Source organism: Pseudomonas paraeruginosa PA7, from assembly GCF_000017205.1.
Taxonomy (GTDB): Bacteria; Pseudomonadota; Gammaproteobacteria; order Pseudomonadales; family Pseudomonadaceae; genus Pseudomonas; species Pseudomonas paraeruginosa.
Window position 1 is genome coordinate 5,628,830 of the sequence record NC_009656.1, and the last position, 55,036, is coordinate 5,683,865.

The following is a 55,036-nucleotide window of genomic DNA, read 5'->3' on the forward strand; positions in this document are numbered from 1 at the left end:
GCGGCAGGACGCCGGTGGCCAGCGGATCGAGGCTGCCGGTATGGCCGGCCTTCTCGGCGTTGAGCAGCCAGCGGACTTTCTGCAGGGCCTGGTTGGAACTCATGCCGCGCGGCTTGTCGAGCACCAGGATGCCACTGATGGAACGGCGGATACGCTTCACCTGGGCCACGCTCAGTCCTCGGACTCGTCGCCGTGGCGACGGTCTTCCGCCACTGCGCGCTCGATCAGCGCGGACAGCTCGGCGCCACGACGGATGCTTTCGTCGTAGTGGAAATGCAACTGCGGCACGCTGCGCAGCTTCATCGACTTGCCGAGCAGCATGCGCAGGTAGCCCGCCGCGTCGTTGAGGATTTCCATGTTCAGGGCGACCCGCTCGGCGTCGTCCTGGCCCATGACCGTGATGAACACCTTGGCATGCGCCACGTCGCGGCTGACCTCGACACCGGTGATGGTGACCAGGCCCAGGCGCGGGTCCTTGATCTCGCGCTGGATCAGTTGGGCCAGCTCGCGTTGCATCTGATCGCCGATACGCTGGGTACGGCTGTAGTCTTTTGCCATTTTTCAACCTGCCTCCAGCGACACCCGGTCACTGGAAAAAAAAGCGACAAACGCCCGGGACAGCTGGAAGCCGGCCCGGGCGCTGTGGTTACGCACTCGCCATCAAAGGCTGCGTGCGACTTCGACCTTCTCGAACACTTCGATCTTGTCGCCGACCTTCACGTCGTTGTAGCTCTTCACGCCGATGCCGCACTCCATGCCGGCACGCACTTCGGCGACGTCGTCCTTGAAGCGACGCAGGGATTCCAGCTCGCCCTCGAAGATGACCACGTCGTCGCGCAGCACGCGGATCGGACGGTTGCGGTGCACCATGCCCTCGGTGACCATGCAGCCGGCGATCGCGCCGAACTTCGGCGAGCGGAACACGTCGCGCACTTCGGCGATGCCGAGGATGTTCTCGCGCAGGTCGCTGCCGAGCATACCGGTCAGGGCCTTCTTGACGTCTTCGATGATGTCGTAGATCACGTTGTAGTAACGCATATCCAGACCTTCGGCTTCGACGATCTTGCGCGCGCCGGCGTCGGCGCGCACGTTGAAGCCGAACAGCACCGCGTTGGAAGCCAGCGCCAGGTTGGCATCGGACTCGGTGATGCCACCGACGCCGCCGCCGACCACGCGGACCTGCACTTCGTCGTTGCCCAGGCCGCTGAGCGAGCCTTGCAGGGCCTCGAGCGAACCGCGCACATCGGCCTTGAGGACGATGTTGAGGGTCTTCTTCTCTTCCTGGCCCATGTTCTCGAAGATGTTTTCCAGCTTGCCGGCATGGGCACGCGCCAGTTTCACCTCGCGGAACTTGCCTTGACGGAACAGGGCGACTTCGCGGGCCTTCTTCTCGTCGGCGACCACGGTCATCTCGTCACCGGCGTCCGGCGTGCCGTCCAGGCCGAGGATCTCGACCGGGATCGACGGGCCGGCTTCCTTGATCGGCTTGCCGTTCTCGTCGAGCATGGCGCGGACGCGACCGTAGTTGATGCCGACCAGCACCATGTCGCCCTGACGCAGGGTACCGTCCTGGACCAGCACGGTGGCCACCGGGCCACGGCCCTTGTCCAGGCGCGACTCGACCACCACGCCACGGCCCGGGGCCGACGGAGTGGCTTTCAGTTCGAGCACTTCCGCCTGCAGCAGGACCGCTTCGAGCAGTTCATCGACGCCAGTACCGAGCTTCGCCGAAACCGGGACGAAGGGAGCGTCGCCGCCCCACTCTTCCGGGATCACGTCGAGAGCGGCCAGGCCGTTCTTGATGTTGTCCGGGTTGGCTTCGGGCTTGTCGATCTTGTTCACCGCGACCACGATCGGCACACCCGCCGCTTTCGCGTGCTGCACGGCTTCCTGGGTCTGCGGCATCACGCCGTCGTCCGCCGCGACCACCAGGATCACGATATCGGTCGCCTGGGCGCCACGGGCACGCATCGCGGTGAACGCGGCGTGGCCAGGGGTGTCCAGGAAGGTCACCATGCCACGCTCGGTTTCGACGTGGTAGGCACCGATATGCTGGGTGATGCCACCGGCCTCGCCCGCGGCGACCTTGGCGCGGCGGATGTAGTCCAGCAGCGAGGTCTTGCCGTGGTCGACGTGGCCCATCACGGTCACGACCGGCGCGCGGGTGACCGCTTCGCCTTCGAACTTGAGGGACTCGGCCAGTTGTTCTTCCAGCGCGTTCTCGCTGACCAGCTTGACCTTGTGGCCCAGCTCTTCGGCGACCAGTTGCGCGGTTTCCTGGTCCAGGACCTGGTTGATGGTCACCGGGGAGCCCATCTTGAACATGAACTTGACGACTTCGGCGCCCTTGACCGACATCTGGGCGGCCAACTCGGCTACGGTGATGGTCTCACCGATGTTCACTTCACGCACGATAGGTCCTGTCGGGTTCTGGAACCCGTGCTGGTTGCGCTTCTTCAGCTTCGACTTGCCACCACGGCCGCCACGACGGTAGCCATCGCTTTCCTCGTCGGTGCTGCGCGGGGCTACGCGCGGAGCCGGAGCCTTTTCCTTTTCCTTGACCGAAGGACGGTGCTGCGTGTGCTTGCGGTCGCGGCGCTCGTCGTCCTCGTCACGCTTGGGCACGCGACGCGGTTCTTCCTTCTTGCGCTCTTCGGCGGCGGCGGGCTTGGCCACCGGCTCGGCCGCGGCGACCTCGACGGCAGCCGCCGGCTGGGCGCTGACCGCCTCTTCCGCAGCCTTGGCACGCGCGGCTTCTTCCGCCTTGCGGGCTTCTTCCTCGGCACGCTGGCGTGCCGCAGCCTCTTCCGCCTTCAGGCGTTCGGCTTCTTCCGCGGCGCGCTGCTCCTCGAGCTCACGCTGGCGCTCGGCCTCGATCTCGTCGGGGCTGCGCTTGACGTAGGTCTTCTTCTTGCGAACTTCGACGCTCACCGTCTTGCTGCCACCGACCTTCAGGGTGGTGGTGGTCTTGCGTTGCAGGGTGATCTTGCGCGGTTCGCTGGCGCGATCGCCATGGCTGCCTTTCAGGTGGGTCAGCAGCGCTTGCTTCTCGCTATCCGTTACAACTTGTTCGGCACTGGTGTGCGGCAGACCTGCGTCACGCATCTGCAGCAGCAGGCGCTCCACCGGTGTGTCGACCACCTGGGCCAGTTCTTTCACCGTGACTTGCGTCATGCACTTCTCTCCTCAGGCCGCGACTGCTTACTCGAACCAATGGGCCCGGGCGGCCATGATCAACTTGCCGGCACGCTCTTCGTCCATGCCGTCGATGTCGAGCAGATCGTCGATCGATTGCTCGGCCAGATCTTCACGGGTGGTTACGCCACGCAGCGCCAGGTCCAGGGCCAGCTCCTTGCTCATGCCGTCGAGGCTGAGCAGGTCTTCTGCCGGTTGTGCGTCGGCGAGCTTCTCTTCGGTCGCAATGGCCTTGGTCAGCAGGCGGTCCTTGGCACGGGAGCGCAGCTCGTTGACGATGTCTTCGTCGAAGCCATCGATGCTGAGCATCTCCTCCATCGGTACGTAGGCGATTTCCTCAAGAGTCGTGAAGCCCTCTTCCACCAGTACCTGGGCCAGTTCCTCGTCGACATCCAGCTCGTCGACGAAGCGCTGCAGGATATCCCCGGTCTCGGCCTGTTGCTTGGCCTGGATATCCGCCTCGGTCATCACATTCAGGGTCCAGCCGGTCAACTGGCTGGCCAGACGGACGTTCTGGCCGCTGCGGCCGATAGCCTGGGCCAGGTTGTCCTCGGCGACGGCGATATCCATGGTATGGGTATCCTCGTCGACGATGATCGCCGCCACTTCGGCCGGAGCCATGGCGTTGATCACGAATTGCGCGGGGTTGTCGTCCCACAGGACGATGTCCACCCGCTCACCGCCGATCTCGCCGGACACCGCCTGGACGCGCGAGCCGCGCATGCCGATGCAGGCGCCCTGCGGGTCGATGCGCTTGTCCTTGGAGCGGACGGCGATCTTGGCACGCGACCCCGGATCACGGGCGGCGGCCATCACGTCGATCAGTTGTTCGGCGATTTCCGGCACTTCGATGCGGAACAGCTCGATCAGCATTTCCGGCGCGGTGCGCGACAGGACCAGCTGCGGACCGCGATTCTCGGTGCGGATTTCCTTCAGCAGGGCACGCACGCGGGTGCCGACGCGGAAAGTCTCGCGCGGAATGATCTGGTCACGGGCCAGCAGCGCCTCGGCGTTGTTGCCCAGGTCGACGATGACGTTGTCGCGGGTGACCTTCTTCACGGTACCGGAAATGATCTCGCCGACCTTCTCGCGGTAGGCGTCGACCACCTGGGCACGCTCGGCCTCGCGGACCTTCTGCACGATGACCTGCTTGGCGGTCTGCGCGGCGATGCGGCCGAACTCGATGGACTCGATCTTTTCCTCGATGACCTCGCCGACCTTGGCGCCAGGCTTCTGCTCCTGGACGTCCTCGACGGTGATCTCGGTGGCGGGGTCCTGGTAGTCCTCGTCGGCGACGACGTGCCAGCGCCGGAAGGTCTCGTAGCTGCCGTTATGACGATTGATCTCGACGCGCAGGTCGACCTCGTCCTCGAAACGTTTCTTGGTGGCGGTCGCCAGAGCCAGCTCCAGCGCCTCGAAAATCACGCCGGCCGGTACGCCCTTTTCGTTGGATACCGACTCAACAACCAGCAGTACTTCTTTGCTCATTGTACGCCTCGCCTTTCAATCCATTGGATCCGCGGATTCGCGTCTCAATCAAAACGGGGAATGATGTTGGCCTTGTCGATCGAATCGATCGGCAGCAGGTACTCGTGATCGTCCACCAGGACCACCACATCCTGCTCCTCCACACCACGGAGAATGCCTTGGTAATTGCGTCGACCCTCGTAGGGTGAACGCAGCCTGATCTTCACTTGCTCGCCGGCATGCTTGGCGAACTGTTCGAGGGTGAACAGCGGCCGATCCATGCCCGGCGAGGACACCTCGAGGGTGTACTCGCCGCTGATCGGGTCTTCGACGTCGAGAATACCGCTGACCTGCCGACTGACGGCTTCACAGTCATCGATGAGGATGCCTTCGGGGCGGTCGATATAGACGCGCAATACCGAATGACGACCCTGGGAAATGAACTCGACGCCCCAGCACTCATAGCCGAGCGCCTCGACCACAGGGGCCAGCAAGGCCTGCAACTGTTCTAGCTTGCTCGACACCTGATCGCCTCGCGTATGTCGTAGAAACAAAAAATGGGCGAAACGCCCATCCCTAAATAGCCACACGGAACCGTGGCATGGACTGTCCAGCTAACAAAAAGCCCCTATAAAGGGGCCCTGAAAAACTGGTTGCGGGGGCTGGATTTGAACCAACGACCTTCGGGTTATGAGCCCGACGAGCTACCAGACTGCTCCACCCCGCGTCAAAGCTGGTGCAAGATTATACGACCGAGACCCAGGAGGGTCAACCGAACCTTGCGGATACAAACCCCGCAGAGCGGGGGTTTGCTTATATGGTACCGAGGAGGGGACTCGAACCCCTACAGCCTATGGCCACTACCACCTCAAGGTAGCGTGTCTACCAATTCCACCACCTCGGCAGAAACTTTTCTCTTACTTCTGTTCAGGAGCCGCCGGTACATCACCTGCGCTTTCCGCAGGCTTGGACTGCTCCTGAAGTACCGGCACATCGTCAGCGGCCGGTGCTTTCTCTTGCTTCTGCTCCAGGACTGCCGGATCGGGCAGACCGATGTGTTGCAGAGCATCAGACTTCTCTTTAGCGAAGTACGCTAAGCCAAGGCTGGTCAAGAAAAAAACCGCTGCCAGTATACCAGTAATCCGACTCAAAAAGGTAGCGGAACCTTGGCTTCCGAAAACAGTTGCCGAAGCACCGGCACCGAAAGAAGCCCCTGCATCCGCGCCCTTGCCATGCTGGACGAGGATCAGGCCAACCAGACCCAACGCCATCAGCAGGTGCACGACAATTACGACCTTTTCCAGCATTTTCAGCTTCCCGCGGCACGACAGATCGCACCGAACTCATCCGCATTCAGGGAGGCCCCACCTACCAGCCCCCCATCGATATCCGGCATGCCGAACAATTCGGCTGCACTTGCCGCCTTTACGCTTCCGCCATAAAGGAGTCGCACACCTTTTGCGACCTCGGCATTTTCCGCTGCCAGTTGCGCGCGGATCGCCGCGTGCACTTCCTGGGCTTGCGCGGGGGACGCGGTCAACCCGGTCCCGATCGCCCAGACCGGCTCGTAAGCCACGACTGCGCGAGCAAAAGCTCCAACACCCAACTCGTCGATCACGCTTCCCAGCTGCCTCGCGACAACCTCCAGCGTCTTGCCCGCCTCGCGCTCCGCCCGGGTCTCCCCGACACACAGCACCGGCACCAGGCCACACGACTGAGCCGCGGCAAACTTGCGACTCACAACCTCGTCACTCTCGCCGAGAATCAGGCGACGTTCCGAGTGTCCCACCAGGACCATGCCGCAACCGGCATCCGCCAACTGACTGGGAGCTATCTCGCCGGTCAGCGCGCCTTGCATCGGCTCGACGGCGCTATTCTGCGCACCTACGCCGATCGCCTTGCCAGCCAGGCCCTGAACGACCTGACTGATGAACAAGCAAGGCGGCATCACCGCCACATCGACTCCGCTCGGCAACGCCAGCTGACGCAAGCCTTTGATCAAGTCGGCCACACTGGAATGCGTACCGTGCATTTTCCAGTTACCGGCCACCAAGGGTCGACGCATGCTGTACCTCGCGGGGCAAAGTGGGCGCAGATGTTACTCAACAGTTCCCAGACTGGCAAGCAAAATCAAGCACATACCTCAGAAACAATTTTCGCCAGCTGTTCGGCGTGCGCGCGGACCGTGGCCTCCTCGTCGCCTTCGACCATCACTCGCACCAACGGCTCGGTCCCGGACTTGCGCAGCAGGACGCGGCCGCGCCCACCCATCTGTTCGGTGACCCGCGCGCTGGCTTCCTTGACCGACGGATGCTCGAGCGGATCGCTCTCGCCCTTGAAACGCACGTTGATCAGCACCTGGGGGCACTTGCGGATGCCCTGGCGGGCCTCGGCGAGGGTCTGGCCGCGACGCTTGAGCGCCATCAGCACCTGCAGCGCGGCAATGATCGCGTCGCCCGTGGTGGTGTTCTGGCAGCAGACGATATGTCCGGAATTCTCTCCACCCAGCATCCAGTTGCGCGCCAGCAGCTCGGCCATCACATAGCGATCGCCGACCTTGGCCCGCACGAACGGGATATGCAGGTCCTGGAGCGCGAGCTCCAGACCGAGATTGCTCATCAACGTACCCACCACGCCGCCCTGGAGGCGCCCGCTTTCCTGCATGTCGCGAGCGATGAGGAAGAGCAGTTCGTCGCCATCGACGATCGCGCCGGTATGGTCGACCATCATCACCCGGTCGCCGTCGCCGTCGAAGGCGATGCCCAGGTCGGCATGATGCTCGATCACCGCCGCCTGCAGGCCGTCCAGGTGGGTGGAGCCGCACTTGTCGTTGATGTTCAGGCCGTTCGGGCTGGCCGCCAGCACGGTGACCTCCGCGCCCAGCTCGCGGAATACGTTGGGAGCGATCTTGTAGGTGGCGCCGTTGGCGCAATCGAGCACGACCTTGAGGCCGTTGAAATCAGTGCTGGTCGGCACGCTGCTCTTGCAGAACTCGATATAGCGTCCCGCCGCGTCGTTGATCCGCGAGACCTTGCCGAGACGGGCCGACTCCACCACGGTCATCGGCGCATCGAGCAACTCCTCGATCATCAGTTCCACGTCATCCGGCAGCTTGGTGCCCTGACCGGAGAAGAACTTGATGCCGTTGTCGTCGTGGGGATTGTGCGAGGCACTGATCACCACTCCGGCCTCGGCGTGGAAGGTCCGCGTCAGGTAGGCGATGCCGGGGGTCGGCATCGGGCCGAGCAGCAGGGTGTCGGCGCCGGAGGCGGAGAGCCCGGCCTCGAAGGCGGATTCGAACATGTAGCCGGAACTACGGGTATCCTTGCCGATCAGCACCCTGCAATTGCCTTGCCGGCGGAACGCCATGCCCACGGCCCAACCCAGCTTGAGGACGAAATCCGGGGTGATCGGGAACTCGCCCACACGACCGCGGATACCGTCGGTCCCAAAATATTTTCTGCTCATTTTCTTGTCTTCCGTGCTCAATCCGCCATTTCCACGGCGGAGATCATTCGCATCACGTCGACGGTCGCCGCCACGTCATGCACTCGTATTATCCGTGCGCCCCTGGCCAGCGCCAGGGCGGCGAGGGCCAGGCTGCCGTAGAGGCGTTCATCGACCTCCCGACCCAGCACCTTGCCGATCATGCTCTTGCGCGAAACCCCGACCAGCAGCGGCAAGCCCATGCCATGGAGAACCTCCATGTGCTTGAACAGCACCAGGTTGTGCTCCAGCGTCTTGGCGAAACCGAATCCCGGGTCCAGCAGCAACCGCTGCCGGTCGATCCCGGCCGCCACGCAGGCATCCACCCGCTCGCGCAGGAACAGCCCGACCTCGGCCACCACGTCCTGGTAGACAGGCGCGTCCTGCATGGTCTGCGGCTCGCCACGCATATGCATGAGGCAGACCGCCAGACCGGTATCCAGCGCAGCATCCAGCGCGCCGTCGCGCTGCAGCGATCGGACGTCGTTGATCAGACCGGCGCCGAGACGGGCGGTTTCACGCATGACCGCGGGCGTAGAGGTATCCACCGAGATCACCACATCGAGTTCGCGGGCGATGCGTTCGACCACCGGAGCGACCCGCTCCAGTTCCTCCGTTGGCGACACATGGCGGGCGCCTGGCCGGGTCGACTCGCCGCCGACGTCGATCAGCGTCGCGCCTTCACGAACCATCCGCTCGGCGTGTCGCAGGGCATCGTCCAGGCGACCGAAACGGCCGCCATCGGAAAAGGAATCGGGAGTGACATTGAGGATGCCCATGACATGCGGGCGGGACAAATCAAGAACCCGACTGCCGCAAGGCAGTCGGGTCGGGTATTGCGGGTTGCTCATTCAGGGCTCTCAGTGCTCGCCGGCTGGCCCACCGATGGGAGGGGTGTTCTCGCGGCGGCCCGACTCTTCCAGGTTGGCCGGCGGGGTGCCGGTGCCCGAACCACCCTGCCAGTCGCGCGGCTCGCGCGGCACCCGCCCGGCCATGATGTCGTCGATCTGGTCGGAGTCGATGGTCTCGTACTTCATCAGCGCGTCGGCCATCATCTCCAGTTTGTCGCGGTTCTCGTCGAGCAGACGCTTGGCGGTACCGTAGCAGTCGTCGATGATGCGCCGGACCTCCTGGTCGATCATCTTGGCGGTCTCGCCCGACACGTTGGCGTGCTGGCTGCCGGCGCTGCGGCCGAGGAACACCTCGCCCTCCTCTTCCGCATACATCAGCGGACCGAGCTTCTCCGACAGGCCCCACTTGGTCACCATGTTCCGTGCCAACTGGGTGGCGCGCATGATGTCGTTGGAGGCGCCGGTGGTGACGCCTTCGAAGCCAAGGGTCATCTCTTCCGCGATACGCCCGCCGAACAGCGAGCAGATCTGGCTTTCCAGCGCGCGCTTGGACAGGCTGTAGCGATCCTCTTCCGGCAGGAACATGGTCACGCCCAGGGCGCGACCGCGCGGAATGATGGACACCTTGTAAACCGGGTCGTGCTCCGGCACCAGACGACCGACGATGGCGTGGCCGGCCTCGTGGTAGGCAGTGTTGCGCTTCTCCTTCTCGGACATGACCATGGTCTTGCGCTCGGCGCCCATCATGATCTTGTCCTTGGCCAGCTCGAATTCACGCATGTCGACGATGCGCTTGTTGGAGCGCGCGGCGAACAGCGAGGCCTCGTTGACCAGGTTGGCCAGGTCGGCGCCGGAGAAACCGGGCGTACCGCGGGCGATGACGGCGGGGTCGACATGGTCGCCCAGCGGCACCTTGCGCATGTGCACCTTGAGGATCTGCTCGCGGCCGCGGATATCCGGCAGGCCGACCACCACCTGGCGGTCGAAGCGGCCCGGGCGCAGCAGCGCCGGGTCGAGCACGTCCGGACGGTTGGTCGCGGCGATGACGATGATGCCATCGTTCATCTCGAAGCCGTCCATCTCAACCAGCAACTGGTTCAGGGTCTGCTCGCGCTCGTCGTGACCGCCGCCCAGGCCGGCGCCACGATGGCGGCCGACGGCGTCGATCTCGTCGATGAAGATGATGCACGGCGCGTGCTTCTTGGCCTGGTCGAACATGTCGCGGACACGGGAGGCGCCCACGCCGACGAACATCTCGACGAAGTCGGAACCGGAAATGGTGAAGAACGGCACCTTGGCTTCGCCGGCGATGGCCTTGGCCAGCAGGGTCTTGCCGGTACCGGGCGGACCGACCATCAGCACGCCGCGCGGGATACGGCCACCCAGGCGCTGGAACTTGCCCGGATCGCGCAGGAACTCGACCAGCTCGCTGACCTCTTCCTTGGCCTCGTCGCAACCGGCGACGTCGGCGAAGGTGGTCTTGACCTGGTCCTCGGACAACAGGCGCGCCTTGCTCTTGCCGAAACTCATCGGGCCGCCGCGGCCACCGCCGCCGCCCTGCATCTGGCGCATGAAGAACATGAAGACGGCGATGATCACCAGGATCGGGAAGCTGGCGACCAGCAACTGGGTCCAGATGCTCTGCTGCTCGGGCTGTTTGCCCTCGACCACGACGTTGTTGTTGACCAGGTCGCCGATCAGGCCGTTGTCCTGGATCGCCGGGCGGATGGTCTTGAAGGTGTCGCCGTCGCTACGCTTGCCGGTGATGACATAGCCATCCACGGTCACTCGCTCGACCTTGCCATCCTTGACCTGCTGGATGAAGTCCGAGTAGTTCAGCGTCTGTGGCTCGCTCGGGCTCGAGAAATTGTTCATCACGGTCACCAGTACCGCCGCGATGATCAGCCACAGAATCAGATTCTTTGCCATGTCGTTCAATTGACTACCCTCTGAAGCCGGCTCCGTCCTGGAAACCGCTTCACACGACGGCCAGACTCCTTCCGGCCAAAAGTACTACACAAGCACCTACGCACGCAGGCGTTGTCTGTAACCCTTTATGAACCCTCGCCCGTCCCGGCACAACAGGTCATCGACCAATAGACAGGCTATAGGGTCAATCATTCCAGTCTATTCCCCACGAAAGCCGCGTGCGAGCAGATACTGCTCCCGCGAACGGTCACGCGACGACAGGGGCTTGCGCATCTGTACCTTGTCGAACATTTCCCGGGCCTGCTTGTGGTACTGGTCGAAACCTTCGCCCTGGAAAATCTTGATCAGGAAATCGCCGCCCGGCCGCAACACCCGGCCAGCCAGGTCCAGCGCCAGCTCGCAGAGATACATGGCGCGCGGTTGGTCGGCAGCCCGCACCCCACTCATATTGGGGGCCATATCGGAAATCACAAGGTCCACCGGATGCTCGCCGATCGCCTCGAGGATCCGCGCGAACACCGCGTCCTCGGTGAAGTCGCCCTGGATGAAGGTGACGTCGGGGATGCTGTCCATCTCCAGGATGTCCGAGGCGATCAGCCGGCCGCGGTCGCCGATCACCCGGCTGGTGACCTGCGACCAGCCGCCCGGGGCCGCGCCGAGGTCGACCACGGTCATGCCCGGACGCAGGATGCGGTCCTTTTCCTGGATTTCCAGCAGCTTGTAGCTGGCGCGCGAGCGATAGCCGTCGCGCTGGGCCATCTTCACGTAGGGATCGTCGAAATGTTCTTTCAGCCAGCGCTGGCTGGTTTTGGAGCGGGCCACGGAATACCTCTTCGGGCACCCCCGGTCGGCGGGGGCAGCATCACTTGGACTAAATCTGGGGTAAAATAGACGACTTTTTCCCAGGGGTCTGATTATGGCGCTCACTCAAGAGCAGAAGAAACAGTTCAAATCTATCGGTCACCACCTGAAACCGGTATTGATCGTAGCCGAGAACGGCTTGACCGAAGGCGTCCTCGCCGAACTCGAGCGCGCACTCAACGATCACGAACTGATCAAGGTGAAGCTGGCGCTGGCCGAGCGCGACGACCGCCGCGCCCTGCTCGACGAACTCTGCGCGCAGTCGCGCAGCGACCTGGTGCAGAGCATCGGCAAGATGGCGCTGGTCTACCGGAAGAACCCGAAGCCGAACAAGAACCTCTCCAACATCAGCCGCTTCGCCGGCATCTGATGTCTCTTCGAGCCAAGGTCGGGATGCTTCCCGACCTGGTTCAGACGCTCTCCTCGTCCCGCCCCGGCACCGGTTGCAATACCAGCAACAGGCCGCACATCGCCACCGCCAGATAGTTGAACAGCAGCCAGCGCGCCGCATCGGGTGCCATGCCGCGCACCAGGAAATACGCCAGGCTGAGCGCCACCACGGCGAGCAGCAACTGCCCCCGAAGGTCGCGCCACAGGCTCATCGGCCCATGACTGGAGACCAGCACCAGCGCCTGCAGTACCGCGCAGAAGCCGGCGAAGCCGATCAGCAGCGGGGTCAGTGCCGCGGCCACGGTTTCCACAAGCAGGGGCGCCAGCCCGGTCTTGCCGAGCGCCGGCAAGACCACGAATTGCAGCAACCAGAGGCCGCCGACCCAGAACGTCTGGGCCAGCAGCCAACTGATCGCGCCCGCGCGCAACGGAGCGCGCTTAGATATGGCGAACCTCGACGATCTCGTACTCGACATCGCCGCCCGGGGTCCTCACCAGCACGGCATCCCCCTCGGTCTTGCCGATCAGTGCACGGGCGATCGGCGAGTTCACCGAGATCTTGCCGCCCTTGATGTCGGCCTCGTCGTCGCCGACGATCTGGTAGGTCACGGTCTCGTCGGTCTCGACGTTGGCGATGTCGACGGTGGTGCCGAAGATCACCTTGCCGCTGTGCGGGATCGCGGTGACATCGATGACCTGGGCGTTGGACAGCTTGGCCTCGATGTCGCGGATGCGCGCCTCGACCATGCCCTGCTGCTCGCGTGCCGCGTGGTACTCGGCGTTTTCCTTGAGGTCACCCAGTTCGCGCGCTTCGGCGATGGCCTGGCTGATCTGCGGGCGCAGCACGCCCTTCAGGTGTTTCACTTCTTCTTCCAGGGCGCGGGCGCCCTGGACGGTCATGGGGAACTTGCTCATGCCTTGATTCCTGCGTGGAGATCCTGCAGGCGCCGAACGGTCTTCTCGGGACCGAACTTGAGCGCCTCACAGATCGCCTGCCCACCCGCGATGGTGGTGGTGCAGCAGATCTTGTGCTGCAGGGCGTTTCGACGAATGGAGTAGGAGTCAGCGATGGATTGCCGACCCTCGGTGGTGTTGATGATCAGGGTGACTTCGTCATTCTTGATCATGTCCACCACGTGCGGACGGCCCTCGGTCACCTTGTTCACGCGACGCACCGGCAGGCCCGCGGCCTCGATGACGCGCGCGGTGCCGGCGGTGGCCACCACCTCGAAGCCCAGCGCGACCAGGTCGCCGGCCACCTGGGCGGCGAACGGCTTGTCGTCTTCGCGGACGCTGATGAAGGCGCAACCGGCGGTCGGGAGGATTTCGCTGGCCCCCAACTGAGCCTTGGCAAAGGCTTCGGCAAAGCTATCACCGACGCCCATCACTTCACCAGTGGACTTCATTTCCGGGCCGAGGATCGGATCGACGCCGGGGAACTTGGCGAACGGGAACACCGCTTCCTTGACGCTGAAGAACGGCGGGATGATTTCCTGGGTGAAGCCGACCTCGGCCAGGGTCTTGCCGGCCATGACGCGGGCGGCGACCTTGGCCAGCGACTCGCCGACGCACTTGGAGACGAACGGCACGGTGCGCGAGGCGCGCGGGTTGACCTCGATGACGAAGATATCCTCGCCCTGCACCGCCATCTGCACGTTCATCAGGCCGACCACGCCCAGCTCCAGGGCCATTTTCTTGACCTGCTCGCGGATCTCGTCCTGGATGTGCTGCGGCAGCGAGTACGGCGGCAGCGAACAGGCGGAGTCGCCGGAGTGCACGCCAGCCTGCTCGATGTGCTGCATGATCGCGCCGATCACCACGATCTCGCCGTCGCATACCGCGTCGATGTCGACCTCGATGGCGCAGTTGAGGAAGTGGTCGAGCAGCACCGGGCTGTCATTGGAAACCTGCACCGCCTCGCGCATGTAGCGCTTGAGCTCTTCTTCCTGGTAGACGATTTCCATCGCCCGCCCTCCCAATACGTAGGAGGGGCGCACCACCAGCGGATAGCCGATGGCCTTGGACGCGGCCAGCGCCTCGTCTTCGCTGCGCGCGGTGGCGTTGGCCGGCTGGCGCAGGTTCAGGCGCTGGACCATCTGCTGGAAGCGCTCGCGGTCTTCGGCACGGTCGATGGCGTCCGGGCTGGTGCCGATGATCGGCACGCCGGCCTCTTCCAGGGCGCGGCAGAGCTTCAGCGGGGTCTGCCCGCCGTACTGGACGATCACGCCCTTGGGCTGCTCGACGCGGACGATCTCGAGGACGTCCTCGAGGGTCACCGGCTCGAAGTACAGGCGGTCGGAAGTGTCGTAGTCGGTGGAGACGGTCTCCGGGTTGCAGTTGACCATGATGGTCTCGTAGCCGTCTTCGCGCATCGCCAGCGCCGCGTGCACGCAGCAGTAGTCGAACTCGATGCCCTGGCCGATACGGTTCGGACCGCCGCCGAGGATCATGATCTTCTCGCGGTTCGACGGGTTGGCCTCGCACTCTTCCTCGTAGGTCGAGTACATGTAGGCGGTGTCGGTGGCGAACTCGGCGGCGCAGGTATCGACGCGCTTGTAGACCGGCAGCACCTTCAGCTTGTGGCGATGGCTGCGCAGGTTCTTCTCGGTGACGCCGAGCAGCTTGGCCAGGCGCGCATCGGAGAAGCCCTTGCGCTTGAGCTTGTACATCAGCTCGCGATCGATGGAGGACAGGCCGAGGGTCTTGACCTTCTCCTCATCCTTGACCAGGTCCTCGATCTGCACCAGGAACCATTCGTCGATGCGGGTCAGCTCGAACACTTCCTCGACACTCTTGCCGGCGCGGAAGGCGTCGGCGACGTACCAGACGCGCTCGGCGCTGGGCACGGTCAGCTCGCGCTTGAGGATGCTCTGGGCTTCCGGGTCGTTCAGGTCGAGCTTCGGGTCGAAGCCGGTGGCACCGACTTCCAGGCCGCGCAGGGCTTTCTGCACCGACTCCTGGAAGGTCCGGCCGATGGCCATGACTTCGCCGACCGACTTCATCTGGGTGGTCAGGCGGGCGTCGGCCTTCGGGAACTTCTCGAAGGCGAAACGCGGGATCTTGGTCACCACGTAGTCGATGGCCGGCTCGAACGACGCCGGGGTGCGACCGCCGGTGATGTCGTTCTGCAGTTCGTCGAGGGTGTAGCCGACCGCCAGCTTGGCGGCGATCTTGGCGATCGGGAAACCGGTGGCCTTGGAGGCCAGGGCCGAGGAGCGGGAAACCCGCGGGTTCATCTCGATCACCACCATGCGCCCGGTGTTCGGACAGATGCCGAACTGCACGTTGGAACCGCCGGTTTCCACGCCGATCTCGCGCAGCACCGCCAGAGAGGCGTTGCGCATGATCTGGTATTCCTTGTCGGTCAGGGTCTGCGCCGGCGCCACGGTGATCGAGTCACCGGTGTGCACGCCCATCGGGTCGAAGTTCTCGATGGAGCAGACGATGATGCAGTTGTCCTTCTTGTCGCGGACCACCTCCATCTCGTATTCCTTCCAGCCGATCAGCGACTCGTCGATCAGCAGCTCGTTGGTCGGCGACAGGTCGAGGCCACGGGCGCAGATCTCTTCGAACTCTTCACGGTTGTAGGCGATACCGCCGCCGGTGCCGCCCATGGTGAAGGACGGCCGGATGATGCAGGGGAAGCCGACCTGCTCGAGCACGCCATAGGCCTCTTCCATGCTGTGGGCGATGCCCGAGCGCGGACAGGCCAGGCCGATGTCCTTCATCGCCCTGTCGAAGCGCGAGCGGTCCTCGGCCTTGTCGATGGTGTCGGCGTTGGCGCCGATCATCTCGACGCCGAACTTCTCCAGCACGCCATGGCGCTCCAGGTCCAGGGCGCAGTTCAGCGCGGTCTGCCCGCCCATGGTCGGCAGCAGCGCGTCGGGGCGTTCCTTCTCGATGATCTTGGCCACGGTGGCCCACTTGATCGGCTCGATGTAGGTGGCGTCGGCCATCGCCGGGTCGGTCATGATGGTCGCGGGGTTGGAGTTCACCAGGATGACGCGGTAGCCCTCCTCGCGCAGGGCCTTGCAGGCCTGGGCGCCGGAGTAGTCGAATTCGCAGGCCTGGCCAATCACGATGGGGCCGGCACCGAGGATCAGGATGCTCTTTATGTCTGTACGTTTTGGCATGGGACTCTCGTTGCAATAATCAGGACAGGGTTGCGGTGGCCAGCTTCACACCAAAGCCGACGAACAGGGCGCCGACGCCCGAAGTGGCGCCGGCAGCCAGCCGTTGCCGCCGGCGGAACCAGGCCGCCAGCCGCACACCGGTGAAAATCAGGAAGCTCAGGTAAAGGGCGCTGACCAGTTCCAGGATCACCGCCAGCACCAGGAACGACAGGCCCGGGTAGGCATAGCCGGGATCGACGAACTGGATGAAGAAGGAGATGAAGAACAGGATCGCCTTGGGGTTCGACAGACTGAGCAGCAGCGCCTTGCGGAACGGCTGGTGGACATCCACCTGTTCCGCCTGCGCCGCCGTCGCCTCGGGGTTGCGCAGCTTGCGCCAGGCGCCCCGCAGCATGCCGACGCCGAGATAGAACAGGTAGGCCGCACCGAGGTACTTCAGGCCGACGAACAGCATCGGCTCGGCCTTCAGCAGGGACGCCACGCCGAGGGCCGACAGCAGCATCAGCAGCGCGTCGCCGAGGAACACTCCGCAGGCGGCCCGGTAACCGGTCGCCACGCCACGCTGGGCCGAGGTCGCGAGGACGAACAACGAGTTCGGTCCGGGCAACAGGATCACGAAAACCACACCCAGCACGTAGGTCCAGAAATCGGTTATCCCCAGGGTCGGCATGGCTCTGCTCCTCAGCGGCGCTCGGCCATCGCCGAGATGAAGCGGTCGAACAACGGGGCGACGTCGTGCGGGCCAGGACTGGCCTCGGGGTGGCCCTGGAAGCTGAAGGCGACCTTGTCGGTGCGCTCGATGCCTTGCAGGGTGCCGTCGAACAGCGACTTGTGGGTGGCGCGCAGGTTGCCCGGCAGGGTCGTCTCGTCGACCGCGAAGCCATGGTTCTGGCTGGTGATCATCACCACGCCGCTGTCCAGGTCCTGCACCGGATGGTTGGCGCCGTGGTGGCCGTGGCCCATCTTCAGGGTCTTGGCGCCGGAAGCCAGGGCCAGCAACTGGTGGCCGAGGCAGATGCCGAACACCGGGATCTCGGTATCGAGGAACTCGCGGATCGCCTGGATCGCGTAGTCGCACGGCTCGGGATCGCCGGGGCCGTTGGAAAGGAAGATGCCGTCCGGGTTCAGCGCCAGCACTTCGCTGGCCGGCGTCTGCGCCGGCACCACGGTCAGGCGGCAGCCGCGCGCCACCAGCATGCGCAGGATGTTCAGCTTGACGCCGTAGTCATAGGCCACCACATGGTACGGCAGCTCTCCGGCCGGGATCTCCGGGTGGCTGTCGTTTTCCAGGTTCCAGACGCTGGAGCGCCATTCGTAGCGCTCGGTGGTGCTGACTTCCTTGGCCAGGTCCATGCCCTTCAGGCCGGGGAAGGCGCGAGCCAGTTCCAGCGCGCGCTCCTCGGTAGCGTCGGCACCGGCCAGGATGCAGCCGTTCTGCGAACCCTTCTCGCGGAGGATGCGGGTCAGGCGACGAGTGTCGATGCCGGCGATGGCGACGGTGCCGTTGGCTTTCAGGTAGTCAGGCAGCGACTGCTGGCTGCGCCAGTTGCTGGCGATCAGCGGCAGGTCGCGGATGATCAGGCCGGCGGCCCAGACGCGGTTGGCCTCGGCGTCTTCCGGGGTGGTGCCGGTATTGCCGATGTGCGGGTAGGTCAGGGTGACGATCTGCTGGGCGTAGGAAGGATCGGTGAGGATTTCCTGGTAGCCGGTCATGGCGGTGTTGAACACCACCTCGCCAACGGTCTGGCCGTCGGCACCGATGGCTTCACCGCGAAAAATGCTGCCGTCGGCAAGTGCAAGTATGGCTGGCTTAGTCAAGAAGACCTCCCGTAAATCAAGCCTGACTGGTCGCGCAGGTGTAAAAAAGCGGGATGACACCGTGAAGAGTCATCCCGCTTTTTTTCGATTCATGCTGCGCTGCTTTTAGTGGACACACTAAAGCTGTAGTTTACAGAATCGCGACATTCCGGTCCACCAATAAGACGACGTGCGGCAGTCTCTCAGCGCAGGCCGAGCACGTCCTGCATGTCGTACAGGCCGCTCTCCTTGCCCTCCAGCCACAGCGCCGCGCGTACCGCGCCGCGAGCGAAGGTCATGCGGCTGGAAGCCTTGTGGGTGATCTCCACCCGCTCGCCCTCGGCGGCGAACAGCACGGTGTGGTCACCCACCACGTCACCGGCGCGCACGGTGGCGAAGCCGATGGTTTCCCGCGCGCGCGCGCCGGTCTGCCCCTCGCGACCGTAGACCGCCACTTCCCGCAGGTCGCGGCCGAGCGCCTGGGCCACCACCTCGCCCATGCGCAGCGCGGTGCCGGACGGCGCATCGACCTTGTGTCGGTGGTGGGCTTCGATGATCTCGATGTCCACCTCGTCGCCCAGCACTCGCGCGGCGGTATCCAGCAGCTTCAGGCAAAGATTGACGCCGACGCTGAAGTTGGCGGCGAAGACGATCGGGATGTCCTTCGCCGCCTCGGCCAGCAGCAGCTTCTCGTCGGCACTGAAGCCGGTGGTACCGATGACCATCGCGCGGCGCGCCTTGCGGCACTGCTCGATGTTCTTCAGGGTCACGGAAGGGTGGGTGAAATCGATGAGGACGTCGAACTCCTCGCAGACCTTGCCCAGGTCACCGGACAGCGGCACGCCGATCCGCCCCAGCCCGGCCAGCTCGCCGGCGTCCGCCCCCACCAGGGTGCTGTCCGGACGATCCACCGCCGCCGTCAGCCCGGCGGCACCGCCGGTCTGCTGAACGGCCTCGATCAGGTTCTTGCCCATGCGCCCGGCGGCGCCCACTACGGCTATACGTCGCATAAACCACTCCACGCGGAACCCGGACGCGGCTGTCAGGCCGCGCCCATGGCTTTGTTTATAGGTCGTCGAAGAAACGCTTCATGCCTTCGAACCAGCCACTGGCCTTGGGCGAATGCGAGGTGTCGCTCTGCAACGACTTGCGGAACTCCTCGAGCAGCTCGCGCTGGCGCTTGTCCAGGTTCACCGGGGTTTCCACCACCACCTTGCACATCAGGTCGCCGGCGCCGCCGCCGCGCACCGGAGCCACGCCCTTGCCGCGCAGGCGGAACAGCTTGCCGGTCTGGGTGCTTTCCGGGATCTTCAGCTTGACCCGGCCATCCAGGGTCGGCACTTCCAGCTCGCCGCCCAGCGCCGCGTCGGCGAAGCTGATCGGCACCTCGCAGTAGAGGTGCTTGCCGTCGCGCTGGAAGATCGGATGCTCGCGCACATTGACCACCACGTACAGGTCGCCCGCCGGACCACCCATGCTGCCGGCCTCGCCTTCGCCGGTGAGGCGGATGCGGTCGCCGGTGTCGACGCCGGCCGGCACTTTCACCGACAGGGTCTTCTGTTCTTCCACGCGCCCCTGGCCATGGCAGGAGCCACAGGGATCGGAAATCATCTTGCCGGTGCCGTGGCAACGCGGGCAGGTCTGCTGGACCGAGAAGAAGCCCTGCTGCATGCGCACCTGGCCGATACCGCCGCAAGTGGTACAGGTGACCGGTGTGGTGCCGGGCTTGGCGCCGCTGCCGTTGCAGGTCTTGCAACCGACCAGGGTCGGCACGCGGATGGTGACGGTAGTGCCGCGTACCGCCTCTTCCAGGTCGAGGTCCAGGGTGTAGCGCAGGTCCGCGCCGCGCTGCGCGCCACCGCGCGCACCGCCACGACCGCCGCCGCCGCCGAAGAAGTCACTGAACACATCGCCGAAGATGTCGGAGAAGCTCGCCCCGCCGAAGCCGGCGCCGGCGCCGCCGCCCATGTTCGGATCGACGCCGGCATGGCCGTACTGGTCGTAGGCCGCCCGCTTGCTGGCATCCGACAGGACCTCGTAGGCCTCGTTGGCCTCCTTGAACTTGTCCTCGGCTTCCTTGTCGCCAGGATTGCGGTCCGGGTGGTATTTCATCGCCAGGCGGCGGTAGGCCTTCTTCAGGTCCGCCTCGCTGGCGCCGCGCTCAACCCCCAGAACCTCGTAAAAGTCTCGTTTCGCCATAACCTTTCCGTCTCAAATAAGGACCCTCCAGACACGCCAACGCGGGAGCAGGCTCCCGCGTGGCGGATCATGCGTACCGGCCGAGGACCGGCACGCGGGGCAGAAGCAAGCCGGGGCTTACTTGTTGTCCTTGACCTCTTCGAACTCGGCGTCCACCACGTCGTCAGCGGATTTCGCCTGCTCGCCCTGGGCAGCGCCTTCGCCCTGCTGGGCCTGCTCGGCGTACATCTTCTGCGCCAGCGGGGCGGAAGCCTGGGACAGGGCGTTCATCTTGGCCTCGATCTCGGCCTTGTCGTCGCCCTTCACCGCCACTTCCAGCTCGCCCAGCGCCTTCTCGATGGTCGCCTTGTCCTCGGCGGTGGCCTTGTCGCCCGCCTCGGTGATCATCTTGCGGGTCGCATGGACCAGCGCGTCGCCCTGGTTGCGCGCGGCCGCCAGTTCCTCGAACTTGCGGTCTTCCTCGGCGTTCGCCTCGGCGTCGCGGACCATCTGCTGGATCTCGTCCTCGGACAGGCCGGAAGACGCCTTGATCACGATCGACTGCTGCTTGCCGGTGGCCTTGTCCTTCGCCGAGACGTGCAGGATGCCGTTGGCGTCGATGTCGAAGGTCACTTCGATCTGCGGCACGCCGCGCGGAGCCGGCGGAATGTCGGCCAGGTCGAACTTGCCCAGCGACTTGTTCTGCGCGGCCTGCTTGCGCTCGCCCTGCAGCACGTGGATGGTCACCGCGCCCTGGTTGTCGTCGGCGGTGGAGAACACCTGCGACTTCTTGGTCGGGATGGTGGTGTTCTTCTCGATCAGGCCGGTCATCACCCCGCCCAGGGTCTCGATGCCCAGGGTCAGCGGGGTCACGTCGAGCAGCAGCACGTCCTTCACGTCGCCGGCCAGGACCGCGCCCTGGATGGCGGCACCGACAGCCACGGCTTCGTCCGGGTTGACGTCCTTGCGCGCTTCCTTGCCGAAGAACTCGGCAACGGTCTTCTGCACCAGCGGCATGCGGGTCTGGCCACCGACCAGAATCACTTCATGGATATCGGAAACATCCAGGCCGGCATCCTTCAGCGCGGTGCGGCACGGCTCGATGGTGCGCTGCACCAGGTCTTCGACCAGGGACTCCAGCTTGGCGCGGGAAACCTTGACGTTCAGGTGCTTCGGACCGCTGGCGTCGGCCGTCACGTACGGCAGGTTGACGTCGGTCTGCTGGGTCGAGGACAGCTCGATCTTGGCTTTCTCGGCGGCTTCCTTCAGGCGCTGCATGGCCAGCGGGTCGCCCTTCAGGTTGATGCCGCTTTCCTTCTTGAACTCGTCGACGAGGTAGTCGATCAGGCGGATGTCGAAGTCTTCGCCGCCGAGGAAGGTGTCGCCGTTGGTGGCCAGCACTTCGAACTGGTGCTCGCCGTCGACTTCGGCGATCTCGATCACCGACACGTCGAAGGTACCGCCGCCCAGGTCATAGACGATCACGGTGTGGTCGCCCTTGGCCTTGTCCAGGCCATAGGCCAGCGCCGCGGCGGTCGGCTCGTTGATGATCCGCTTGACGTCCAGACCGGCGATCCGACCGGCGTCCTTGGTGGCCTGGCGCTGGCTGTCGTTGAAGTAGGCCGGAACGGTGATCACCGCTTCGGTGACCGGCTCGCCGAGATAGTCTTCGGCGGTCTTCTTCATTTTCTTCAGCACTTCGGCGGAGATCTGCGGAGGCGCCATCTTCTGGCCCTTCACTTCCACCCAGGCGTCACCGTTGTCGGCCTTGACGATGCTGTACGGCACCATCTGGATGTCTTTCTGCACCACGTTCTCTTCGAAGCGGCGGCCGATCAGGCGCTTCACCGCGTACAGGGTGTTCTGCGGGTTGGTGACCGCCTGGCGCTTGGCCGGCTGGCCCACCAGGGTCTCGCCATCGTTGGTGTAGGCGATGATCGAGGGGGTGGTACGCGCGCCCTCGGCGTTCTCGATGACCTTGACGTTACCGTTCTCCAGGATAGCCACGCAGGAGTTGGTGGTACCCAGGTCGATGCCAATGATTTTGCCCATATTCACTCTCCAGAAACTTTGATTCCGTGCGATCCGTCTGCCGGATCTCCCGCTCGGTTGACTACCCAGATGGGGTCAGCGGAGCAAATTTCAAGCCTGTTCGTCGATCGACGGCGGGGTTTCGCTCGGCGCCTTGCTCACCACGACCATCGCCGGGCGCAGCAGGCGACCGCTGATCAGGTAGCCTTTCTGGAACACCTTCAGCACGCTGCCGGGCTCGGCGGTCGCGCTCTCCTCCATCACCATCGCCTGGTGCTGCTCGGGATTGAAGGGCTCGCCCTCGGGGTTGATCGCCTCCACCTGGTAGCGGCGCAGGGTGTCGTCGAACATCTTCAGGGTCAGCTCCATCCCTTCGCGCATCGGCCTGATCGCTTCGTCGTCGGGATTGGACATCTGCAGGCCGCGCTCGAGGGTGTCGACCACCGCCAGCAGGTCGCCGGCGAACTTCTCCAGGGCGAACTTGTGCGCCTTCTCCACGTCCTGCTCGGCGCGGCGGCGCACGTTCTGCAGGTCGGCGACCAGGCGCAGGGACTGGTCCTGGGCCGCGGCCAGTTGCTCTTCCAGTTCCTGCACGCGGGCGGTCAGATCCTTGGCTGCTTCCGGCGCATCGGTCTGCTCGGGGGCTTGCGGGTCCAGGGTCTGCTGCTGTTCGTCAGCCATGCCACTCTCCTTCACAAAATAAGCTGGCAAATACAAGGCGAACGCGTGGGTTCGCTAAACGTTGCCCCCTATATGGGGTCGGGTTCGCCACCTTCAAGGGGGCGAGCGGCAATTGCCAGGCGGAAAAAATACTGTATAAATAACCAGACAAAACCCACGGAGCCGCCCGCCATGCTGGTTCACCTGTCCGTTCACAACTACGCCATCGTCGAGCACCTGGACCTCGAGCTCGCCACCGGCATGACCGTGATCACCGGCGAGACCGGCGCGGGCAAGTCGATCATGCTCGACGCCCTCGGCCTCACCCTCGGCGACCGCGCCGACAGCGGCGCGGTCCGCCCCGGCGCGGACAAGGCCGACATCCTCGCCAGCTTCGACGTCAGCGCCATCGCCGAGGCCCGCGACTGGCTCGCCGAACGCGACCTCGAGCAGGACGGTCCGTGCATCCTGCGCCGGGTGATCACCGCCGAGGGCCGTTCGCGCGCCTACATCAATGGCACGCCCTGCCCGCTCGGCGACCTGAAGAGCCTCGGCGAGCTGCTGATCGATATCCACAGCCAGCACGAGCACCAGTCGCTGCTGAAGAGCGAGACCCACCGCCGCCTGCTCGACGAGTACGCCGGCTGCCAGGAACTCGCCCGCCAGGTGCAACTGGCCGCGCAGCGCTGGAAGCAGACCAGCCAGGAACTCGAGCGCCTGTCGCGCAGCGGCGACGAGCAGCGCGCCCGTCATCAGCTGCTCAGCTACCAGTTGGAAGAACTGGAGAACCTGTCCCTTGGCGAGAACGAACTGGAAAGCCTGGAGCAGGAACAGAAGACCCTGAGCAATGCCGAGAGCCTGCTCGCCGCCTGCCGCCAGGTGGTGGAGATGTGCAGCGAGAGCGACGCCGGCAACGTGCTTTCCGCGCTCAATGCCAGCCTCAACCGCCTGACCTCGTTCAGCAGCCAGCCGGGCGCGCTCGGTGAAGCGGTCAACCTGCTGTCCAGCGCGCAGATCCAGGTCGAGGAGGCGATCGGCGAACTGAACCGCTTCGTCGATCACTTCGACGCCGATCCCAACCGCCAGCAGCAGGTCGAGGAACGCCTCGACGCCATCTATTCACTGGCGCGCAAGCATCGGGTCCAGCCGACCGAACTGGCCGACCTGCAGCAGCGCCTGTTCGACGAACTGGAGGCGCTGAACGCCGACGACGAGGCGGTCGAGCGACTGGGCGACGAGCTGGCCGCCTACGCCCGCCACTACCAGGAAAAGGCCGATGAGCTGAGCCGCCTGCGCCAGGCCGCGGCCGAGCCACTGGCCGCCTGCGTCGAGCAGGAGATGCAACGCCTGGGCATGCCCGGGGGGCGCTTCGCCATCGTCCTGCGTCCCGCCGACACCCACGAACCGCAGGCCAACGGCCTGGAAAGCGTGGAGTTCCTGGTCAGCGCCAACCCCGGGCAGCCGCTGAAAGGGCTGGCCAAGGTCGCCTCGGGCGGCGAGCTGTCGCGGATCAGCCTGGCGATCCAGGTGATCACCGCGCAGACCTCGCGCATCCCGACCCTGGTCTTCGACGAAGTCGACGTCGGCATCGGCGGCCCCACCGCCGAAGTGGTCGGCCAGTTGCTCCGACGCCTCGGCGAGCGCGGCCAGGTCCTGACCGTTACCCACCTGCCGCAGGTCGCCGCCCAGGGCCACCAGCACCTGTTCGTGCACAAGGAGCGCGGCAGCAGCGAGACCCGTACAGCCGTGGCCAATCTGAACAAGGCGCAGCGGATCGAGGAGATCGCGCGCATGCTCGGCGGCGTCGACCTGACCAAGGAATCCCTGGCCCACGCGAAGAAGCTGGTAAACCTGGCGGCGCAGAGCTGAGATACCTCCCCGGGCAGAAATGAAAACGGCGACCTTCGGGTCGCCGTTTTCGTATCCGTGCACGCTTACTTTTTCTTGCGTACGTAGAGCACCAGATTGTGATCGACCAGTTCGAAGCCGCGCTCGCGCACGATCTCCTTCTGCCGCTTCTCGATCTCGGCATCCATGAACTCGATCACTTCGCCGGTATCGACGCAGACCATGTGGTCGTGGTGGCCGCTGTCGGCAAGCTCGAACACGGCATGGCCGCCATCGAAGTTGTGACGCACCACCAGGCCGGCGGCCTCGAACTGGGTCAGCACCCGATAGACGGTCGCCAGGCCCACGTCCTCGCCCGCATCCATCAGCGCCTTGTACACGTCTTCGGCGCTCATGTGGCGTTGCTCGGCGGAGTCGAGCATCTGCAGGATCTTGACCCGCGGCAGGGTCACTTTAAGGCCGGCTTTTCGAAGTTCGCTATTTTCAACCATGTCTGCTTTCTCAGCGCGGGATGTTTCGCAGCATCCCGGAATACGGGTATGATCGGGCTTTTATTTGCCCAGCCAAGATAGTGGAAGTCGCTCACCGATGCAAAACGCCAAGCTCATGCTGACCTGTCTCGCTTTCGCGGGGCTTGCCGCACTCGCCGGTTGCTCGTTCCCTGGCGTCTATAAAATCGACATCCAGCAAGGCAACGTCGTAACTCAGGACATGATAGACCAGTTGCGTCCCGGAATGACCCGACGCCAAGTGCGGTTTATCATGGGCAACCCGCTGATCGTCGACACCTTCCACGCCAATCGCTGGGACTATCTCTACAGCATCCAGCCCGGTGGCGGTCGCCGCCAGCAGGAGCGCGTCAGCCTGTTCTTCAACGACGCCGACCAACTGGCCGGCCTGAACGGCGACTTCATGCCCGGCGTCAGCCGCGACGAAGCGATCCTCGGCAAGGAAGGCAGCACCACGGTCACCCAGCCGGCCGACCAGCAGAAGCCGGAAGAACAGAAGGAAGAGCCGCCGAAACCGGGCTCCACGCTGGAACAGCTGCAGCGCGAAGTGGACGAGGCCCAACCGGTCCCGGTTCCCACACCCGAACCGCTGGATCCCAGCCCGCAATAAAGAGCTGGTGGTTCCACGAAAAAGCCCGGCGAACACCGGGCTTTTTCGTGGGTGCGCGAGACGGACTCAGTCGCCGCGCTCGGCCCGGGCCCGCGCGGCGCGCTGCTTGCGGACCTCCTTGGGGTCGGCGATCAACGGCCGGTAGATCTCCACCCGCTCACCGGCCTCCAACGGCCGCTCCTCCGGATTCGCCAGGGCCTTGCCGAAGATACCCAGCGGACAGCAGTGTATGTCCAGTTCCGGAAAAACCTCGGCGATACCAGAGAGCCGCACCGCTTCGCGCGCGCTGGTCCCCGCCGGCACGCTCAGGCGCAGCAGCGCCTGGCGCTCGGGCAGGGCATAGACCACCTCGACGGCGATCTCAGCCATACAGTTGCTTGGCGCGCTGGCAGAAAGCATCGACCATGGTGTTGGCTGCCTGGGTGAACAGCGGACCGAGGGTCGCCTTGACCAGCGGACCGGCGTAGTCGAAGGTCAGGTCCAGGGTGATCTTGCAGGCCTTCTCGCCCAGCGCCTTGAACTGCCAGACGCCATGCAGTTCGGTGAAGGGACCGTTCTCCAGGTTCATCTCGATGGATACCCCGGGCACCAGCACGTTGCGCGTGGTGAAGCGCTGGCTGAGGCTGCCCTTGGCCACGGTCAGTTCGGCGCGCATCAGGCTTTCGCTCTCCTCCAGCACCTCGCTGGCAGAACACCAGGGCAGAAACTCCGGATAGCGCCTCACGTCGTTCACCAGATCGAACAGCGCGCGGGCGGGATAAGGCAACAGCGCCGAACGCTGGATATGGGTGCTCATAGAACTCTCACTTCTGCTGTCGAGCGGGCGACTCCCCAAGCATAGCCGGCGAGGCGGCGGCAGCCGCTCCGACGGCGCGCTGCGCCCGCCGACCGGGACCAGGGTCCGAGGAAAAGACGTTCCGCGCGGCCTGATGCCACTTGAAGACTTTTCTTACAAAACCTTGGCCAGCGGCCAGGAAAAGAGTGGGCATTGTCCGAAATTCACCTCTATCCCTCAAGCGCGACGCCGCCCCATAGCGGGGAAGCCGGCGACTCCCTATAATGCGCCGCCTATGGCTAAGCAGAAGAAACACCCTTCGGGGACCATCGCGCAGAACAAGAAGGCTCTGCACGACTACTTCATCGAACAACGCTTCGAGGCGGGCGTCGCCCTGGCGGGCTGGGAAGTGAAAAGCCTGCGCGCCGGCAAGGCCCAGCTGGTCGACAGCTACGTGCTGCTCAAGGACGGCGAGGCCTGGCTGCTCGGCAGCCACATCACGCCGCTGACGACCGCCAGCACGCACGTGATCGCCGACCCGGTGCGCACGCGCAAGTTGCTGCTGCACAAGCGCGAACTGGGCAAGCTGTTCGGTGCCGTGCAACAGAAGGGCTACGCCTGCGTTGCCCTGTCGATGTACTGGAAGAAGCACCTGGTCAAGTGCGAGATCGCCCTGGCCAAGGGCAAGAAGGACTTCGACAAGCGCCACACCGAGAAGGAGCGCGACTCCGACCGGGAGATCCAGCGCGCCATGCGCCACGGCAAGGACGACTGACAGCGTCCCTGCCGTGCCCCGCTAGTCTTCCTGCACGCTGCGCCGGCGCTGCGAGCGCTTCATCCTGCGCGCCTCTTCCTGGACCTCCGCCAGGACCTCCTGCACATAGTGGATGTGCTGGTTGGACACTTCCCGGGCCAGCTCCGCCTGACCGCTGACGATCGCGTCGTACAGGCGCTGATGCTGCTCCATCAGCTGCGCGCGGGTTTCCGTGCGCTGCGCGTACATCCCGCCGATATTGGTCACCACGTTGCGCCGCAGCAGGTCGAACAGGCCCTTGATGGTGTGCAGCAGCACTGTGTTGTGGCTGGCCTCGGCGATCGCCAGGTGGAAGCGCGCGTCGGCGGCGCCCTCTTCCGCGCTGACCTGGTCGTTGCGCGCATAGCATTCCTGCAATGCCTCGAAGGCCTCGGTGAGACGCTGGTGATCCAGGGAGGTGGCGCGCAACGCCGCGTAGTAGGCGCAGGATCCCTCCAGGGTGTGGCGGAACTCCAGCAGGTCGCGCTGGGCATCCGGATTGCCCTCCAGCAGGTGCAGCAACGGGTCGCTGAAAGTCGCGCCCAGCGACTCGGTCACATAGTTGCCACCACCCTGGCGGCTGACCAGCAGCCCCTTTGCCACCAGCTTCTGGATCGCCTCGCGCAGCGACGGACGGGAAACCCCGAACTGCTCGGCGAGCACGCGCTCGGCCGGCAGCCGCTCGCCGGACTTCAGCGTGCCCTCCAGGATCATCGCCTCGAGCTGCGCCACGATGTCATCCGACAGACGGCGCTGCCTGACCTGACCAAATTCCATATCCCGACACCTTCAACCGAAGCTTTGTCGCAAAGCCTCTGCCATGCGCCCAGCGCGAAAAAGAGAGGAAGCGTACCGAGCCGCATTCCGCACTACAAGCCAGGCGCCAAAGGCCTGGCCTACCACCTCTTAGACAAAAGTCGTAGACGGGCAAATTGACACGCCGAACGCCTGACTTTTAACCTGAGCGCTCGCTCTTGTAAATTGGTCTTACCAATTAAGCGAACTTCGCCAGATTCGACTGCCCAGCGCCCTTGCACACACAGGTCTCGGCGCCCGTCCGATCTGGTCACAGGCAAACCCAACAACAATTAGGGAGCCAACCCCCATGCAAGCCTGGCAGCAACTCTATACCCCCCTGGGCAGTCTCGGCCTGTCGGCCGCCGCCGCCGTCATCCCGATCGTGTTCTTCTTCCTCGCCCTTGCGGTGTTCCGCCTGAAAGGCCACATCGCCGGCAGTGTCACCCTGGCCCTGGCCATCGCGGTGGCCATCTTCGCCTTCCGCATGCCCGCCGACATGGCCTTCGCCGCCGCCGGCTACGGCTTCCTCTACGGCCTCTGGCCGATCGCCTGGATCATCGTCGCCGCGGTGTTCCTCTACAAGCTGACGGTGAAGAGCGGCCAGTTCGAGGTGATCCGCAGCTCGGTGCTGTCGATCACCGGCGACCAGCGCCTGCAGGTGCTGCTGATCGGCTTCTCCTTCGGCGCCTTCCTCGAGGGCGCCGCCGGATTCGGCGCGCCGGTGGCGATCACCGCCGCCCTGCTCGTCGGCCTCGGCTTCAATCCGCTGTACGCCGCCGGCCTCTGCCTGATCGCCAATACAGCGCCGGTGGCCTTCGGCGCACTGGGCATCCCGATCGTCGTCGCCGGCCAGGTGACCGGTATCGACGCCTTCAAGATCGGCGCCATGACCGGCCGCCAGCTGCCCTTCCTGTCGATCCTGGTGCCGTTCTGGCTGGTGTTCATGATGGACGGCTGGCGCGGCATCCGCGAAACCTGGCCGGCCGCGATCGTCGCCGGCGGCAGTTTCGCCATCACCCAGTACCTGACCTCGAACTTCATCGGCCCGGAACTGCCGGATATCACCTCGGCGCTGGTCAGCCTGGTTTCCCTGACCCTGTTCCTCAAGGTCTGGCAACCGCAGGGCGCAGCCGCGGTGGAGGCCGGCAACGGCGGCGCGGCGCTGGCCGGCGGCGGGCAGCGCGGCGTGGAACCATCCCCTTACAGCTTCGGCGAGATCCTCAAGGCCTGGTCGCCCTTCCTGGTGCTCACCGTGCTGGTGACCATCTGGACGCTGAAGCCGTTCAAGGCGATGTTCGCCCCCGGCGGCGATCTCTACTGGCTGGTATTCAACTTCGCCATCCCGCACCTCGACCAACTGGTGCTCAAGGGCGCGCCTATCGCCACCAGCACCGCGCCTATCGCCGCGGTGTTCAAGTTCGACCCGATCTCCGCCACCGGCACCGCGATCTTCCTCTCCGCGGTGGTCTCGATGTTCATCCTGCGCATCGCTCCGAAAATTGGTATTACCACTTTCAAGGAAGTGCTGATAGAACTGAAGTGGCCGATCCTGTCCATCGGCATGGTCCTGGCCTTCGCCTTCGTCACCAACTACTCGGGCATGTCCACCACCCTGGCCCTGGTCCTGGCCGGCACCGGCGCGGCCTTCCCGTTCTTCTCGCCGTTCCTCGGCTGGCTGGGGGTGTTCCTGACCGGTTCGGATACCTCGTCCAACGCCCTGTTCAGCTCGCTGCAATCGACCACCGCGCACCAGATCGGGGTCAGCGACACCCTGCTGGTGGCGGCCAACACCAGCGGCGGCGTGACCGGCAAGATGATTTCCCCGCAATCCATCGCCGTGGCCTGCGCCGCGACCGGAATGGTCGGCAAGGAATCCGACCTGTTCCGCTTCACCCTGAAGCACAGCCTGATCTTCGCCGCGCTGGTCGGCCTGATCACCCTGGCCCAGGCTTACGTCTTTACCGGCATGCTGGTGCACTGACTCGCGCCGACGGGGCCGCGCCGGCCGGCGCGCCCCGCTCCGCGACGAGCCAGGCCCGCAGCCACCACCCATCGGTACGAAAAACATGATCATTTCCGCCTCTACCGACTACCGCGCCGCCGCCCAACGCAAGCTGCCGCCGTTCCTCTTCCACTACATCGACGGCGGCGCCTACGCCGAATACACCCTGCGGCGCAACGTCGAGGACCTGTCGGCCATCGCCCTGCGCCAGCGGGTGTTGAAGAACATGTCCGAGCTGAGCCTGGAGACCCGCCTGTTCGACGAGACCCTGGCGATGCCGGTGGCGCTCGCCCCGGTCGGCCTCACCGGCATGTACGCCCGCCGCGGCGAGGTCCAGGCGGCGCGCGCGGCAGCGGCGAAGGGCGTGCCCTTCACCCTGTCGACGGTGTCGGTCTGCCCGATCGAGGAAGTCGCCCCGGCCATCGACCGGCCGATGTGGTTCCAGCTCTACGTGCTCAAGGACCGCGGCTTCATGCGCAACGCCCTGGAGCGGGCCAAGGCCGCCGGCGTCACCACCCTGGTGTTCACCGTCGACATGCCGGTCCCCGGCGCCCGCTACCGCGACGCCCATTCGGGCATGAGCGGCCCCTACGCCGCCCCGCGCCGCATCCTCCAGGCCATGACCCACCCCGCCTGGGCCTGGGATGTCGGCCTGCTGGGCAAGCCCCACGACCTCGGCAACATCTCCACCTACCGCGGCAACCCGACCGGCCTGGAGGACTACATCGGCTGGCTGGGCGCCAACTTCGACCCGTCGATTTCCTGGAAAGACCTGGAGTGGATCCGTGAATTCTGGAACGGGCCGATGGTGATCAAGGGCATCCTCGATCCCGAGGACGCGAAGGACGCGGTGAAGTTCGGCGCCGACGGCATCGTCGTCTCCAACCACGGTGGCCGCCAGCTCGACGGCGTGCTCTCCAGCGCCCGCGCGCTGCCGGCGATCGCCGACGCGGTGAAGGGCGAGCTGGCGATCCTCGCCGACTCCGGCATCCGCACCGGTCTCGACGTGGTGCGGATGATCGCCCTCGGCGCCGACAGCGTGCTGCTCGGCCGCGCCTTCGTCTATGCCCTGGCCGCCGCCGGCGAGGCCGGGGTGCGCAACCTGCTCGAGCTGATCGAAAAGGAAATGCGCGTGGCCATGGTCCTCACCGGGGCCAAGTCGATCGGCGAGATCAGCGCCGACTCTCTGGTCCGCGAACTGGGCGCCTGAGACGCCCGTCAGAAAAAGCCTGAAAGCGCCCGGGGCGTGACCGTCGCCCCAGGGCCGAGGAAAGCCGATGAGCCTGCCGATTCCCTTTCTCGAGACCGTCGAGCGGTTGATACCGCGCGAACGCCGCTTCGACGACCCGCTGTCGACCCTGGCCTTCGGTACCGATGCCAGCTTCTACCGGTTGATTCCCAAGCTGGTGCTGCGCGTCGAAAGCGAGGACGAGGTCGCCGCGATCCTCTCCGCCGCCTGCCGCGAGCAGGTCCCGGTGACCTTCCGCGCCGCCGGCACCAGCCTCTCTGGCCAGGCCATCAGCGACTCGGTGCTGCTCGTCCTCGGCGACAACTGGAATGGCCGGGAAATCCGCGCCGACGGCGCGCAGATACGCCTGCAGCCGGGTGTCATCGGCGCCCAGGCGAATGCCTGGCTGGCGCCGTTCGGCCGCAAGATCGGTCCCGACCCGGCCTCGATCAACGCCTGCAAGATCGGCGGCATCGTCGCCAACAACGCCAGCGGCATGTGCTGCGGCACCGCGCAGAACAGCTATCACACCCTCGCCGGCCTGCGCCTGCTGCTGGCTGATGGCACCCGCCTGGACAGCGAGGACCCGGCCAGCGTCGCGGCCTTCCGCGCCAGCCACGGCGAGCTGCTGGAACGGCTCGCCGAACTCGGCCGCGAGACCCGCGCCAACACCGAGCTGGCCGCCAGGATCCGCCACAAGTACCGGCTGAAGAACACCACCGGCCTGTCGCTGAATGCGCTGGTCGACTACGACGAGCCGCTGGACATCCTCACCCACCTGATGGTCGGCTCCGAAGGCACCCTCGGCTTCATCAGCGCGGTGACCTACGACACCGTCCCGGAGCATCCGCACAAGGCCTCGGCGCTGCTGGTGTTCCCCACGGTGGAAAGCTGTTGCACCGCGGTCGGCGTGCTCAGGCAGCAGCCGGTCTCGGCGGTGGAACTGCTCGATCGGCGCAGCCTGCGCTCGGTGGAGAACATGCAGGGCATGCCGGAATGGGTGAAGGACCTGTCCGCCAGCGCCTGCGCCCTGCTCGTCGAGTCCCGCGCGGCGAGCGGCACGCTGCTGCGCGAACAGCTCGGACGGATCATGGCCTCCATCGCCGAATATCCGCTGGAGAAGCAGGTCGATTTCAGCGAGGACCCGGCGGTCTACAACCAGCTCTGGCGCATCCGCAAGGACACCTTCCCGGCTGTCGGCGCGGTACGCGAGACCGGCACCACGGTGATCATCGAGGACGTCACCTTCCCGGTCGAGCAACTGGCCGAAGGGGTCAACCGCCTGATCGCGCTGTTCGACAAGCATCGCTACGACGAGGCGATCCTCTTCGGCCACGCGCTGGAGGGCAACCTGCACTTCGTCTTCACCCAGGGCTTCGACTCGCCCGAGCAGATCGCCCGCTACTCGGCGTTCATGGACGATGTGGCGCACCTGGTGGCGGTGGAGTACGGCGGCTCGCTGAAGGCCGAGCATGGTACCGGGCGCAACATGGCGCCCTTCGTCGAACTGGAATGGGGCCAGGACGCCTACCGGTTGATGTGGCAGCTCAAGCGCCTGCTCGACCCGCGCGGCATCCTCAACCCGGGAGTGATCCTCAGCGACGATCCGCAGAGTCACCTGAAGAACCTCAAGCCGCTGCCGGCCGCCGACGAGATCGTCGACAAGTGCATCGAGTGCGGCTTCTGCGAACCGGTCTGCCCCTCGCGCGGACTGACCCTCACGCCGCGCCAGCGCATCGTCATCTGGCGCGACATCCAGGCGAAGAAACGCGCCGGTGTCGATACCACGGCGCTGGAGCGCGACTACCGCTACCAGGGCATCGACACCTGCGCCGCCACCGGCCTCTGCGCCCAGCGCTGCCCGGTGAACATCAACACCGGCGAGCTGATCCGCAAGCTGCGCGGCGCCGACGCCCGCCACGGCGGTGGCGCCACCTGGCTGGCGCGCAACTTTGCCGGCGCCATGCGCGGTGCGCGCTTCGCCCTGCTCGCCGCCGACGGCGCCCGGCGCCTGCTTGGCGCGCCCCTGCTGGCCAGGGCCAGCCGCGGCCTCAGCCAGGCCAGCGGCGGCCGCGTGCCGCAATGGACGCCGGCGCTGCCGCAGCCGGTACGCCTGGCAGCGCCGCCTGCCCCGCTCGACGACGGGCGGCCACGGGTGGTCTATCTCGCCGCCTGCGTCTCGCGCGCCATGGGTCCGGCCTCCGGCGACGAAGAGCGCAAGCCGCTGCTGGACAAGACCTGTCGCCTGCTGGAAAAGGCCGGCTACCAGGTGGTGTTCCCGGACAACCTGGACAACCTCTGCTGCGGCCAGCCATTCGCCTCCAAGGGCTATGCGAAACAGGCCGACGACAAGCGCGACGAATTGCTCGCCGCCCTGCTCCAGGCCAGCCGCGGTGGCCTCGATCCGATCTATTGCGACACCAGCCCCTGCACCCTGCGCCTGATCCAGGGCCTGGACGACCCACGGCTGCGGATCCACGATCCGGTGAAGTTCATCCGTACCCACCTGCTCGAACGCCTGGAATTCGTCCCACAGGAGGCGCCGGTGGCGGTGCACGTCACCTGCAGCACCCAGCACCTGGGCGAGAGCCAGGCGCTGATCGACCTGGTCGGTCGCTGCACCCGCGAGGTGGTGGTTCCGGAAGGCATCCACTGCTGCGGCTTCGCCGGCGACAAGGGTTTCACCACTCCGGAGCTGAACGCCCACTCCCTGCGCAGCCTGAAGGACGCCGTGCAGCATTGCGAAGAAGGCGTCTCCACCAGCCGTACCTGCGAGATCGGCCTGAGCCAGCACGGCGGGATCGACTACCGCGGGGTGGTCTACCTGGTGGACCGGGTGACCCGGGCGAAGGGCACGCCTCGGCAGAGCGAATGACCGCTTCGCGGTCATTCGCCGGGCCATGCCCCGCAAAGGCGGCGGATAGCGCCGCTGGCGCTATTCGCCCTACGTCAGGCGAAATGGGTGCTCCGGCGTCGCTCGACCGGGCCGGGCAAAAAATCCGTCGTTAAGCACCCCTTAAGTCAGCCGCGCCTATCGTGCCTTCCAGCGCGAGGACAACCCTCGCCGAAACGGAAGCAGGAGGCCTTCATGGCAATTCAACCGTTGCGACTCGACCCGATCACCGTGCTCGGCAAGCAACTGGTCATCGAGCTGTTCGACTGCGTCGACACGCGCTTCGACGATATCCAGTGGATCGAGGAAAGCATGCTCGAGGCGGCCCGCCAGGCCAACGCCACCATCATCACCTCGGCCTTCCACAAGTTCAGCCCGATCGGCATCTCCGGCGTGGTAGTGATCGCCGAGTCGCACCTGGCCATCCACACCTGGCCGGAATACGGCTACGCCGCGGTCGACGTATTCACCTGCGGCGACGTGCTCGACGGCGCCCAGGCCGTGCGCGTGCTCAGCGAGCGCCTGGGCAGCCAGCGGCACCTGATCTCGAGCATGGACCGCGGCCTCGGCGGCCACCGCCTGGGCCTGCTCAGCCGGAGCCTGGCCGGCAATGCCCCGGTCGACGGAGACAGCCCTACCCTGCGCTGGGCGCTGGGCCAGGGCACGGGGGTGGCATGATGGACACGCCGATCGAACGCGCCCCGCTGACTCCCGACCTGAGCCAGGCCCGCTACGCCGTCGACCTCACCGGCCTGGTGCCGGCGGAGGTCGCCGCGACACTGCCGCCGCTGCCGCCGAACCACTTCTACTTCTATCCGCCGGACCCGTTGCTGGAAGGCGACGGCGCGATCACCGCGGTCGAGGACAGCGATCCCTTCGACCAGTACGTCTACCGCCTGCGCCGGGTGCTCTACCAGGGCCGCACGCGCTGGCAGAACGTGCTGATCGCCGACACCTACAACTACGACCGCGTGCTGATGCTCGACGGCGCTATCCAGAGCGCCGAGAGCGACGAGTCGCTGTATCACGAGCTGCTGGTGCAGCCGGCCATGCTCGCCCACGACGAACCGCGCGACGTGCTGATCATCGGCGGCGGCGAGGGCGCCACCCTGCGCGAGGTACTGGCCCATGCCAGCGTACGGCGGGCGGTGATGGTCGATCTCGACCAGGAACTGGTGGAACTGTGCCGCGAACACCTGTTCCAGTGGCACCAGGGCGCCTTCGACGACCCGCGCTGCGAACTGCTGGCCGAGGACGGCCGCGCCTATCTCGAACGCGACCCGTCGCTCTTCGACGTGGTCATCATCGACGTCGTCGACATGCTCGACAACGGTCCGGCCCAGGCCCTCTACACCCGCCAGTTCTACGAATTGCTGCACGCGCGCCTGCGTCCGGGCGGAGTGATCGCGGTGCAGGGCCTGGAGTTCTCCCACAGCGACGACAAGCCCCACGCCGCTCTCGCCCGCACCCTGCGCAGCGTCTTCGCCCAGGTCCACAGCTACCGCGCCACGGTGCCTTCGTTCCTCTCGTCCTGGGGCTTCCTGCTGGCCTCCGACTGGCTCGAGCCGAACCACTGGCCGGCCGAGGACATCGACCGGCGCATCGAACGCAAGCTCGGCCCGCAGTGGCTCGACCACCTCGACGGCGACTACCTCAAGGCCTGCTTCGTGATGGACCGCGAAACCCGCTTCCTGCTCGCCCAGCCGGGGCCGGTCCTGGAGGATGGCGTGCCCTTCGTCGCACCGCCGGACATCGAAGAGATCGAATTCGGCCCGGCGCAACTGCCGGCCCTGGCGAGGACCTGAGGATGCCCGCCGCCCCCCTGGCCAGCGTCCCGCTGGCCCCGCCCGCCGCGCCCGCCGCGCCCTGCCTGCTGCACCGGGTGCGCTTCAGCCCCGGCACCGACAGTGGCGGCCTGCCACTGCTGGCCCGCCTGTACGACCCGCAGCCGGCTCTGGCGCTGCTGGCGCAGCGCAGTGAGCTGGCGGAAAACGATGAATTGCCGGCGACCGCCGGCGACGACGAACTGCTGGTGGTCTTCGCCAGCGCCGGCCTGCAGACCGGACATGCCTGGCGCCAGCGCCTGGAAGCCTGGATGGCCGCCGCCGAGGGCGACCGCCAGCCGACCCTGGAGGCGCCGTCGTTCGGCGAGCGGGTGCTGTGGCGCCCCGGTCGCGCGCTGATCATCGGCAACCCCGAGCGGTGCCGGGAGCTGCTCGACGGGCTGGTCGCCTTCGCCTGGTACGAAAGCCGCCTGCGCCGGCTCGAGGACGAGACCGCGGCGGCCTGGGAACCGGCCCAGGCCGACATCGAACTGACCCAGCTGCCCCGCGCCGGCCACCTGTCGCGCCAGGCCCACGTGAACGAACAGGTGCGACGCACTACACTCTGGCGCATGGGCTACACCCGCCTGGAGTCGCACCTGGAGAAAGCCCCCGCGCACCTCGACGGCGCGGTGCGCCGGCTGTACAACGAGCTGGCCCTGCAGGCCGAGGTCCATGATCGGCTGGCGACCCTCGACGACCGCATCGAAGTGCTGCAGGACCTGTACGAACTGGCCACCGACCGCCTCGGCGAATACCGTTACTTCCGTGGCGAGTTGCGGGTCGAATGGCTGATCGTCGCCCTCCTCCTGCTGGAGGCCGCCCTGAGCCTGTGGGAATTCCTGGATTAGCGATTGAAGAGGTCTGCGATGAGAATACTGCTGGCCGAGGACGACCTGCTGCTCGGCGACGGCATCCGCGCCGGGCTGCGCCTGGAAGGCGATACCGTGGAGTGGGTGACCGACGGCGTGGCCGCGGAGAACGCCCTGGTCACCGACGAGTTCGACCTGCTGGTGCTCGACATCGGCCTGCCGCGTCGCAGCGGCCTGGACATCCTGCGCAACCTGCGCCACCAGGGCCAGCTCACCCCGGTGTTGCTGCTCACCGCACGGGACAAGGTGGCCGACCGCGTCGCCGGCCTCGACAGCGGAGCCGACGACTACCTGACCAAGCCCTTCGACCTCGACGAACTGCAGGCGCGGGTCCGCGCCCTGACCCGCCGCACCACCGGTCGCGCCCTGCCGCAACTGGTGCACGGCGCGCTGCGCCTGGACCCGGCGACGCACCAGGTGACCCTCGCCGGCCAGGCGGTGGAGCTGGCGCCGCGCGAATACGCGCTGCTGCGCCTGCTGCTGGAGAACAGCGGCAAGGTACTCTCGCGCAACCAGCTGGAGCAGAGCCTCTATGGCTGGAGCGGCGACGTCGAGAGCAACGCCATCGAGGTCCATGTCCACCACCTGCGGCGCAAGCTCGGCAACCAGTTGATCCGCACCGTCCGTGGCATCGGCTACGGCATCGACCAGCCGGCCTCCTGAAACCGCCCACCGGAGTCGTCCCGATGTCCCGTGCCGCCGTTCCCTCCGTCCGCAGGCGCCTGCTGGTCAACCTGCTGGTCGGCTTCGTGCTCTGCTGGCTGAGCGTGGCGGCGCTGACCTACCACGTCTCGCTGAAACAGGTGAACCGCCTGTTCGACGACGACATGGTGGACTTCGGCGAAGCAGCCCTGCGCCTGCTCGACCTCGCCAGCGAAGACCAGGCCGGCGAGGACGGCTCGATCAACCAGATCATCGAGCGCAGCCGCGAAGCGATCCAGGGCCTGCCCCTGCTGCGCCGCGAAAGCGCCCTCGGCTATGCCCTGTGGCGCGACGGCCAGCCTTTGCTGGCGAGCCTAAACCTGCCGCCGGAGATCACCGCCCAGGGCCCCGGCTTCAGCACCGTCGAGGCCCAAGGCACCAGCTGGCGGGTGCTGCAACTGAACATCGACGGCTTCCAGATCTGGATCAGCGAGAACCTGATCTACCGCCAGCACACCATGAACCTGCTGCTGTTCTACTCGCTGTTCCCCCTGCTGCTGGCCCTGCCGCTGCTCGGCGGGCTGGTCTGGTTCGGCGTCGCCCGCGGCCTGGCGCCGCTGCGCGAGGTGCAGGCGGAAGTCCAGCAGCGTTCCGCGCGGCACCTGCAACCCATCGCCCTGGACCAGGCGCCGCTGGAAATCCATGGCCTGATCACCGAGCTCAACCTGCTGCTGGAACGCCTGCGCGCCGCCCTCGAGGCCGAGCGCCGGCTGACCAGCGATGCCGCCCATGAGATCCGCACGCCGCTGGCCAGCCTGCGTACCCACGCCCAGGTCGCGCTGCGCTCGGCGGACCCCAAGGCGCATGCCCGCGGCCTGCTGCAGGTGAGCCGCAGCGTCGAGCGGATCAGCACCCTGATGGAACAGATCCTCCTGCTCGCGCGCCTCGACGGCGACGCCCTGCTCGAACAGTTCCATCCGATCAACCTGGCCACCCTGGCCGAGGACGTGCTCTCGGAACTGGCGCCCCAGGCCATCGACAAGGACATCGAGCTGTCGCTGCACCAGGAGGCCGTGTACGTGATGGGCATCGACCTATGGCTGCGGGCGATGGTCGGCAACCTGGTGGGCAACGCCCTGCGCTACACCCCGGCCGGCGGCCAGGTCGAGATACGTGTCGAGAACCGCGCCCAGCATGCCGTGCTGCGCGTGTGCGACAACGGCCCCGGCGTAGCGCAGGAAGAACAGCAGGCGATCTTCACCCGCTTCTACCGCAGCCCCAGCACCAGCAGCGGCGAAGGCAGCGGCCTTGGCCTGCCGATCGTCAAGCGTATCGTCGAACTGCATTTCGGCAGCATCGGCCTCGGCAAGGGGCTCGACGGCCACGGGCTGGAAGTCCAGGTGTTCCTGCCCAAGACCCGGCCGGAGACATCGCGGACGCCCAGCTGAGCTTGGCGCGCCGCGCACCTGCGCATATCTGATAGCCTGCGCCGCCGCCGCGAAAGGGATAGGCTAACGGCTTCGCAACCTCCCAGGAGATTCCGATGAACATCGGTGAAGCGGCGAAGAAAAGCGGTCTGACGCCGAAGATGATCCGCTACTACGAATCGATCGAACTGCTCAAGCCGGCCGGCCGCAGCGCCAGCGGCTATCGCCACTACAACGACAACGACCTGCACACCCTGGCGTTCATCCGCCGCTCGCGGGACCTCGGCTTTTCCCTCGACGAAGTCGGCAGGCTGCTGACCCTCTGGCAGGACCGCCAGCGCGCCAGCGCCGACGTCAAGGCCCTGGCCGCCCAGCATGTGCGCGAGCTGAACCGCAAGATCGAGGAGCTCAGCACCCTGCGCGACACCCTCAAGGACCTGGTCGAACACTGCCAGGGCGACCACCGTCCCGACTGCCCGATCCTCAGGGACCTGGAGTCAGGCTGCTGCCACTGATCCGCAACAGCGGCCAGCGCGCCGTCCAGTCTTTCTCCCGCAGGCGCTGCCGATAGAGTTCCGGCTTACCGGCGAAATGCGCCGTCGGCCGCACCCGCAGCGCCAGCAGATCGTCGACGCCCAGCGGCGCCAGCAGTTCCAGGCGCTCGCCGGCCAGGCGCAGCGCCACCGCCGTGCACGCCTCCGGCCAGTGGCACAGCGCGTCGGCGCAATCGCGGTAGGGCCGGTCGCCGTTGCGCAAATGCATGCGCGCCTGATTCTTAACCGACCAGGGTGCTGCGCGGCGACGCCGCAAAGCAGCCTCGAAGGCCACGTCGGCCCGTGGATCGAGCTCGTCGGCGGCGAAATACAGCACGTCGATGTCCGCCAGCGGCGTTGCCTCGCGGTAGCCGTGCAGGCGGTCCCACACCGCGTTGCGCACGAAGCCGGCGCCGATCCAGGCATCCTCCGGCCCGACCTCGCGCAGCGCGCGCAGCAGGCCCATGCGCCAGGCATCGGCGGCGACCAGTGCGAGGATCTCCTGCGCCGAGGTCATCCCGTGCGCCGCGCCGGCCAGGCGAAACGCCGCAGGACGCCGGCCGGCAGCAGGGCGATGGCCAGGCCGGCGAACACCAGCGCGCAGGCCAGCAGGCTGTCGGGGTCCAGGCGTTCGCCGAGCAGCAGCCAGCCGGCGAGCAGGCCCGACACCGGCACCGCGAGGGCGAATGGCGTGACCAGGCTGGCCGGGTAGTGGCGCAGGAGGAAACTCCAGATGGCGAAGCCCACCGTGGTCGCGCCGAAGGCGATGTAGAGCAGCGCGCCGAAGCCGCCCCAGCTCATGTGCAGCACGGCCTGCTCGATGGCCCGGGGACCTTCGAACACATAGGAAAGCGCCAGCAGCGGCAGCGGCGGGACCAGGCTGACCCAGCAGATCAGGCGCAGCATGTCGGTGGCCCCGGAGCGCTTGGTGGCGATGTTGGCGAAGGACCAGGCCAGCGCCGCCGCGATCACCAGCAGGAACGCCAGCAGGCTGTCGCCCAGCGGCCGCTCCAGGCCGATCAGGAGCAGCCCGGCCGCCGCCAGCAGCAGGCCGAACAGGCCGCGCGGCGAAGGTCGCTCGCCCAGCCACAGGGCGGCGATGAGGATGGTGAAGAACACCTGGCTCTGCAGCACCAGCGAGGACAGCCCGGCCGGCATGCCCTGGGCCATGCCGACGAACAGCAGGCCGAACTTGACCACCCCGAGGAGCACGCCGATCAGCAGGATGCGGCCCGGCGGAGCCGGCAGCGGGCCGCGCAGGAACAGCAGCGGCAGCGCCGCCAGGGCGAAGCGCAGGGCGCAGAACAGCAGCGGCGGGAAGTCGCCGAGACCGACCTTGATCACGACGAAGTTCAGGCCCCAGATCAGGGTGACCAGCAGGGCCAGCAGGATATGCGCGACGGGCATGGGAGGCTCCGGAAAAACTCGGCCCACGCTAGCAGGTGCGGCGGCGGCGGTCGCGGTACAGATGGCGGGGAAAAACGCCCGCCAGCCATTCACTGCAACCAGGGCGGCGGCGGCTCCTCGCGGTTGCCGCGCGGCTCGTCCTCGGCCTGGCGCTGGGCCTGGCGGCGCGCCTCCTCGCGTTGCGCGGCCTCGATCTCGCGGAGCACCGCGCGCACGTCGGCGGCCTCCTCCGCTTCGACGAAGGTACCGCTGAGCGGGGTTTCCGGCGTCAGCCTGCCGGCTTCGTAGAGCGCCCACATTTCCCTGGCGTAGCGGGTCTGCCTGAGTTCCGGGGCGAAGCGGCCGAAGTAGGCGGCCATGTTGCCGACATCGCGTTCGAGCATGCTGAACGCATGGTTGTTGCCAGCCGCGTCGACCGCCTGCGGCAGGTCGATGATCACCGGACCGTCGGGCCCCAGCAGCACATTGAACTCGGAGAGGTCGCCGTGCACCAGGCCGGCGCAGAGCATGGCGACGATCTGGCGGATCAGGAAGGCGTGGTGGCGACGCGCCTCGTCGGCGTCCAGCGTCACGTCGTTGAGACGCGGCGCGGCGTCACCCTCGGCATCCGTCACCAGCTCCATCAGCAGCACGCCGTCGAGGAAGTCATAGGGCTTCGGCACCCGCACGCCGGCTCCGGCGAGGCGGAACAGCGCCGCCACCTCGGCGTTCTGCCAGGCCTCTTCCTGCTCGCGGCGGCCATATTTCGAGCCCTTGGCCATGGCCCGCGCCTGGCGGCTGTTGCGCACCTTGCGGCCCTCCTGGTACTCGGCGGCCTGGCGGAAGCTGCGCTTGCTGGCCTCCTTGTAGACCTTGGCGCAGCGCAGGCTGTCGCCGCAGCGCACCACGTAGACCGAGGCCTCCTTGCCGCTCATCAGCGGGCGCAGGACCTCATCGATCAGGCCGTCTTCGACCAGCGGTTCCAGGCGTCTGGGTGTCTTCATCGGTGCTACGCGGTTCCTCGGGGCAGGATGGAAGGCAAGGGGTCTGACGTTATACGGCAAACGCCGTGCCGAGCACAGCCGGGCGCAGCGGCTTTCCGCCGGACTGCGCACGGGTCGGCGCACTCAGGCCGGCGGCGGCGCGGTGATCTCGATGCTTTCCGCCACCTGCTCCAGCCGCTGCACCTCCACGTCCAGCGCCTCGGCGCTGTCGGCGTAGCGCCGGGCGACCTCGGCGAAGGCGTCGGCAACGGCGACGAAGGCCTTCACCAGGCGCGGGTCGAATTCGCTGCCGGCGCCGGCCTGGATCAGCAGCACCGCCTCGGCATGCGCCAGCGGCGTGCGGTAGGCGTGCCGGCTGGTCAGTTCGTCATAGCGATCGGCGATGGCGACGATCCGCGCCGCCAGGGGAATCCGTTCTCCGGCCAGGCCTTCCGGGAAGCCTCGGCCGTCCCAGCGCTCGTGGTGGCTGTAGGCGATCTGCCTGGCGAAACGGAGGAACCCGGAAGGTTGGCCGAGCCGGCGCTCGGCATCGGCCAGGGCGTCGCGGCCGACGCGGGTGTGGGCCTGCAGCAGGGCGGTGTCGGCGGCGTCGAGCTGGCCTGGGTTGAGCAGCACCCGGTCGGGCACCGCGACCTTGCCGATATCGTGGAGCAGCGCCGACTTGCTCAGCAGTCCGACGGCCTCAGGGGTCAGCGCGTCGGCGAACGCCGCCTGCGTCGCCAGCCGCTCGGCGAGCAGCCGGACGTAGCGCTCGATGCGCGGCAGGTGGCGGCTGCGCGGATTGTCGCGGAGATCGCCGAGGGTCGCCAGGGCCTCGATGGTGACGTCCTGCAACTGCTGCAACTGGCGCGTACGGCGGCGCACCTCCAGCTCCAGGTATTCGCTCTTGTCGCGGAGGAAGTCGGCCGTGGCCTTCAGTTGCAGATGGGTGCGAACCCGCGCCAGGACGATCGGCGGGCTCACCGGCTTGCTCAGGTAGTCCACCGCGCCCAGCGCCAGCCCGCGCTGCTCGTCGGCCTGCTCGGCGCGGGCGGTGAGGAACATCAGCGGGATATCGCGGGTCAGCGGATCGGCCTTGAGCCGCTGGCAGACCTCGTAGCCATCCATCCCCGGCATGCTCACATCGAGCAGGATCAGGTCCGGCCGCGGCTCCTCGCGCGCCGCGCGCAGCCCGGCCGTGCCGCTGTCGGCGGTGCGCACGCGGTAGCGCTCCTCGAGCAGCTCGCGCATCAGCAGCAGGTTGTCGGGGGTGTCGTCCACCACCAGCACGAGCTCCTGCTCGGACCTGTCCAGCATGCTTTCCATCGCCCCTCCGACCTTCGCGACGCGGCCGCCCGGCGGCCGTCACTCCGTATTGAAGACGCTGATGGAAACTTCTGCACGCCCGGCCAGGCATGCCAGGCGACCGTTCAGGGCGTCAGGCGGAACCGCAGCAGCGAATCCTCAGGCTCGGCGCCGCTCTCCGTCTCGCCGAAGGCGCGGCGTTCGAGCGGGTCCTGGCCGAAGTACTCCTTGATCGGCGACTCGATGGCCTTGCCGCCAGGACTCACGTGACTGGCGCAACCGCCAAGGAACACCAGGACCACACCGATGACCAGCGCTTTCATCTTCGTACCCCCGTCTGCCCGGCCCGTCCGGACGCTGCGCCGCAGCATGGCGCAGCGCGGCTTAGGGATCGCTTAAGGATTCAGGCGGCGGCGCGGCTGGCGCGCCACTGGGGCAGGCCGATGAGCACCACGGCGCTGATGATCACCACCATCGCCAGAGCTTCCATGCCACCGATGTGCTCGCCGGCGAACAGGGTACCGAGCAGCACCGCCACCGCCGGGTTGACGTAGGCGTAGCTGGTGGCGGCCGCCGGGCGCACGTTGCGCAGCAGGTACTGGTAGGCGCTGAAGGCGATGATCGAGCCGAACAGGATCAGGTACACCAGCGCCAGCCAGCCGCTGGTGCTCGGCCAGTGCTCCATGCGCTCGCCGCTGGCCAGGCTGCCGACCAGCAGCACCGCGCCGCCGACCAGCATTTCCGCGGCGCTGGCCATCGGCCCGGCCGGCAGCGACAGGCGCCGGCTCCATACCGAGCCGAAGGCCCAGGAAGCGGCGGCGAACAGGATCAGGCCGGCGCCGGCGGGGCTGGCCTGGAGGTTCGAGCCGAGGTTGAGCAGGACGATGCCGGACAGCCCGAGGACGATGCCGCCCCACTCCAGGGTGGTATTGCGCTGGCCGAAGAGCTGGCTGAACAGCAGGGTGAACAGCGGCACCGTGGCCACCGCCAGGGCCGCCACTCCGGAGGACACGCCCCAGTGCTCGGCCACCGTCACCCCGCCGTTGCCACAGCTGAGCAGGAGGATCCCGACGATCCCCGCCCCACGCCATTCGCGCCAGGTCGGCAGCGGCGCGCCGCGCCAGCGCAGCCAGGCGAACATCAGGCCGCCGGCGATGACGAAGCGCACCCCGGCCATCAGCATGGGCGGCCAGGACTCGACGCCGAAGCGGATCGCCAGGTAGGTGGAGCCCCAGATGAAATACAGGGCGAAGAACGCACCGAGAAGCAACAGCGGAATGCGGCGGGCTGGCATGGAGGACACTCGACAGGACAGGCAGGAGTAAGACCTCATTTTATGAGCCCGCTACCCGGCGGTTAAGGCACAGCCGCTGGTTATCGCGGCGTAACACTTTTCTTTCCACGGAAATCGGCCATGCTTTCCGTCGATTCGACAATCGGGATCCACCATGGACAAATATGACCGCGCGCTCCTCGCCGCCCTGATCGACAATGGCCGCCTGACCTTCGCCGAACTGGCCCGGCGCATCAACCTGTCGCCGCCGGCGGTGGCCGACCGGGTCGCCAAGCTGGAGGCCGAAGGGGTGATCACCGGCTACCACGCCTCGGTGAACCTGGCCAAGCTCGGCCTGCCCATCGAGTGCGTGATCGAACTGCGGATCACCGAGAAGGATTGCCAGTCGGTGCTCGACGAACTGGCGCGGATTCCCCAGCTGACCCTCTGCCACCGGATCACCGGCGACGCCTGCGTGCTGATGAAGGCCGCCGTGGCCTCGATGCCGGAGCTGCAGGACCTGATCGACCGGCTGATGAAGTTCGGCATCAGCAAGACCTCGATGATCCTCTCCACCCCCTTCGCCGACCGCCAGCCGGCGAGCCTGCGGGGACAGGACGGGAATGGCGGATACGCGGCGTGAGCCCTTCGCCGGGGTTGTCCCGGCAGGCGCCGGGAACGGTACCTTCATCACCGCCCCCCGAACCGTAGGGCAATGAAATGGACTCCTCCCTCCTAATTACGAATAACGCCAATGGCGTTATCCGCCGCAGCGGCATTTCAGGCCGATAGCGGAGCCGCCCTCTCTCTTCAGCGAGAGCTTTTTTCGTGCAGGCGTCGAATCCGATGTCTCCACCGCCGTCGGCCAATCCGAACCCGAACCGTAGGTCGCCGGCAAAAAAAGGCGGTCCCGCTCGCACGGCACCGCCCAAGTCACGGAGTTGCTTACATCGTCGAGCGACAACGCCGCTCGCCCTATTGGATTACCGTTCGATGATCGCGGTCACACCCTGCCCACCGGCCGCGCAGATGGAGATCAGCCCGCGCCCCTGTTCAGCCGTCGAAAGCAGCTTGGCCAGGTTGGCAACGATCCGCCCGCCGGTGGCGGCGAACGGGTGGCCGGCGGCCAGCGAGCTGCCCTTGACGTTGAGCCTGCCGCGGTCGATCGAGCCCAGCGGCTGCTCGAGGCCGAGGCGCGTCTTGCAGTACTCGGCATCCTCCCAGGCCTTCAGGGTGCAGAGCACCTGGGCGGCAAAGGCCTCGTGGATCTCGTAGTAGTCGAAGTCCTGCAGGCTCAGCCCGTTGCGCGCCAGCAGCCGCGGTACCGCGTAGACCGGCGCCATCAGCAGGCCTTCCTCGCGGTTGACGAAGTTCACCGCCGCCGCCTCGCCATCCTTGAAGTAGGCCAGGATCGGCAGGCCGCGCGCCTTCGCCCACTCCTCGCTGGCCAGCAGCACCACCGAGGCGCCGTCGGTCAGCGGCGTGGAATTGGCCGCCGTGAGGGTGCCACGCGCGCCGCGCTCGAACACCGGCTTGAGGGTGCCGATCTTCTCCAGGTCGATATCCGGGCGCAGGTTCTGGTCGCGGGTCAGGCCGCGGAACGGCGTCATCAGATCGTTCTGCCAGCCTTCGTCGTAGGCCGCGGCCAGCTTGTGGTGGCTCTCGAAGGCCAGCCTGTCCTGCTCGTCGCGGGGGATCTGCCAGGTCTGCGCCATCAGTTCGCAGGATTCGCCCATCGACAGCCCGGTACGCGGCTCGCCGTTGCGCGGGATGGCCGGGACCACATGGCGCGGGCGGATCTTCAGCAGGCTCTTGAGTTTGTCCAGGTTGCTCTTGCCACGGTTGGCCTCGAGAAGGATCTTGCGCAACCCTTCGTTGACTCCGATCGGCGCGTCGGACGTGGTGTCGACGCCGCCGGCGATACCGCTGTCGATCTGCCCGAGAGCGATCTTGTTGGCCACCAGGATCGCCGCCTCCAGCCCGGTGCCACAGGCCTGCTGGATGTCGTAGGCCGGGGTTTCCGGGGCCAGGCGCGAGCCGAGCACGCATTCGCGGGTCAGGTTGAAGTCGCGCGAGTGCTTCAGCACAGCGCCGGCCACCACCTCGCCAAGGCGCTCGCCGTGCAGGTTGTAGCGTTCCACCAGACCTTCCAGCGCGGAAGTGAGCATCTCCTGGTTGCTCGCCGTGGCATACACGGTGTTCGAGCGGGCGAAGGGAATACGGTTGCCGCCGACAATGGCGACCCGGCGCAGCTGGGTCATGGAAGAACTCCTTGCTGGAATCGTTTACGCCGAGCCGAGGCTCGACCCGTTAACTGAGCGGTCAGTGGCGCACAGGCTAACCTTAGCCGGTCGCGTCGCATTGGCCGCCCTGCCGTTATCCCGGTCAGCGCGGTCAATTGCGGCGAACAGGTGGCTGCGTAGAGTTGTCCACACTGTTACCCGCGTTCCCTCGGCATCGTTGGCCGGCGGAATCCACCTTCAGCCTTGGAGCCTTTCCACCGGGAGCTCGTTCCATGACCGATCGTTACATCGCCTTCGCCAACTCCCCCGTCGGCCGCCGCCTGGTTGGCGCCGTCGGCCTTCCCTCCCCGCTGCGCCTGGAGCGCTGGCAGGCCGGCCGGGTGCGGCCGGTGGACGGCCCGCTGGTGATCGGCGGGAACGGCGCGTTGGCCGAGGCCGTGCTGCCCTTCGCCGGCAAGCTGACCGACGCGGTATTCGCCGCCGTCGAGGGGCAGTTCGACCTGCCGCGCTGGACCGCCGAACACAGCCCGCGGGCCAAGGCGGTGCTGTTCGACGCCAGCGGCCTGACCCGCTTCGAGCAGCTGGTAGCGCTGCGCGACTTCTTCCAGCCGGTGCTCAAGGGCCTCGACAAGTGCCCGAAAGTGGTGGTCCTCGGACGCGCCCCGGAATCCCTCAAGGACCCGGTCGCCGCCAGCGTGCAACGCAGCCTGGAAGGTTTCACCCGGTCCCTGGGCAAGGAAATCCGCCGCGGCGGCAACGTGCAGCTGCTGTACGTCGGCAAGGGCGCCGAGGACCAACTGGAAGGCGCGCTGCGCTTCTTCCTCTCGCCGAAGAGCGCCTACGTCTCCGGCCAGGTGATCCGCCTCGCCGCCAACAGCGCCCAGGTCCACGACTGGAGCAAGCCACTGGCCGGCCAGCGCGCGTTGGTCACCGGCGCCGCCCGCGGCATCGGTGCGGCCATCGCGGAAACCCTGGCACGCGACGGCGCCGAAGTGGTGCTGCTCGATGTGCCGCCGGCCAGGGACGCCCTCGAAGGCCTCGCCGCGCGCCTCGGCGGCCGCGCCGTGGCCCTCGACATCTGCGCCGCCGACGCCGGGCAGAAGCTGGTGGACGCGCTGCCCGACGGCATAGACATCGTCGTGCACAACGCCGGGATCACCCGCGACAAGACCCTGGCGAAGATGAGCAGCGACTTCTGGAATTCGGTGATCGATGTCAACCTCAATGCCCCGCAGGTGCTGACCCAGGCTCTGCTCGACGGCGGCAAGCTGCACGACAACGGCCGGGTGGTGCTGCTGGCCTCCATCAGCGGCATCGCCGGCAACCTCGGGCAGAGCAACTACGCGGTGAGCAAGGCCGGCCTGATCGGCCTGGCCCAGGCCTGGGCGCCGGCCCTGGGCAAGCGCGGCATCACCATCAATGCGGTGGCGCCGGGCTTCATCGAGACGCAGATGACCGCCGCCATCCCGCTGACCATCCGCGAGGCCGGCCGGCGAATGAACTCCATGAGCCAGGGCGGCCTGCCGCAAGATGTCGCCGAGACGGTGGCCTGGTTCGCCCAGCCATCGTCCGGCGCGGTCAGCGGCCAGGTGCTGAGGGTATGCGGGCAGAGCCTGCTGGGGGCTTGAGGCGGCCCTGTCGCCCACGGCGACGGCCTCCCGCACCGGGAAAACGCCGGCAGCCCCCTGCGGGCAGGTCCTAGCCGCGTCCCTGTTGCCCGCGCCGGCGGAATTCCACCGGCGTCTCGCCGACCCAGCGCTTGAACGCGCGATAGAAGGTGCTCGGCTCGGAAAAACCGGTGCGTTCGACGATCACTTCGATGCGCTCGTCGGTCTTCAGCAGCAGTTCCTTGGCCAGGCGGCAGCGGTAGTCGGTAACCAGATCGTTGAAGCGCACCCCGGCCATCGCCAGGCGTTCGCGCAGACGTCGGGCCGGCATGCCGAGGCGGGCGGCGACCTGCTCCAGGGTGGCGCCGCCGTCCACCAGCAGTTCGCCGATCAGTTCGCGAACCTGGCGCACCAGGTCCAGGCGCTCGACCTCGGCCAGTTGCCGGCGCGCCAGCGACTCGTGCATGCGCAGCAGTTCCGGGGCGGCATGGCGCGAGGGCTTGTCCAGCACCGCGGCGTCGAACACCAGCGCGTAGCGCGGCATGCCGAGGATCGTCGGGCAGCCATAGACCGCGCGGTAGCGCTCCATCGGCGCGCCGGTTTCGTTCATCAGTTGCACTTCCAGCGGCCTGAACTCGCCCTCGGTGAGCGCACCGAACAGGCGGATCACCGCGCCGGCGAGCATTTCCGGGAAGTGCCGGTTGATCGCCGGCGATTCGCCCAGCGACAGCACCGCGCGCTCGCCCTCCACCTCCAGTTGCGCCTGCAGGGTGTCGGACAGCAGGCGTACATAGCGCAGGGAATGGCGCAGGCCGGCGCCGAAGGTATCGCTGGAGAGGAACAGGTATTCCAGGAGCAGGCCGTGGAACGCCGGCAGGTGCTCGGCCAGGTGCAGGCCGACATGCTCTTCGCCGCACTCCTCGGCGGCGGCCTTCCAGAACAGGTTCTGTGCGGAATGGGGGAAACGGCCGGCCGGCAGGCCACCCGGCGGCAGCCCGACACGGACCAGGACCCGGTCCGGATCGCAGCCGCTGGCGCGCAGGGCGTCGATCACCGGGCGCATCAGCGCTACATCGTCGGTCAGATCACGCATGGTGTTTTTTCTAGTTATCCATGGGGCGGGCCCATCTTAGGCAGCTTTGCCGTCCCCTCTCAAGGAGAGGCCATAGAAATAACCCAACCCGCAGGATGGAAAAACCCTCAGATCGACTAGCCACCGGCGTGGTCGAAAATCTCGATGCAGACGCATCCCGGAGCCGATTGACCGCCCTGCCAGCGGCGCCGGCCAGGCGGCCAATGCCTGCGCCGGGAGCTCGACTAAGCTGACAGCCACCAATTTCGAGGAGATGTCCAATGCCCACCGCCTGGCTCGACCTGCCCGCCCCCCCCGCCCTGCCCGGCCTGTTCCTGCGCGCGGCCCTGCGCCGCGGCATCCGTGGCAAGGTCCTGCCCGAACGCGGCCTGCGCAGCCAGGTCACGGTGGACCCGAAGCATCTCGAGCGCTACCGCCAGGTCTGCGGCTTCCGCGACGACGGCCTGCTGCCGCCGACCTACCCGCACATCCTCGCCTTCCCGCTGCAGATGGCGCTGCTCACCGACCAGCGCTTCCCCTTCCCGCTGCTCGGCCTGGTCCACCTGGAGAACCGCATCGACGTGCTGCGCGCGCTCGGCGGCCTCGGCCCGTTCACCGTGAGCGTGGCGGTGGAAAACCTGCAGCCGCACGACAAGGGCGCCACCTTCAGCATCGTCACCCGCCTGGAGGACCAGCTCGGCCTGCTCTGGATCGGCGACAGCAAGGTACTCTGCCGTGGCGTCAAGGTAGCCGGCGAGATTCCGCCGAAAGCCGAGCAGGAGCCGCTGCCGCTGGAGCCGGTCGACAACTGGAAGGCGCCCGCCGACATCGGCCGGCGCTATGCCCGTGCCGCCGGCGACTACAACCCGATCCACCTGTCGGCCCCCAGCGCCAGGCTGTTCGGTTTTCCCCGCGCCATCGCCCATGGCCTGTGGAACAAGGCGCGCAGCCTGGCCGCCCTCGGCGAACGCCTGCCGGCCTCGGGCTACCGGGTCGAGGTGCGCTTCCAGAAGCCGGTGCTGCTGCCGGCCAGCGTCACCCTGCTGGCCAGCGCGGCGGCGGCGGACGGCCAGTTCAGCCTGCGCGGCAAGGACGACCTGCCGCACATGGCCGGCCAGTGGAGCCAGCTACAGGGCTGACGCCGGTCCGCCATGCCTTGAAGCTTCGGGCGCAAAGCCCGAAGCTATGCGGCTGCTTCCCGCCACCGCGAAGAACCCCGCATGAACCTGCACGAACTCACCGCGCGCCTGCACGCCATCCGCGACCGCAACGACTGGCGCCAATTCCACAGCCCGAAGAACCTGGCCATGGCCGCCAGCGTCGAGATGGCCGAACTGGTGGAGATCTTCCAGTGGCTGACCGAAGAGCAGTCGCGCACGCTGCCGGCCGACCAGCTCGAGCACGCCGGCCAGGAAGTCGGCGACATCGTCCTTTATCTATTGCTGTTCTGCGCGGAAACCGGCCTCGACCTGGAACAGGTGGTGCGCGCCAAGCTGGCTGACTGCGAAAGGCGCTTCCTGTCATGAGTGACCGCCACTTCGACGAGTTGGCGACGCGCTTCGCCGAAAAGATCTACGGCGGCGCCAAGGGCGCGATCCGCCTCGCGGTGCTCCAGGCGGACCTCGCCGAGGCGCTGCCGCAGCGGCCGCTGCGGGTCCTCGACATCGGCGCCGGGCTCGGCCACATGTCGCTCTGGCTGGCCACTCGCGGCCACCGCGTGACCCTCGCCGAGCCGGCGCTACCCATGCTCGACGGCGCCCGCCAGCGCTTCGCCGAGGCCGGGCAGGCCGCCGAATTCATCCAGGCGCCCTGGCAGGAACTGCCCGGCCAGCTCACCGAGCCCTACGACCTGGTACTCTGCCACGCCGTGCTCGAGTGGCTGGCCGAACCCCATGCGATCCTGCCAGTGCTGCACCGACTCTGCGCACCCGGCGGCTGGCTGTCGCTGGCCTTCTACAACCGCGATGCGCTGATCTACCGCAACCTGCTCAAGGGCCACTTCCGCAAGCTGCGCAAGGAACGCTTCGCCGGCGAGGGGCGGAGCCTGACCCCACAGCGCCCGCTCGACCCGCGCGAGCTGGAACAGGCGCTGGAAACGCGCTGGCGCATCGAGGCGCGCAGCGGCGTACGGGTGTTCCACGACTACATGCCGAGCGAGTTCCAGGCCAAGGCCGAGCCGCTCGACCTGGTGGAAATGGAACTGGCCTACCGCCGCCATCCGGCCTTCGCCGGGCTCGGTCGCTACCTGCACTGGCTGTGCCGACCGCAATGAAAGGCGCAGAATGCGGTCTGAGCCTGCAAGCGCCGCCGTCGTAGCGCGGCCACGGAGCGTCGAGCATGCCATCGCGACTGTTGATCCTGCCGTTACTCGCCAGCCTGGCCGTACTCGCTGCCTGCCAGGGCGACAATCCCTATCGCGCCAGCGCCCTGCCCTACCCGCCGCAGCCGGCGGCGGCGGCCAATCCCGGCCTCGACCCCGGCGCCTACCCGGCGGCGCCGCGCGACTACGCCCGCTACCGCAGCTGGGACTGGGCCGCCGCCGGGGTCAGCGGCTTTCCCCAGGGCCTGGACGACAACCAGCTACGCGACGCCGTCAGCCAGCAGCTCGATCAACGTGGCCTGCGTCCGGCGCGGCCGGGCACGGCCGCCGACCTGAAGGTCAGCGCCTTCCTGCGCAACGAGCTGCGCACCCGCCAGGTCACCGACTACTACGGCGGCTACTACGGCAACTACGGCGGCTGGCGCGATCCCTGGTACGGCTATGGCGCCAGCTACCCGGTGACCCGCAGCTACACCGTGCAGGTCACCGTGGTTCGCGTCGAGCTGGCCGACGCCCGCAGCGGCCAGCCGGTGTGGGGCAACAGCGCCGAGTTCGACTCCGGCGACTCCGCCAGCGAACAGGCCAAGGCCCTGCGCGAGGCGGTGAAGCGGGCGCTGTCGAACTACCCGCCGGGCTGATCGGCAAGCGCCCGGCGGCGGATCGCCTCCATCTTCCTCGGCGAGTTGGTCATCACCGCATCGGCCCCCAGGTCGCGCGCGGTGCGATAGTCCGCCGCGGTCTCGATGCCGAACATCACCACCTTCACCGGCTCGCGACGTACGCAGTCCATCGCCTTGCGCGTCCACAACCGCGCCGCCGGCACCTGGTAGGACGACTCGCCGAGGGTGAAGCGCTCGGTCACGGTCAGTTCGCGGCGCAGCTCGATGCCCATCCAGGTGCCCGCGGCCGGCGGCGTCTCGCAGCGCTCGCCAAAGGCCAGGCCGACCAGGCGGTTGCGCGTGGCGTCGCGGCTTTCGAACTGCTGTGCCTTGTCCGCGTAGCGTCGCGCGAGGTAATCGTTGGCGGCCTTCTCGGTGGAATAGAAACGCACCCGCGACCAGGCCTGCTGGAGCTCCAGCTCGCGGGCCACGGCGTCGACCAGCGGCTCCACCGGCACCGACTTCATGTCGAGGAACACCGGCACCTGCGGCGGGATCACCCGCAGCGCCTGGCGCAGCGTGGGGATCGGCAGCGGCTTCTGGCGATAGGGATAGCTGCCGTCCGCGGCCTTGAACATGTAGCCGGCGTTCAGCTGCGCCAGCTCGGCCAGGCTCGACTGGCCGACCGCGCCGGCGCCCTGGGTCAGCGCGGCGAGATCGGCCGGACGGTAGAGCACCGGATGGCCATCGGCGCTCAGCTGTACCGACAGCCACAGCGCATCGCTGCCGTTGTCCAGCGCCTTGCGGATCGCCAGCAGGGTGTTTTCCGGGTAGTCCGCGGTGCCGGCGCGATGGGCCACCAGCAACGGGCCCGGCGCATCCGCTGGCGGTACCGAGCGCGCCTGCGCACATGCGGTCAGCGTCAGGCCGACGCAAAAGATCGCAACACTTCGATTCATATCCACTCCCCTTCACCTGTATGGCGCTTTCGCACCGACGTTTTCTCTAGAGACGTTTCGACGCCGCGTTTCCTCTTGCCTTTCATCCGGCGCTGAGCTTGGATGTGAACTCTGACTGGAGAAAAACCATGATCCGCCGAATCCTGCTGCTCGGCCTGTTCCTCAGCCTCGCAGCCTGCGAAACCACCCAGCTCGACCGCGACTTCGACAGTTCCCGTGACTTCGCCGCCTATCGCAGCTGGAGCTGGTCGCAACCCGCCTTCGAATACCGCCCCGACGATCCGCGCATCAAGAGCGACCTCACCGAGCAACGCATCCGCGAAGCCGTCGCCCAGCAGCTCGACCAGCGCGGCCTGCGCCCGGCGCAGGGCAACGCCAGGGGCGACGTCACGGTGCGCGCCTACCTGATCGTCGACGATCGCCAGGACCAGATCACCACCAACTACGGCGGCGGTTACTGGGGCGGCTACTGGGGAGGATACTGGGGCGGCCCGGCGATGGCCGAGACGCGCACCGTGAATTACAAGGTCGCCACCCTCCAGGTCGACCTGTTCGACGGCCGGGACGGCAAGCTGGTCTGGCGCGGCAGCGGCGAGCAGATCATGCGCACCAGCCCGCCGAGCCCGGCCGAGCGCGAGCAGGCGATCCGCGAGACGGTGCAGAAAATCATGTCGCAATACCCGCCGCGCTGACATGCAGCTCAGCCACCGCCCGGTGGAGACCGGCGACCTCGAAGCGGTCGTCGGCTTTCCCCAGGACCGCGACGAACTCTTCTACTGCTACCCCAAGGCGATCTGGCCGTTCAGCATCGCCCAGCTGGCCGCCGCCATCGCCGAACGCCGCGGCAGCAACGTGGCCGTGCATGACGGGCGGGTGGTCGGCTTCGCCAATTTCTACCAGTGGCGACACGGCGACTTCTGTGCCCTCGGCAACATGATGGTGGCACCGGCCGCGCGCGGCCTGGGCGTAGCCCGCTACCTGATCGGGGTCATGGAAAACCTCGCCCGCGAGCAGTACAAGGCGCGCCTGATGAAGATCTCCTGCTTCAACGCCAATGCCGCCGGGCTGCTGCTCTACACCCAGCTCGGCTACCAGCCGCGCGCCATCGTCGACCGCCGCGACCCGGACGGCCGGCGCGTGGCGCTGATCCAGATGGACAAGTCCCTTGAACCCTGACACCCACGCCCAGCGCGTCCTCATCATCGTCTCCAGCGGCCCGAGCACCCCGGCCCGCTGCGCCGCGCCCTTCCACACCGCGACCCTGCTGGCCTGCATGGACGCCGAGGTGACCCTGTTCCTCAGCGGCGAAGGCGTGCAACTGGCGTGCCGCGCCGTCGCCGACCAGCTGCGTGCGCTGGACGGCGGCGAGCCGGTGCGCCACTTCATCCGCCAGGCCCGCGAGGCCGGCGCGCGCCTGCTGATGTGCCGCCAGCCGGGAGTGAGCATCGACGCAAGCGAACTGATCGAGGAACTCGACGAAATTTCCAGCGGCGGCGAGCTGGCGCGGCTGATCCTCGAGTCCGACCGGGTGCTGACCCTATGAGCCCGAACCTGCATG

At 66.8% G+C, this 55,036-nt stretch carries 56 protein-coding genes and 2 tRNA genes (2 of these 58 cut by a window edge); 23 read left to right on the forward strand and 35 right to left on the reverse strand.

The genetic code is table 11. The features are described 5' to 3' along the window. The 13 genes from truB to rlmE form a co-directional block, all read right to left on the reverse strand. Positions 1-169, reverse strand: the 5' portion of a protein-coding gene (gene truB / locus PSPA7_RS26055) for a tRNA pseudouridine(55) synthase TruB (protein ID WP_003148738.1). The gene continues 746 nt to the left of window position 1, outside the view; 169 of the gene's 915 nt are visible here — the first part of the coding sequence; it begins with the start codon at positions 167-169; its stop codon lies beyond the left edge, outside the window. Positions 170-171: 2 nt separating this feature from the next. Then, the gene (gene rbfA / locus PSPA7_RS26060; protein WP_003148736.1) at positions 172-558 is read right to left on the reverse strand and encodes a 30S ribosome-binding factor RbfA; all 387 of its coding nucleotides are present in this window, start codon (positions 556-558) and stop codon (positions 172-174) included. Positions 559-660: 102 nt separating this feature from the next. After that, entirely contained in the window at positions 661-3,174 is a 2,514-nt protein-coding gene (gene infB / locus PSPA7_RS26065) for a translation initiation factor IF-2 (RefSeq protein WP_003148734.1), read from the reverse strand. A 27-nt stretch (positions 3,175-3,201) separates the two neighbouring features. Then, the gene (gene nusA, locus PSPA7_RS26070; protein ID WP_003095192.1) at positions 3,202-4,683 is read right to left on the reverse strand and encodes a transcription termination factor NusA; all 1,482 of its coding nucleotides are present in this window, start codon (positions 4,681-4,683) and stop codon (positions 3,202-3,204) included. A 44-nt stretch (positions 4,684-4,727) separates the two neighbouring features. Further along, positions 4,728-5,186, reverse strand: a complete 459-nt coding sequence (rimP, locus tag PSPA7_RS26075; RefSeq protein ID WP_003095193.1) for a ribosome maturation factor RimP — start codon at positions 5,184-5,186, stop codon at positions 4,728-4,730. 126 nt (positions 5,187-5,312) lie between these two features. Beyond that, positions 5,313-5,389, reverse strand: a tRNA-Met gene (locus tag PSPA7_RS26080). Positions 5,390-5,480: 91 nt separating this feature from the next. Continuing rightward, a tRNA-Leu gene (locus tag PSPA7_RS26085) sits at positions 5,481-5,566 on the reverse strand. A gap of 13 nt (positions 5,567-5,579) precedes the next feature. Then, positions 5,580-5,969, reverse strand: coding sequence for a preprotein translocase subunit SecG (gene secG, locus PSPA7_RS26090; RefSeq protein WP_003095194.1), 390 nt, complete (start codon positions 5,967-5,969; stop codon positions 5,580-5,582). A 2-nt stretch (positions 5,970-5,971) separates the two neighbouring features. Next, positions 5,972-6,727, reverse strand: a complete 756-nt coding sequence (gene tpiA / locus PSPA7_RS26095) for a triose-phosphate isomerase (RefSeq protein ID WP_003148731.1) — start codon at positions 6,725-6,727, stop codon at positions 5,972-5,974. Between the two features lie 65 nt (positions 6,728-6,792). Then, positions 6,793-8,130, reverse strand: coding sequence for a phosphoglucosamine mutase (gene glmM, locus PSPA7_RS26100; RefSeq protein ID WP_012077489.1), 1,338 nt, complete (start codon positions 8,128-8,130; stop codon positions 6,793-6,795). A gap of 17 nt (positions 8,131-8,147) precedes the next feature. Further along, the gene (folP, locus tag PSPA7_RS26105; protein ID WP_012077490.1) at positions 8,148-8,999 is read right to left on the reverse strand and encodes a dihydropteroate synthase; all 852 of its coding nucleotides are present in this window, start codon (positions 8,997-8,999) and stop codon (positions 8,148-8,150) included. Positions 9,000-9,008: 9 nt separating this feature from the next. Beyond that, a complete protein-coding gene (ftsH, locus tag PSPA7_RS26110; RefSeq protein WP_003095200.1) occupies positions 9,009-10,928 on the reverse strand; it encodes an ATP-dependent zinc metalloprotease FtsH in 1,920 nt (639 codons plus the stop codon). Positions 10,929-11,126: 198 nt separating this feature from the next. Next, complete coding sequence (gene rlmE, locus PSPA7_RS26115) at positions 11,127-11,750, reverse strand: 23S rRNA (uridine(2552)-2'-O)-methyltransferase RlmE (RefSeq protein ID WP_003148724.1); 624 nt, start codon at positions 11,748-11,750, stop codon at positions 11,127-11,129. A gap of 94 nt (positions 11,751-11,844) precedes the next feature. Here rlmE and yhbY point away from each other — a divergent pair, with 94 nt between their 5' ends. Further along, positions 11,845-12,159 (forward strand): ribosome assembly RNA-binding protein YhbY, encoded by a 315-nt coding sequence (gene yhbY, locus PSPA7_RS26120; protein ID WP_003095204.1) that lies wholly within the window; start codon positions 11,845-11,847, stop codon positions 12,157-12,159. A gap of 40 nt (positions 12,160-12,199) precedes the next feature. Here yhbY and PSPA7_RS26125 read toward each other — a convergent pair whose 3' ends face one another. The 9 genes from PSPA7_RS26125 to grpE form a co-directional block, all read right to left on the reverse strand. Next, a complete protein-coding gene (locus PSPA7_RS26125) occupies positions 12,200-12,607 on the reverse strand; it encodes a hypothetical protein (protein WP_012077491.1) in 408 nt (135 codons plus the stop codon). 10 nt (positions 12,608-12,617) lie between these two features. Continuing rightward, complete coding sequence (gene greA / locus PSPA7_RS26130; protein WP_003095206.1) at positions 12,618-13,094, reverse strand: transcription elongation factor GreA; 477 nt, start codon at positions 13,092-13,094, stop codon at positions 12,618-12,620. Beyond that, the gene (gene carB, locus PSPA7_RS26135) at positions 13,091-16,312 is read right to left on the reverse strand and encodes a carbamoyl-phosphate synthase large subunit (protein WP_003148721.1); all 3,222 of its coding nucleotides are present in this window, start codon (positions 16,310-16,312) and stop codon (positions 13,091-13,093) included. The genes greA and carB overlap by 4 nt, the downstream gene beginning before the upstream one ends. Before the next feature lie 19 nt (positions 16,313-16,331). Next, positions 16,332-16,982, reverse strand: coding sequence for a leucine efflux protein LeuE (gene leuE, locus PSPA7_RS26140; RefSeq protein WP_012077492.1), 651 nt, complete (start codon positions 16,980-16,982; stop codon positions 16,332-16,334). 11 nt (positions 16,983-16,993) lie between these two features. Next, positions 16,994-18,130, reverse strand: a complete 1,137-nt coding sequence (gene carA / locus PSPA7_RS26145; protein WP_012077493.1) for a glutamine-hydrolyzing carbamoyl-phosphate synthase small subunit — start codon at positions 18,128-18,130, stop codon at positions 16,994-16,996. 182 nt (positions 18,131-18,312) lie between these two features. Continuing rightward, positions 18,313-19,119, reverse strand: coding sequence for a 4-hydroxy-tetrahydrodipicolinate reductase (gene dapB, locus PSPA7_RS26150; RefSeq protein WP_012077494.1), 807 nt, complete (start codon positions 19,117-19,119; stop codon positions 18,313-18,315). Between the two features lie 55 nt (positions 19,120-19,174). Next, positions 19,175-20,308 carry a molecular chaperone DnaJ gene (gene dnaJ / locus PSPA7_RS26155; RefSeq protein WP_003148711.1) on the reverse strand — a complete coding sequence of 378 codons (1,134 nt, stop codon included), beginning with the start codon at positions 20,306-20,308 and terminating at the stop codon, positions 19,175-19,177. A gap of 117 nt (positions 20,309-20,425) precedes the next feature. Further along, positions 20,426-22,339, reverse strand: a complete 1,914-nt coding sequence (gene dnaK, locus PSPA7_RS26160; RefSeq protein ID WP_012077495.1) for a molecular chaperone DnaK — start codon at positions 22,337-22,339, stop codon at positions 20,426-20,428. A gap of 90 nt (positions 22,340-22,429) precedes the next feature. Continuing rightward, on the reverse strand, positions 22,430-22,999 hold the full coding sequence (gene grpE / locus PSPA7_RS26165; RefSeq protein WP_012077496.1) for a nucleotide exchange factor GrpE: 570 nt from the start codon (positions 22,997-22,999) through the stop codon (positions 22,430-22,432). Between the two features lie 171 nt (positions 23,000-23,170). Between grpE and recN the strand changes: the two genes are divergently transcribed. After that, a complete protein-coding gene (gene recN / locus PSPA7_RS26170; protein WP_012077497.1) occupies positions 23,171-24,847 on the forward strand; it encodes a DNA repair protein RecN in 1,677 nt (558 codons plus the stop codon). 65 nt (positions 24,848-24,912) lie between these two features. On the opposite strand, the gene fur is transcribed toward recN, so the two are convergent. Beyond that, positions 24,913-25,317 carry a ferric iron uptake transcriptional regulator gene (fur, locus tag PSPA7_RS26175; RefSeq protein WP_003121081.1) on the reverse strand — a complete coding sequence of 135 codons (405 nt, stop codon included), beginning with the start codon at positions 25,315-25,317 and terminating at the stop codon, positions 24,913-24,915. Positions 25,318-25,414: 97 nt separating this feature from the next. Here fur and PSPA7_RS26180 point away from each other — a divergent pair, with 97 nt between their 5' ends. Beyond that, positions 25,415-25,945: an outer membrane protein assembly factor BamE gene (locus PSPA7_RS26180; protein WP_003148707.1), complete on the forward strand. Its 531-nt coding sequence runs from the start codon at positions 25,415-25,417 to the stop codon at positions 25,943-25,945. 66 nt (positions 25,946-26,011) lie between these two features. Here the strand turns inward: PSPA7_RS26180 and PSPA7_RS26185 are convergent, their stop codons facing one another. Both PSPA7_RS26185 and PSPA7_RS26190 read right to left on the reverse strand, forming a co-directional pair. After that, positions 26,012-26,314: an RnfH family protein gene (locus tag PSPA7_RS26185; protein WP_012077499.1), complete on the reverse strand. Its 303-nt coding sequence runs from the start codon at positions 26,312-26,314 to the stop codon at positions 26,012-26,014. Next, a complete protein-coding gene (locus tag PSPA7_RS26190; protein ID WP_003148703.1) occupies positions 26,307-26,741 on the reverse strand; it encodes a type II toxin-antitoxin system RatA family toxin in 435 nt (144 codons plus the stop codon). Before PSPA7_RS26190 ends, PSPA7_RS26185 begins: the two co-directional genes overlap by 8 nt. Positions 26,742-27,015: 274 nt before the next feature. On the opposite strand from PSPA7_RS26190, the gene smpB reads away from it, so the two are divergent. Beyond that, a complete protein-coding gene (gene smpB, locus PSPA7_RS26195) occupies positions 27,016-27,495 on the forward strand; it encodes an SsrA-binding protein SmpB (protein ID WP_003100496.1) in 480 nt (159 codons plus the stop codon). A gap of 21 nt (positions 27,496-27,516) precedes the next feature. Here the strand turns inward: smpB and PSPA7_RS26200 are convergent, their stop codons facing one another. Then, positions 27,517-28,290 (reverse strand): FCD domain-containing protein, encoded by a 774-nt coding sequence (locus PSPA7_RS26200; protein WP_012077500.1) that lies wholly within the window; start codon positions 28,288-28,290, stop codon positions 27,517-27,519. Positions 28,291-28,618: 328 nt separating this feature from the next. Between PSPA7_RS26200 and PSPA7_RS26205 the strand changes: the two genes are divergently transcribed. The 9 genes from PSPA7_RS26205 to cueR all read left to right on the forward strand — a co-directional run bounded on the left by PSPA7_RS26205 (position 28,619) and on the right by cueR (position 39,713). Then, positions 28,619-30,292 carry a lactate permease LctP family transporter gene (locus PSPA7_RS26205; protein ID WP_012077501.1) on the forward strand — a complete coding sequence of 558 codons (1,674 nt, stop codon included), beginning with the start codon at positions 28,619-28,621 and terminating at the stop codon, positions 30,290-30,292. Positions 30,293-30,377: 85 nt separating this feature from the next. Next, positions 30,378-31,523 (forward strand): FMN-dependent L-lactate dehydrogenase LldD, encoded by a 1,146-nt coding sequence (lldD, locus tag PSPA7_RS26210; RefSeq protein WP_012077502.1) that lies wholly within the window; start codon positions 30,378-30,380, stop codon positions 31,521-31,523. 67 nt (positions 31,524-31,590) lie between these two features. Further along, positions 31,591-34,416 carry an FAD-binding and (Fe-S)-binding domain-containing protein gene (locus PSPA7_RS26215; RefSeq protein WP_012077503.1) on the forward strand — a complete coding sequence of 942 codons (2,826 nt, stop codon included), beginning with the start codon at positions 31,591-31,593 and terminating at the stop codon, positions 34,414-34,416. 213 nt (positions 34,417-34,629) lie between these two features. Beyond that, positions 34,630-35,112, forward strand: coding sequence for an adenosylmethionine decarboxylase (gene speD, locus PSPA7_RS26220; protein ID WP_012077505.1), 483 nt, complete (start codon positions 34,630-34,632; stop codon positions 35,110-35,112). Next, on the forward strand, positions 35,109-36,239 hold the full coding sequence (locus PSPA7_RS26225) for a fused MFS/spermidine synthase (protein ID WP_171941901.1): 1,131 nt from the start codon (positions 35,109-35,111) through the stop codon (positions 36,237-36,239). Before speD ends, PSPA7_RS26225 begins: the two co-directional genes overlap by 4 nt. Before the next feature lie 2 nt (positions 36,240-36,241). Further along, positions 36,242-37,108: a hypothetical protein gene (locus PSPA7_RS26230; RefSeq protein ID WP_012077507.1), complete on the forward strand. Its 867-nt coding sequence runs from the start codon at positions 36,242-36,244 to the stop codon at positions 37,106-37,108. A gap of 18 nt (positions 37,109-37,126) precedes the next feature. Beyond that, positions 37,127-37,792: a two-component system response regulator PrmA gene (pmrA, locus tag PSPA7_RS26235; RefSeq protein ID WP_003156131.1), complete on the forward strand. Its 666-nt coding sequence runs from the start codon at positions 37,127-37,129 to the stop codon at positions 37,790-37,792. Positions 37,793-37,815: 23 nt separating this feature from the next. Then, positions 37,816-39,219, forward strand: a complete 1,404-nt coding sequence (gene pmrB / locus PSPA7_RS26240; RefSeq protein WP_003156133.1) for a two-component system sensor histidine kinase PmrB — start codon at positions 37,816-37,818, stop codon at positions 39,217-39,219. A 95-nt stretch (positions 39,220-39,314) separates the two neighbouring features. Then, on the forward strand, positions 39,315-39,713 hold the full coding sequence (gene cueR, locus PSPA7_RS26245) for a Cu(I)-responsive transcriptional regulator (RefSeq protein ID WP_012077508.1): 399 nt from the start codon (positions 39,315-39,317) through the stop codon (positions 39,711-39,713). Here cueR and PSPA7_RS26250 read toward each other — a convergent pair. The 6 genes from PSPA7_RS26250 to yedA form a co-directional block, all read right to left on the reverse strand. Continuing rightward, entirely contained in the window at positions 39,682-40,248 is a 567-nt protein-coding gene (locus PSPA7_RS26250; RefSeq protein ID WP_012077509.1) for a nucleotidyltransferase family protein, read from the reverse strand. The two genes, cueR and PSPA7_RS26250, sit on opposite strands and share 32 nt — an antisense overlap. Next, positions 40,245-41,138, reverse strand: coding sequence for an EamA family transporter (locus PSPA7_RS26255; RefSeq protein ID WP_012077510.1), 894 nt, complete (start codon positions 41,136-41,138; stop codon positions 40,245-40,247). The genes PSPA7_RS26250 and PSPA7_RS26255 overlap by 4 nt, the downstream gene beginning before the upstream one ends. An 89-nt stretch (positions 41,139-41,227) precedes the next feature. Further along, positions 41,228-42,121, reverse strand: coding sequence for a PA4780 family RIO1-like protein kinase (locus PSPA7_RS26260; protein ID WP_012077511.1), 894 nt, complete (start codon positions 42,119-42,121; stop codon positions 41,228-41,230). A gap of 123 nt (positions 42,122-42,244) precedes the next feature. After that, entirely contained in the window at positions 42,245-43,426 is a 1,182-nt protein-coding gene (locus PSPA7_RS26265) for a cyclic di-GMP phosphodiesterase (RefSeq protein WP_012077512.1), read from the reverse strand. A 104-nt stretch (positions 43,427-43,530) separates the two neighbouring features. Then, positions 43,531-43,776 (reverse strand): hypothetical protein, encoded by a 246-nt coding sequence (locus PSPA7_RS26270; RefSeq protein ID WP_034082128.1) that lies wholly within the window; start codon positions 43,774-43,776, stop codon positions 43,531-43,533. A gap of 32 nt (positions 43,777-43,808) precedes the next feature. Continuing rightward, positions 43,809-44,699 (reverse strand): drug/metabolite exporter YedA, encoded by an 891-nt coding sequence (gene yedA, locus PSPA7_RS26275; protein ID WP_012077514.1) that lies wholly within the window; start codon positions 44,697-44,699, stop codon positions 43,809-43,811. Positions 44,700-44,853: 154 nt separating this feature from the next. On the opposite strand from yedA, the gene PSPA7_RS26280 reads away from it, so the two are divergent. Beyond that, positions 44,854-45,321, forward strand: a complete 468-nt coding sequence (locus PSPA7_RS26280; protein ID WP_003154292.1) for an Lrp/AsnC family transcriptional regulator — start codon at positions 44,854-44,856, stop codon at positions 45,319-45,321. Positions 45,322-45,661: 340 nt separating this feature from the next. Here the strand turns inward: PSPA7_RS26280 and PSPA7_RS26285 are convergent, their stop codons facing one another. Beyond that, a complete protein-coding gene (locus PSPA7_RS26285; protein ID WP_012077515.1) occupies positions 45,662-46,939 on the reverse strand; it encodes an acetyl-CoA C-acetyltransferase in 1,278 nt (425 codons plus the stop codon). A 254-nt stretch (positions 46,940-47,193) separates the two neighbouring features. On the opposite strand from PSPA7_RS26285, the gene PSPA7_RS26290 reads away from it, so the two are divergent. After that, positions 47,194-48,549, forward strand: coding sequence for a 3-oxoacyl-ACP reductase (locus PSPA7_RS26290; protein WP_012077516.1), 1,356 nt, complete (start codon positions 47,194-47,196; stop codon positions 48,547-48,549). Between the two features lie 70 nt (positions 48,550-48,619). On the opposite strand, the gene PSPA7_RS26295 is transcribed toward PSPA7_RS26290, so the two are convergent. Beyond that, the gene (locus tag PSPA7_RS26295) at positions 48,620-49,621 is read right to left on the reverse strand and encodes an AraC family transcriptional regulator (protein ID WP_012077517.1); all 1,002 of its coding nucleotides are present in this window, start codon (positions 49,619-49,621) and stop codon (positions 48,620-48,622) included. A gap of 260 nt (positions 49,622-49,881) precedes the next feature. On the opposite strand from PSPA7_RS26295, the gene PSPA7_RS26300 reads away from it, so the two are divergent. From PSPA7_RS26300 to PSPA7_RS26315, 4 genes are all read left to right on the forward strand, one after another. Beyond that, entirely contained in the window at positions 49,882-50,739 is an 858-nt protein-coding gene (locus tag PSPA7_RS26300; RefSeq protein WP_012077518.1) for a MaoC family dehydratase, read from the forward strand. Positions 50,740-50,820: 81 nt separating this feature from the next. After that, on the forward strand, positions 50,821-51,126 hold the full coding sequence (locus PSPA7_RS26305) for a nucleotide pyrophosphohydrolase (RefSeq protein WP_012077519.1): 306 nt from the start codon (positions 50,821-50,823) through the stop codon (positions 51,124-51,126). Next, positions 51,123-51,872, forward strand: a complete 750-nt coding sequence (locus PSPA7_RS26310) for a methyltransferase domain-containing protein (protein WP_012077520.1) — start codon at positions 51,123-51,125, stop codon at positions 51,870-51,872. Before PSPA7_RS26305 ends, PSPA7_RS26310 begins: the two co-directional genes overlap by 4 nt. A 65-nt stretch (positions 51,873-51,937) precedes the next feature. Continuing rightward, entirely contained in the window at positions 51,938-52,558 is a 621-nt protein-coding gene (locus PSPA7_RS26315; protein ID WP_012077521.1) for a DUF4136 domain-containing protein, read from the forward strand. On the opposite strand, the gene PSPA7_RS26320 is transcribed toward PSPA7_RS26315, so the two are convergent. After that, positions 52,543-53,478, reverse strand: coding sequence for a glycerophosphodiester phosphodiesterase family protein (locus tag PSPA7_RS26320; protein ID WP_012077522.1), 936 nt, complete (start codon positions 53,476-53,478; stop codon positions 52,543-52,545). The two genes, PSPA7_RS26315 and PSPA7_RS26320, sit on opposite strands and share 16 nt — an antisense overlap. Before the next feature lie 128 nt (positions 53,479-53,606). On the opposite strand from PSPA7_RS26320, the gene PSPA7_RS26325 reads away from it, so the two are divergent. The 4 genes in view from PSPA7_RS26325 to PSPA7_RS26340 are tightly spaced (at most 1 nt apart) and all read left to right on the forward strand, a layout consistent with a single transcriptional unit that may run on beyond the window. Then, the gene (locus tag PSPA7_RS26325; protein WP_003157753.1) at positions 53,607-54,170 is read left to right on the forward strand and encodes a DUF4136 domain-containing protein; all 564 of its coding nucleotides are present in this window, start codon (positions 53,607-53,609) and stop codon (positions 54,168-54,170) included. A gap of 1 nt (position 54,171) precedes the next feature. Then, complete coding sequence (locus tag PSPA7_RS26330; protein ID WP_012077523.1) at positions 54,172-54,654, forward strand: GNAT family N-acetyltransferase; 483 nt, start codon at positions 54,172-54,174, stop codon at positions 54,652-54,654. Further along, a complete protein-coding gene (locus tag PSPA7_RS26335) occupies positions 54,644-55,021 on the forward strand; it encodes a DsrE family protein (protein ID WP_003157755.1) in 378 nt (125 codons plus the stop codon). The genes PSPA7_RS26330 and PSPA7_RS26335 overlap by 11 nt, the downstream gene beginning before the upstream one ends. Further along, on the forward strand, positions 55,018-55,036 hold the 5' portion of the coding sequence (locus PSPA7_RS26340; RefSeq protein ID WP_012077524.1) for a glycine cleavage system protein H. 449 nt of this gene lie beyond the right edge of the window; only the first 19 of its 468 coding nucleotides appear in the window; the start codon lies at positions 55,018-55,020; its stop codon lies beyond the right edge, outside the window. Before PSPA7_RS26335 ends, PSPA7_RS26340 begins: the two co-directional genes overlap by 4 nt.

Excerpts from the sequence above, each read along its gene's own strand:
- PSPA7_RS26330 (WP_012077523.1), top strand. The coding sequence starts at position 54,172 with ATGCAGCTCAGCCACCGCCCGGTGGAGACCGGCGACCTCGAAGCGGTC.
- PSPA7_RS26325 (WP_003157753.1), top strand. The coding sequence starts at position 53,607 with ATGATCCGCCGAATCCTGCTGCTCGGCCTGTTCCTCAGCCTCGCAGCC.
- PSPA7_RS26290 (WP_012077516.1), top strand. The coding sequence starts at position 47,194 with ATGACCGATCGTTACATCGCCTTCGCCAACTCCCCCGTCGGCCGCCGC.
- ftsH (WP_003095200.1), bottom strand. The coding sequence starts at position 10,928 with ATGGCAAAGAATCTGATTCTGTGGCTGATCATCGCGGCGGTACTGGTG.
- nusA (WP_003095192.1), bottom strand. The coding sequence starts at position 4,683 with ATGAGCAAAGAAGTACTGCTGGTTGTTGAGTCGGTATCCAACGAAAAG.
- PSPA7_RS26285 (WP_012077515.1), bottom strand. The coding sequence starts at position 46,939 with ATGACCCAGCTGCGCCGGGTCGCCATTGTCGGCGGCAACCGTATTCCC.
- PSPA7_RS26280 (WP_003154292.1), top strand. The coding sequence starts at position 44,854 with ATGGACAAATATGACCGCGCGCTCCTCGCCGCCCTGATCGACAATGGC.
- cueR (WP_012077508.1), top strand. The coding sequence starts at position 39,315 with ATGAACATCGGTGAAGCGGCGAAGAAAAGCGGTCTGACGCCGAAGATG.
- PSPA7_RS26200 (WP_012077500.1), bottom strand. The coding sequence starts at position 28,290 with ATGGAATTTGGTCAGGTCAGGCAGCGCCGTCTGTCGGATGACATCGTG.
- dnaK (WP_012077495.1), bottom strand. The coding sequence starts at position 22,339 with ATGGGCAAAATCATTGGCATCGACCTGGGTACCACCAACTCCTGCGTG.
- smpB (WP_003100496.1), top strand. The coding sequence starts at position 27,016 with ATGGCTAAGCAGAAGAAACACCCTTCGGGGACCATCGCGCAGAACAAG.
- dnaJ (WP_003148711.1), bottom strand. The coding sequence starts at position 20,308 with ATGGCGAAACGAGACTTTTACGAGGTTCTGGGGGTTGAGCGCGGCGCC.
- infB (WP_003148734.1), bottom strand. The coding sequence starts at position 3,174 with ATGACGCAAGTCACGGTGAAAGAACTGGCCCAGGTGGTCGACACACCG.
- greA (WP_003095206.1), bottom strand. The coding sequence starts at position 13,094 with ATGAGCAAGTTCCCCATGACCGTCCAGGGCGCCCGCGCCCTGGAAGAA.
- fur (WP_003121081.1), bottom strand. The coding sequence starts at position 25,317 with ATGGTTGAAAATAGCGAACTTCGAAAAGCCGGCCTTAAAGTGACCCTG.
- PSPA7_RS26255 (WP_012077510.1), bottom strand. The coding sequence starts at position 41,138 with ATGCCCGTCGCGCATATCCTGCTGGCCCTGCTGGTCACCCTGATCTGG.
- leuE (WP_012077492.1), bottom strand. The coding sequence starts at position 16,982 with ATGCCGACCCTGGGGATAACCGATTTCTGGACCTACGTGCTGGGTGTG.
- PSPA7_RS26250 (WP_012077509.1), bottom strand. The coding sequence starts at position 40,248 with ATGACCTCGGCGCAGGAGATCCTCGCACTGGTCGCCGCCGATGCCTGG.
- PSPA7_RS26230 (WP_012077507.1), top strand. The coding sequence starts at position 36,242 with ATGCCCGCCGCCCCCCTGGCCAGCGTCCCGCTGGCCCCGCCCGCCGCG.
- PSPA7_RS26300 (WP_012077518.1), top strand. The coding sequence starts at position 49,882 with ATGCCCACCGCCTGGCTCGACCTGCCCGCCCCCCCCGCCCTGCCCGGC.
- PSPA7_RS26215 (WP_012077503.1), top strand. The coding sequence starts at position 31,591 with ATGAGCCTGCCGATTCCCTTTCTCGAGACCGTCGAGCGGTTGATACCG.
- PSPA7_RS26190 (WP_003148703.1), bottom strand. The coding sequence starts at position 26,741 with ATGAGCACCCATATCCAGCGTTCGGCGCTGTTGCCTTATCCCGCCCGC.
- PSPA7_RS26315 (WP_012077521.1), top strand. The coding sequence starts at position 51,938 with ATGCCATCGCGACTGTTGATCCTGCCGTTACTCGCCAGCCTGGCCGTA.
- PSPA7_RS26310 (WP_012077520.1), top strand. The coding sequence starts at position 51,123 with ATGAGTGACCGCCACTTCGACGAGTTGGCGACGCGCTTCGCCGAAAAG.
- lldD (WP_012077502.1), top strand. The coding sequence starts at position 30,378 with ATGATCATTTCCGCCTCTACCGACTACCGCGCCGCCGCCCAACGCAAG.
- rbfA (WP_003148736.1), bottom strand. The coding sequence starts at position 558 with ATGGCAAAAGACTACAGCCGTACCCAGCGTATCGGCGATCAGATGCAA.
- grpE (WP_012077496.1), bottom strand. The coding sequence starts at position 22,999 with ATGGCTGACGAACAGCAGCAGACCCTGGACCCGCAAGCCCCCGAGCAG.
- speD (WP_012077505.1), top strand. The coding sequence starts at position 34,630 with ATGGCAATTCAACCGTTGCGACTCGACCCGATCACCGTGCTCGGCAAG.
- PSPA7_RS26185 (WP_012077499.1), bottom strand. The coding sequence starts at position 26,314 with ATGGCTGAGATCGCCGTCGAGGTGGTCTATGCCCTGCCCGAGCGCCAG.
- yedA (WP_012077514.1), bottom strand. The coding sequence starts at position 44,699 with ATGCCAGCCCGCCGCATTCCGCTGTTGCTTCTCGGTGCGTTCTTCGCC.
- PSPA7_RS26295 (WP_012077517.1), bottom strand. The coding sequence starts at position 49,621 with ATGCGTGATCTGACCGACGATGTAGCGCTGATGCGCCCGGTGATCGAC.
- PSPA7_RS26320 (WP_012077522.1), bottom strand. The coding sequence starts at position 53,478 with ATGAATCGAAGTGTTGCGATCTTTTGCGTCGGCCTGACGCTGACCGCA.
- PSPA7_RS26265 (WP_012077512.1), bottom strand. The coding sequence starts at position 43,426 with ATGGAAAGCATGCTGGACAGGTCCGAGCAGGAGCTCGTGCTGGTGGTG.
- pmrA (WP_003156131.1), top strand. The coding sequence starts at position 37,127 with ATGAGAATACTGCTGGCCGAGGACGACCTGCTGCTCGGCGACGGCATC.
- PSPA7_RS26270 (WP_034082128.1), bottom strand. The coding sequence starts at position 43,776 with ATGCTGCGGCGCAGCGTCCGGACGGGCCGGGCAGACGGGGGTACGAAG.
- recN (WP_012077497.1), top strand. The coding sequence starts at position 23,171 with ATGCTGGTTCACCTGTCCGTTCACAACTACGCCATCGTCGAGCACCTG.
- PSPA7_RS26260 (WP_012077511.1), bottom strand. The coding sequence starts at position 42,121 with ATGAAGACACCCAGACGCCTGGAACCGCTGGTCGAAGACGGCCTGATC.
- secG (WP_003095194.1), bottom strand. The coding sequence starts at position 5,969 with ATGCTGGAAAAGGTCGTAATTGTCGTGCACCTGCTGATGGCGTTGGGT.
- folP (WP_012077490.1), bottom strand. The coding sequence starts at position 8,999 with ATGAGCAACCCGCAATACCCGACCCGACTGCCTTGCGGCAGTCGGGTT.
- pmrB (WP_003156133.1), top strand. The coding sequence starts at position 37,816 with ATGTCCCGTGCCGCCGTTCCCTCCGTCCGCAGGCGCCTGCTGGTCAAC.
- glmM (WP_012077489.1), bottom strand. The coding sequence starts at position 8,130 with ATGAGCAGAAAATATTTTGGGACCGACGGTATCCGCGGTCGTGTGGGC.
- yhbY (WP_003095204.1), top strand. The coding sequence starts at position 11,845 with ATGGCGCTCACTCAAGAGCAGAAGAAACAGTTCAAATCTATCGGTCAC.
- dapB (WP_012077494.1), bottom strand. The coding sequence starts at position 19,119 with ATGCGACGTATAGCCGTAGTGGGCGCCGCCGGGCGCATGGGCAAGAAC.
- tpiA (WP_003148731.1), bottom strand. The coding sequence starts at position 6,727 with ATGCGTCGACCCTTGGTGGCCGGTAACTGGAAAATGCACGGTACGCAT.
- PSPA7_RS26180 (WP_003148707.1), top strand. The coding sequence starts at position 25,415 with ATGCAAAACGCCAAGCTCATGCTGACCTGTCTCGCTTTCGCGGGGCTT.
- PSPA7_RS26225 (WP_171941901.1), top strand. The coding sequence starts at position 35,109 with ATGATGGACACGCCGATCGAACGCGCCCCGCTGACTCCCGACCTGAGC.
- PSPA7_RS26205 (WP_012077501.1), top strand. The coding sequence starts at position 28,619 with ATGCAAGCCTGGCAGCAACTCTATACCCCCCTGGGCAGTCTCGGCCTG.
- carB (WP_003148721.1), bottom strand. The coding sequence starts at position 16,312 with ATGCCAAAACGTACAGACATAAAGAGCATCCTGATCCTCGGTGCCGGC.
- PSPA7_RS26305 (WP_012077519.1), top strand. The coding sequence starts at position 50,821 with ATGAACCTGCACGAACTCACCGCGCGCCTGCACGCCATCCGCGACCGC.